This is a genomic window from Pseudomonas sp. B23(2017) (assembly GCF_002113725.1).
GTDB lineage: Bacteria > Pseudomonadota > Gammaproteobacteria > Pseudomonadales > Pseudomonadaceae > Aquipseudomonas > Aquipseudomonas putida_Z.
This window is the reverse complement of record NZ_NEJM01000012.1, coordinates 1-57,671: the sequence shown is the minus strand read 5'-3', so window position 1 is coordinate 57,671 and position 57,671 is coordinate 1. Positions and strand designations below refer to the sequence as shown.

Here is a 57,671-nt window from a genome sequence, read left to right as displayed (position 1 = left end):
GGGTAGGCCAAACTGCGCACCAGAGACCGGCCTGGTAGCGACACGCATCGCTGCGAGGCCGGTCGGTTTCATGCAGCGATAATCGCCCGGATATCCGCCGCCAGCTCGCGCACCCGCTCTTCCTCGGTATCCCACGAGCACATGAACCGCGCCCCGCCGCTACCAATGAAGGTATAGAACCGCCATCCCCTGCCGCGCAGTGCCTCGATCGCGTGTTCCGGCATCTGCAGGAACACCCCGTTGGCTTCAACCGGGAACATCAGCTCCACCCCCGGCAAGTCACTCACCAGCGAGGCGAGCAACTGTGCGCAGTGGTTGGCATGCGCGCCATGGCGCAGCCAGGCGCCATCTTCCAGCAGGCCCACCCAAGGCGCCGACAGGAAGCGCATCTTCGATGCCAGTTGCCCGGCCTGCTTGCAGCGGTAGTCGAAGTCCTCGGCCAGTTGGCGGTTGAAGAACAGGATCGCCTCGCCCACCGCCATGCCGTTCTTGGTGCCGCCAAAGCACAGCACATCGACGCCGGCCTTCCAGGTCAGCTCTGCCGGGCTGCAGCCCAGGAACGAACAGGCATTGCTGAAGCGGGCGCCGTCCATGTGCAGGTTCAGCCCCAGCTCCTTGCAGGTGGCGCTGATCGCTTTCAGCTCGTCGGGGCGATAGACGGTGCCCACCTCGGTGGCCTGGGTAATGGTCACCACCCGTGGCTTGGGGTAGTGGATGTCCTGGCGCTTCAGCGCCACTTCGCGGATCGACTGTGGTGTCAGCTTGCCGTTGACGCTGGGCGCGGTCAGCAGTTTGGAGCCGTTGGAGAAGAACTCCGGCGCACCGCACTCGTCGGTTTCGACGTGGGCGGTCTCGGAACAGATAACGCTGTGGTAGCTCTGGCACAGCGAGGCCAGGGCCAGGGAGTTGGCGGCGGTGCCGTTGAAGGCGAAGAACACCTCGCAGTCGGTTTCGAACAGCTTGCGGAAGTATTCCGCGGCGCGTTCGGTCCACTGGTCGTCGCCGTAGGCGCGGTCGTGGCCATGGTTGGCCTTTTCCATCGCTGCCCAGGCTTCGGGGCAGATGCCGGAATAGTTGTCGCTGGCGAATTGTTGGCTCTTATCTGTCATGACACTGTCCTGTGAACGACGCAGAACAGCACTCTAAACCATCGATTCAGCAGTTGCCTATACAAGCGGTGCAGCGTTTGATTTCGGCATTGCCTGTACTGGCCTCTTCGCGGCTAAAGCCGCTCCCACAGGGAGATTGCAAGCATTGAGGCACCGCCGTACCTGTGGGAGCGGGTTCACCCGCGAAAGGGCCGGCACGGTCAACACAAAAGCGAATGTCGTAAACGCGCCATTGCAAGGCGTGCGCAGGCATCTGACCCGCCCCGGCCAGTCATAACATCGCCACAAAGGGCCACAGTGCCCCACGACAAAAAATGATCGCTGCCGGGAGATACACGATGTTCAGCAAGCAAGACCAGATCCAGGGTTACGACGATGCACTGCTGGCGGCGATGAATGCCGAAGAACAGCGCCAGGAAGACCACATCGAGCTGATCGCCTCGGAAAACTACACCTCCAAGCGCGTGATGCAGGCCCAAGGCAGCGGCCTGACCAACAAGTACGCCGAAGGCTACCCGGGCAAGCGCTACTACGGTGGCTGCGAGCACGTGGACAAGGTAGAAGCCCTGGCCATCGAGCGCGCCAAGCAGCTGTTCGGTGCCGACTACGCCAACGTCCAGCCGCACTCCGGCTCCTCGGCCAACGGTGCCGTCTACCTGGCCCTGCTGCAGGCTGGTGACACCATCCTCGGCATGAGCCTGGCTCACGGCGGCCACCTGACCCACGGCGCCAAGGTGTCGTCCTCGGGCAAGCTGTACAACGCTGTGCAATACGGCATCGACACCAACACCGGCCTGATCGACTACGACGAAGTCGAGCGCCTGGCGGTCGAGCACAAGCCGAAAATGATCGTTGCCGGCTTCTCGGCCTACTCCAAGACCCTCGACTTCCCACGCTTCCGCGCCATCGCCGACAAGGTCGGTGCGCTGCTGTTCGTCGACATGGCCCACGTAGCCGGCCTGGTTGCCGCTGGCCTGTACCCGAACCCGATCCCGTTCGCCGATGTGGTTACCACCACCACTCACAAGACCCTGCGCGGCCCGCGTGGCGGCCTGATCCTGGCCAAGTCGAACGAAGAGATCGAGAAGAAACTGAACGCCGCGGTGTTCCCTGGCGCCCAGGGCGGCCCGCTGATGCACGTTATCGCCGCCAAGGCCGTGTGCTTCAAGGAAGCACTGGAGCCTGAATTCAAGGCCTACCAGCAACAAGTGATCGAAAACGCCCAGGCCATGGCCCAGGTGTTCATCGACCGCGGCTACGACGTGGTTTCCGGTGGCACCGACAACCACCTGTTCCTGGTAAGCCTGATCCGCCAGGGCCTCACCGGCAAAGATGCCGACGCCGCCCTGGGCCGCGCTCACATCACCGTCAACAAGAACGCCGTGCCGAATGACCCGCAGTCGCCATTCGTCACCTCGGGCCTGCGTATCGGCACCCCGGCCGTCACCACCCGCGGCTTCAAGGTCGCTCAGTGCGTGGCCCTGGCCGGCTGGATCTGCGACATCCTCGACAACCTCGGTGACGCAGACGTCGAAGCCGATGTGGCGAAGAACGTCGCGGCCCTGTGCGCAGATTTCCCTGTTTACCGCTGAGTGGAGTCACACACCATGCAACGTTACTCGGGCTTCGGCCTTTTCAAGCACTCCCTCAGCCACCACGAGAACTGGCAGCGCATGTGGCGCACGCCAACCCCTAAAAAGGTCTACGACGTGGTTATCGTCGGCGGTGGCGGCCATGGCCTGGCCACGGCCTACTACCTGGCCAAGGAACACGGCATCACCAACGTTGCCGTGATCGAGAAGGGTTACCTGGGCGGCGGCAACACCGCCCGTAACACCACCATCGTGCGTTCCAACTACCTGTGGGACGAATCGGCGCACCTGTACGAGCACGCCATGAAGCTGTGGGAGGGCCTGTCCCAGGACCTCAACTACAACGTGATGTTCTCCCAGCGCGGCGTGTACAACCTGTGCCACACCCTGCAGGACATGCGTGACTCCGAGCGTCGGGTCAGCGCCAACCGCCTGAATGGCGTGGATGGCGAGCTGCTCAACACCGCCCAGGTCGCGGCCGAGATCCCGTACCTGGACTGCTCGAAGAACACCCGCTACCCGATCCTCGGTGCCACCGTGCAGCGCCGTGGCGGCGTGGCCCGTCACGACGCCGTGGCCTGGGGCTTCGCCCGTGCCGCCGACGCCCTGGGCGTGGACCTGATCCAGCAGACCGAAGTGATCGGCTTCCGCAAGGAAAACGGCGCGGTCATCGGTGTGGAAACCAACAAAGGCTTCATCGGCGCCAAGCGCGTCGGCGTGGTCACCGCCGGTAACTCCGGGCACATGGCCAAGCTGGCCGGCTTCCGCCTGCCGCTGGAATCGCACCCGCTGCAAGCACTGGTATCCGAGCCGATCAAGCCGATCATCGACAGCGTGATCATGTCCAACGCCGTGCACGGCTACATCAGCCAGTCCGACAAGGGCGACCTGGTGATCGGTGCCGGTATCGACGGCTGGGTCGGCTACGGCCAGCGCGGTTCGTACCCGGTGATCGAGCACACCCTGCAGGCCATCGTCGAGATGTTCCCCAACCTCTCGCGCGTGCGCATGAACCGCCAGTGGGGCGGCATCGTCGATACCTCGCCGGACGCTTGCCCGATCATCACCAAGACCCCGGTCAAGAACATGTTCTTCAACTGCGGTTGGGGTACTGGCGGCTTCAAGGCGACCCCGGGTTCGGGCAACGTCTTCGCCGCGAGCCTGGCCAAGGGCGAAATGCACCCACTGGCCGCGCCGTTCTCCATGGACCGTTTCTACAACGGCGCACTGATCGACGAACACGGCGCCGCCGCCGTCGCCCACTAACCGGAGACACCGTCATGTTGCATATTTTCTGTCCCCACTGCGGCGAGCTGCGCTCCGAAGAAGAGTTCCACGCCTCTGGCCAGGCGCACATCGCTCGCCCGCTGGACCCCAACGCCTGCTCCGACGAGGAGTGGGGTACCTACATGTTCTACCGTGACAACCCACGCGGTATTCACCACGAACTGTGGGACCACGTTGCCGGCTGCCGCCAGTATTTCAACGTCACCCGCGACACCGTGACCTACGAGATTCTGGAAACCTACAAGATTGGCGAGAAGCCGCAAGTGACCGCCAGCGGCAAGCAGAACAGCGCCGCGTCGACCGTCAAAGGCCAAGGGGAAAAAGTATGAGCCAGACCTATCGCCTCGCCAGCGGCGGCCGTATCGACCGCAGCAAGGTCCTGAACTTCAGCTTCAACGGCAAGACCTACCAGGGTTATGCCGGTGACAGCCTGGCCGCCGCATTGCTGGCCAACGGCGTCGACATCGTCGGCCGCAGCTTCAAGTATTCGCGCCCACGCGGCATCATCGCCGCTGGTACCGAAGAGCCGAACGCCATCCTGCAGATCGGCTCCAGCGAAGCCACCCAGATCCCCAACGTGCGTGCCACCCAGCAGGCGCTGTACGCAGGTCTTGTAGCTACCAGCACCAACGGCTGGCCGAACGTCAACAACGACGTCATGGGCATCCTGGGCAAGGTGGGCGGCAGCATGATGCCGCCGGGCTTCTACTACAAAACCTTCATGTACCCGAAATCGTTCTGGATGACTTACGAGAAGTACATCCGCAAAGCCGCGGGCCTTGGCCGCGCGCCGCTGCAGAACGACCCGGACAGCTACGACTACATGAACCAGCACTGCGACGTGCTGATCGTCGGCGCTGGCCCTGCCGGCCTGGCCGCTGCACTGGCCGCAGCCCGCAGCGGTGCCCGCGTGATCCTGGCTGACGAGCAGGAAGAGTTCGGCGGCAGCCTGCTCGACACCCGCGAAACCCTCGACGGCAAGCCTGCTGCCGATTGGGTCAGCGCCGTGGTGAAGGAGCTGGAAAGCCTGCCGGAAGTGACCTTGCTGCCACGTGCCACGGTCAACGGCTACCACGACCATAACTTCCTGACCATCCACGAGCGCCTCACCGACCACCTCGGCGACCGCGCCCCGATCGGCCAGGTACGCCACCGCGTACACCGCGTCCGCGCCAAGCGCGTGGTGCTGGCTGCCGGCGCCCACGAGCGCCCGCTGGTGTACGGCAACAACGACCTGCCGGGCAACATGCTGGCCGGTGCCGTGTCCACCTACGTACGCCGCTACGGCGTGGCCCCGGGCCGCAAGCTGGTGCTGTCGACCAACAACGACCACGCCTACCGCGCCGCGCTGGACTGGCACGACGCCGGCCTGCAAGTGGTCGCCATTGCCGACGCCCGCCACAACCCGCGTGGCTCGCTGGTTGAAGAAGCACGTGCCAAAGGCATTCGCATCCTCACCTCCAGCGCCGTGATCGAGGCCAAGGGCAGCAAGCACGTCACCGGCGCCCGCGTGGCCGCCATCGATGTGCAGGCACACAAGGTCACCAGCCCTGGCGAAACCCTCGAGTGCGACCTGATCGCCACCTCCGGCGGCTACAGCCCGATCGTGCACCTGGCTTCGCACCTGGGCGGTCGCCCGGTATGGCGTGAAGACATCCTCGGCTTCGTGCCGGGCGATGCCCCGCAAAAACGCGAATGCGTGGGTGGCATCAACGGCGTCTACGCCCTGGGCGACGTGATTGCCGATGGCTTCGAAGGCGGCGTTCGCGCAGCCACCGAAGCGGGCTTCAAGGCCACCGTCGGCAGCCTGCCGAAAACCGTTGCGCGCAAGGAAGAGGCCACCGTGGCGCTGTTCCAGGTGCCGCACGACAAGGGCACTGCCCGCGCACCCAAGCAGTTCGTCGACCAGCAGAACGACGTCACCGCGGCCGCCATCGAACTGGCCACCCGCGAAGGCTTCGAGTCGGTCGAGCACGTGAAACGCTACACCGCGCTGGGCTTCGGTACCGACCAGGGCAAACTGGGCAACATCAACGGCCTGGCCATCGCCGCCCGTTCGATCGGCATTACCATCCCGGAAATGGGCACCACCATGTTCCGCCCCAACTACACGCCGGTTACCTTCGGTGCAGTAGCGGGCCGTCACTGTGGTCACCTGTTCGAGCCCGTACGCTTCACCGCCCTGCATGCCTGGCACGTGAAGAACGGCGCCGAGTTCGAAGACGTCGGCCAGTGGAAGCGCCCGTGGTACTTCCCGAAAGCCGGTGAAGACATCCACGCCGCTGTGACCCGTGAATGCAAGGCCGTACGCGACAGCGTGGGCCTGCTGGACGCCTCTACCCTGGGCAAGATCGACATCCAGGGCCCGGATGCGCGTGAGTTCCTCAACCGCATCTACACCAACGCCTGGACCAAGCTCGACGTGGGCAAGGCCCGCTATGGCCTGATGTGCAAGGAAGACGGCATGGTGTTCGACGACGGCGTGACCGCCTGCGTCGGCGACAACCACTTCATCATGACCACCACCACTGGCGGCGCCGCCCGCGTGCTGCAGTGGATGGAGCTGTACCACCAGACCGAATGGCCGGAACTGAAGGTGTACTTCACCTCGGTCACCGACCACTGGGCCACCATGACCCTGTCCGGCCCCAACAGCCGCAAGCTGCTGAGCGAGCTGACCGACATCGACATGGACAAGGAAGCCTTCCCGTTCATGACCTGGAAGGAAGGCAACGTCGGCGGCGTACCGGCCCGGGTGTTCCGTATCTCGTTCACCGGCGAGCTGTCGTACGAAGTCAACGTGCAGGCCAACTACGCCATGGGCGTGCTGGAACAGATCATCGAGGCAGGCAAGAAGTACAACCTGACCCCGTACGGTACCGAGACCATGCACGTACTGCGTGCCGAGAAGGGCTTCATCATCGTTGGTCAGGACACCGATGGCTCGATGAACCCGGACGACCTGAACATGAGCTGGTGCGTGGGCCGTAACAAGCCGTTCTCGTGGATCGGCCTGCGTGGCATGAACCGCGAAGACTGCCTGCGCGACAACCGCAAGCAACTGGTAGGCCTGAAGCCGGTCGACCCGAACCAGTGGCTGCCGGAAGGCGCCCAACTGGTGTTCGACCCGAAACAGCCGATCCCGATGGATATGGTTGGCCACGTCACCTCCAGCTACGCGTCCAACTCCCTGGGCTACTCGTTCGCCATGGGTGTGGTCAAAGGCGGCCTCAAGCGCATGGGCGAGCGCGTCTACTCGCCGCAGGCGGATGGCAGCGTGATCGAGGCGGAGATCGTGTCTTCGGTGTTCTTCGATCCGAAGGGTGAGCGGCAGAACGTTTGAGGCTTCACCGGTAGCTCTGATTGGAATGCGGCCTCTGTGGGAGCGGGTTCACCCGCGAATGCGATGGTGGATTCACCGCCCTCTTCGCGGGTAAACCCGCTCCCACACTGGGTCTCCTCAGTCTGTGACTACAGGTTCTACCTCAGGTCTTCGCGATCAACAGAATTCAAGGCAGGTAAGAAATGAGCGCTATCAACGTCTTCCAGCAAAACCCCGGCGCCGAGGCCAAGGCCCAGTCGCCACTGCACCACGCCGACCTGGCCAGCCTGGTTGGCAAAGGCCGCAAGAACGCAGGCGTGACCCTGCGTGAACGCAAGTTCCTCGGCCACCTGACCATCCGTGGCGACGGCCACAACCCGGAATTCGCCGCCGGCGTGCACAAGGCCCTGGGCCTGGAGCTGCCAGTGGCCCTGACCGTGGTCGCCAACAACGAAATGTCGCTGCAATGGGTCGGCCCCGACGAGTGGCTGCTGATCGTGCCTGGCGGCCAGGAACTGGCGGTCGAGCAGAAACTGCGCGCAGCCCTCGAAGGCCAGCACATCCAGGTGGTCAACGTCAGCGGCGGGCAGAGCCTGCTGGAACTGCGCGGCCCGAATGTGCGCGAAGTGCTGATGAAGTCCACCAGCTATGATGTTCACCCGAACAACTTCCCGGTGGGCAAGGCAGTCGGCACCGTGTTCGCCAAGTCGCAACTGGTGATCCGCCGCACCGCCGAAGACACCTGGGAACTGGTGATTCGCCGCAGCTTCGCCGACTACTGGTGGCTGTGGCTGCAGGACGCTTCGGCCGAGTACGGCCTGAGCATCGAGGCTTAAGGAGAACAGAACATGAGTCGGGCACCGGATACCTGGATTCTCACCGCCGACTGCCCGAGCATGCTCGGCACCGTCGACGTGGTGACGCGTTATCTCTTCGAGCAGCGCTGCTACGTGACGGAGCACCACTCCTTCGATGACCGGCAGTCGGGGCGTTTCTTCATTCGCGTGGAGTTCCGCCAGCCGGACGATTTCGACGAAGCCGGCTTCCGCGCCGGCCTTGCCGAGCGCAGCGAGGCGTTCGGCATGGCGTTCGAGCTGACCGCACCGAATCACCGCCCCAAAGTGGTGATCATGGTGTCCAAGGCCGACCACTGCCTTAACGACCTGCTGTATCGCCAGCGTATCGGTCAGCTGGCCATGGACGTGGTCGCGGTGGTGTCCAACCACCCCGATCTCGAGCCTCTGGCGCACTGGCACAAGATTCCTTACTACCACTTCGCCCTCGACCCCAAGGACAAGCCTGGGCAAGAGCGCAAGGTACTTCAGGTGATCGAGGAAACCGGCGCCGAGCTGGTGATTCTTGCGCGCTACATGCAGGTACTGTCGCCAGAGCTGTGCCGGCGACTGGATGGTTGGGCGATCAACATTCACCACTCGTTGCTGCCCGGGTTCAAGGGTGCCAAGCCTTATCACCAGGCTTACAACAAGGGCGTGAAGATGGTTGGCGCTACGGCGCACTACATCAACAACGACCTGGACGAAGGCCCGATCATCGCCCAGGGCGTGGAGGTGGTCGACCACAGTCATTACCCCGAAGACCTGATTGCCAAAGGGCGCGACATCGAGTGCCTGACCTTGGCGCGAGCGGTGGGGTATCACATCGAGCGACGAGTGTTCCTCAATGCGAACAGGACTGTGGTGCTCTGACCGCGTCTAGCTTTTATCGTGGGCATGGGCTTTCAGGGTTTGGCGGATGGCTGTAACGAACTTCTGGTGCATGTCCGCACTTAGCTTGTTACCTGGGATTGGATCGCCGGCGCTGTCCACCCAGCCTGATTTGAACTCGTAAAGTTCCATGCCTTCGGCTTCTTCGTCGAAGTCGTAGCCTGGACCATAAGCCGCGTAATAGAAGATCTTGTCGGCGTCCAGAAAGTACCGCTGTTTACCGAACAATGCTGCTTCGATGTCTGGTTCGAAGCCCTGCTGCCTGGCAGCCTCGACCCAGTATGGCCAGAAGGCGTCCTCGGGGCGTTCAGTATCCGTCATGGTGGTTCTCCAGTTTGATAGACGATGGGTTACTGCATCCCTATCGAAACACTCGTTCGCCGACGTATTGCGGTAGATATTCATCGTCCTGCGCATGCGCGCGACCACCACCCGGCCGGTTGCCGTTCAGAGGCATTTGCCTGTCGTTTCCAGTCAGCGCATCCGGCCCCATCAGGCCCACAATTCCCTGCATTCCAGTAACACATGCCGCCCACGGATGGCGGCGCGTTCAACCACCGCTGCATAAATAAAAATCAAGCGAGGTAAGAGCATGTCTGGCAATCGTGGAGTGGTATATCTCGGCGCCGGCAAGGTCGAGGTGCAGAAGATCGACTACCCGAAAATGCAGGACCCACGCGGCAAGAAGATCGAGCACGGCGTGATCCTGAAGGTGGTCTCCACCAACATCTGCGGCTCCGACCAGCACATGGTCCGCGGCCGCACCACTGCCCAGGTCGGCCTGGTCCTGGGCCACGAAATCACTGGTGAAATCGTCGAGAAGGGTCGTGACGTCGAGCGCATGCAGATTGGCGACCTGGTCTCGGTGCCATTCAACGTCGCCTGTGGCCGCTGCCGCTCCTGCAAGGAAATGCACACCGGTGTCTGCCTCACCGTCAACCCTGCCCGCGCTGGCGGTGCCTACGGTTACGTCGACATGGGCGACTGGACCGGCGGCCAGGCCGAGTACGTGCTGGTGCCGTACGCCGACTTCAACCTGCTGAAACTGCCCGAGCGCGACAAGGCCATGGAAAAGATCCGTGACCTGACCTGCCTGTCCGACATCCTGCCGACCGGCTACCACGGTGCCGTGACTGCCGGTGTTGGCCCAGGCAGCACCGTCTACGTTGCTGGCGCCGGCCCGGTCGGTCTGGCTGCCGCTGCCTCGGCACGCCTGCTGGGCGCTGCCTGCGTCATCGTCGGCGACCTCAACCCAGCCCGCCTGGCCCACGCCAAGTCTCAAGGCTTCGAAGTGGTCGACCTGTCCAAGGACACCCCGCTGCACGAGCAGATCGTCGACATCCTCGGCGAGCCGGAAGTGGACTGCGCCGTCGACGCCGTCGGCTTCGAAGCCCGCGGCCATGGTCATGAAGGTGCCAAGCATGAAGCGCCGGCCACCGTGCTGAACTCGCTGATGCAGGTTACCCGCGTTGCCGGCAACATCGGTATCCCGGGCCTGTATGTGACCGAAGACCCGGGTGCGGTGGATGCTGCCGCCAAGATCGGCGCGCTGAGCATCCGCTTTGGCTTGGGCTGGGCGAAGTCGCACAGCTTCCACACCGGCCAGACCCCGACCATGAAGTACAACCGCCAGCTGATGCAGGCGATCATGTGGGACCGAATCAACATCGCTGAAGTGGTTGGCGTGCAGGTGATCAATCTGGATCAGGCGCCGGAAGGTTACGGCGAGTTTGATGCGGGTGTGCCGAAGAAATTCGTCATCGACCCGCACAAGATGTGGGGCGCGGCGTAATAGCGCGAATAAGATAAGCCCCTCATATTGAGGGGCTTTCGTTATGCGTCGTCAATTGAGCCTGAGCGCTAGCGAGCTAAGAGGTCAGTGAGACTAGGTGGAACGGCATAATTTATTATGAAGGTCAGCTATTTCTTATCCGATACTGCTTGTCCCGATAGTTCTTGTCATCGTAAGGATCATCTTTGGACGTTTGGGCGTCAAAAAAAAGTCTCCTTGGTTTTTCCTCAGGGATATATTTCGTTCTCAACGTGCTCGCCATGAGTGCCTTGGCTTCGTCTATTGCTGTGGATGTATATTTTTCGTCCTGCGAGGCATACTTGTTTATACCTTCCAGCTTTCTTGTTGCTCTTGATAAGGTACTGTCGAGATTGGCTCGCCATAGTCTCAGTTCCCTATTTTTTTCTAGATTGAGGGGGCTGTTTTTATTATAGGTTCTACTAAATTTGTTTAGTTGCTGCGTTTTTTTCTTAAGTTCTGGTTCTAGATCATTCAGGGCCTGCCGCCGCTGTGCCATCTTTGTTTTGTCGCTTCTTAACCAGGTGCGTGGTTTGAATAATCCCCAATGACCCGAGGGATCGGTTTTGTTGATTGGGTCACCTTGGCAGTAGCTGTAAGCATTTAGCTCACCTCTATAAAAGGGGCTGAATATGTCGGGGCTGTCGAAGCGCCTCCTGTTTTTGTTGTATGTCCGCACTCCATTGCCCAATGCATACCCTTGCGTGAGAAAATCAAACCGCTGCCCATTGAATGCGAGTAAAGCTGCCGAATTACCTTCAAAACTACCATAAGGTGAATATGTCACCGAGTCAGAAGCTATGCCCAGTATGGAGTTGGCTTGGTCAACTTGTAGGAACTCGGATGCTTTCGTTGGTTCAAGCTGCGTCAGCGCGATGTCTTGTGACCATAGTATGTGGCGAGTGCCTTTTTCAGAAATCTCAGTTGCCAAGTTACCGTTCTGATAAAAGCGCCTGATACTCTTCTCTGCCAACGCTGCAAGAGTTCCAGTCAATGAGGCTGTGCTCGATGCTTTTTCGTCCGTATTGGTTGTCATGTCTTCGCGTCTCACGAAACGATTAGAGATTCTCACTCTGCGCGCCAACGCATGCGGTCACAACTGGCAGATTTGTCAGGTCGTAAGGAGCCCGGAACAATCTTCCAAAAAACCAGTCAAACCCCTCGTTTCCCAGGCTATCCCGGCCGACGAGGTCCCTCCCGATGAAAGCATTCACCCTGGCAACCCTGATGACCCTGGCCGCAAGCCCTGTGTTCGCCTTCAACCTCAGCGACGCCGCCAACGCCGTGTCGGCCATGCAGAACCAGAATCAGAGCCAGCAAGGCCAGGTGCAGGCACCCGAGGCGCAGGCAAACCTGCTCAATACCTTGGGCAGCCAATTGAATATCACCCCAGAGCAAGCCGTGGGCGGGGCAGGGGCCATGCTGGGGCTGGCGCGCAACAACCTGAGCAGCGACGACTACGGCCAATTGACCAAGGCCGTGCCGGGGCTTGACCTGCTTGCCGGGGCCAATGTACTGGGTGGCTTGAGTGGCCTGGGTGAGTTGCTGGGCAAGAACAGCGAGAGCCAGTCGGCCTTGAGCAATGCGCTGGGCAACAATGTGGAAAACCGCAGCGACCTGGACAATGCGTTCAAGGCGCTGGGGATGGATACCGGGATGATCGGGCAGTTTGCGCCGTTGCTGCTGCAGTACCTGGGGCAGCAGGGGATTGCCGGGTCGCTGTTGCAGAATCTGGGGAGTTTGTGGACCACTCCTGCTCCGTTGACCGCGCCTTCGGTCTGAGGATTTCGCCAGCATCACAGCCTTGAAGGCTGACGCTGTACCTGTTGTGGGAGCGGCCTTGCGTCGCGAAAGGGGCGCGAAGCGGCCCCTGGGTTTCGGCATAACTGCAGAGATTGCTGGGGCCGCTTTGCGGCCCTTTCGCGACGCAAGGCCGCTCCCACAAAAAAGCAGATTTGCGTCGGGTCAGCAGATCAAGTCGCTTCTGTGAAATCCACCAGCCGCACCGGGCGGCGGAAGCCGGCGGTCAGTACTGCCAGGTACGCAAGACCCAGCGCAAACCAGCACAGGCCAATCACCAAGGTAAGCGCCGACAGGCTGGTCCACAGCCACAGTGTCAGCCCCAACCCCACCAGCGGCACCAGGCCATAGCTCAGCAGCCCTTTGAGGCTGCGCTGCGAGGCATCGTCCACCAGGTGGGTCTTCACCACCGCCAGGTTCACCGCCGAAAACGCCACCAGCGCACCAAAGCTGATCAGCGATGCAAGGGTCGCCAGGTCGATCACCAACGCCAGCAACGAGAACGCCGAAACCAGCAGAATGGCGAATACCGGCGTGCCAAAGCGCGGTGACAGGTAGCCGAACGTTCGCTGCGGCAGCACCTTGTCACGGCCCATGGTGAACAGAATGCGCGACACCGCCGCCTGCGAGGCCAGCGCCGAGCCCAGGCTGCCGGCCACATAGGCCGCAGTGAAGAAGTTGGCCAGGAACTGCCCGCCCGCCTTGAACATCACCTCATTGGCCGCCGCATCGGCATTGGCAAAAGTGGTGCCCGGCAGTACCAGTTGGCTGACATAGGCCAGCACGGTGAACAGCACGCCGGCGAACAGGGTGGTGAGGATGATTGCCCGTGGCACATCGCGGCGGGCATCGCGGCATTCTTCGGCCAAGGTCGAGACAGCGTCAAAGCCGAGGAACGACAGGCACAGCACCGCCGCACCAGCCATCAGCGCGCCGAAGCCCGGCTGCGAACCGTCGCCCAGCAGTGGCGAAAGCAGGTCGAGCGGCTGGCCGGCCAGGGACTGGCAGGACAGGGCGACGAACACCACTATGAAGACGATCTGTGCACCGACGATCAGGTTGCTGGTCTTGGCCACAGAGTGAATGCCGACCACGTTGAGCAGCGTGACCAGGGCAATCGAGGCCAGCGCGATAGACCACGCGGGGATGGCCGGGAAGGCGATGTTCAGGAACAGGCCGATCAGCAGGTAGTTGATCATCGGCAGGAACAGGTAGTCGAGCAGCAGCGACCAGCCGGCCAGGAAACCCACGTTCGGGCCGAAGGCCATGTTGGTGTAGGAGTAAGCCGAGCCCGCGACCGGGAAACGTTTGACCATGAAGCTGTAGGAGGTGGCGGTGAACAGCATGGCCACCAGGGTGACGATATAGGCGCCGGCCGTGCGGCCACCAGTAAGTTCGGTGACGATGCCGTAAGTGGTGAAGATGGTCAGCGGGACCATGTACACCAGGCCGAAGAACACCAGGGCGGGCAGGCCGAGGACACGGCGGAGCTGGACGGGGGTGGAGCTGGGTGGGTTGGCCATCGTTCGATCCAGAGCATTTTTGTAGTTGTGCTTTGGTCGATTTTTATCCACTTAGGTGGGGTGTGACAAAGAAGTAATCCTAATGCTGATTATTAGCCAGGTTTTTAATCGGATTCTTGTGATGCCTGTACCGGCCTCTTCGCGGGTAAACCCGCTCCCACAGGGGGCTCACAGGTCTTGAGTTCTGCGCATTACCTGTGGGAGCGGGTTTACCCGCGAAGAGGCCTGGTCAGGCAATGGAAATCTCAGCCCATCTCCACCCGCAGCTGCTCGATCCGCAAGTCCTTCTCCACCCACAACTGGTTCACCCAGGCCTGCACGGTCTGCCTGAACTCAGCATCATTCTCGTAATCTCCCGCCCACAGCATCGGGTCCAGTTCACGCACACGAATGTCGATAATCACCCGGCTGATGCTGCCATTGAGCAAATCCCAGAAACCCGGCGCCTTGTTGCCGGGGTAGACGATGGTCACGTCCAGCAAGGCATCCAGTTGCTCGCCCAATGCCGCCAGCACGAACGCCACGCCACCAGCCTTGGGCTTGAGCAGGTAGCGATACGGCGATTGCTGCTGCTGACGCTTGGCTTCGGTGAAGCGTGTGCCTTCCAGGTAGTTCACCACGGTCACCGGCTGGCGCTTGAACAGTTCACAGGCAGCCTTGGTGATTTCCAGGTCCTTGCCTTTCAGCTCGGGGTGCTTCTCTAGGAAGGCCTTGCTGTAGCGCTTCATGAACGGGTAATCCAGCCCCCACCAGGCCAGGCCCAGCAGTGGTACCCAGATCAGCTCCTTCTTCAGGAAGAACTTGAAGAACGGTGTACGGCGGTTGAGGCTCTCGATCAGCGCCGGAATATCGACCCAGGTCTGGTGGTTGCTGACGGCCAGGTACGAAGTGTCCTTGCGCAGGTTCTCGACGCCGCGGATATCCCACTGGGTAGGAATGCACAGGGCAAAGATGGCCTTGTCGATCTCCGACCAGGTCTCGGCCACCCACATCACCGCCCATGAGGCATAGTCACGCCCACGCCCCGGCAGCACCAGTTTGAGCAGGGCGAAGACCAGCAGCGGGCAGATCAACACCAGCGTGTTGAGCAGCAGCAGGGTGGTAGTGAGGATGCCGGTCAGCAGGCGACGCATAAAGAGACTCTTGTTGTGGGAGATAAACGGTTGGCAATGATAAGCAGGGCAGTGGCCTACGCCAAATTTCCAGTGCCCTGCGGCGAGGACAAATGTTTCACATTATGTTGGTTAGGCTTGTGACAGCGAACCTATCCTGCCAGTGCAGTCTAAGCACTGACCCTCCTCAAGGAAGCTTGCCTGTGAAACCTCTGCTTGCCCTGCTGTCGTTGTTGGCTCTGCCGGTCATGGCCGCCGAGCCCACAATCTATGGCCGTTACGAGAACATAGCCCTGCCCGAACTGGGCGAAACCCTGAAAGCCAAGATGGATACCGGTGCCTTCACCGCGTCGCTGTCGGCCAAGGACATCGAGCTGTTCACCCGTGATGGCGACGAGTGGGTGCGCTTCCGCCTGGCTACCAAGGACTCGGACGGCAAGGTGTACGAGCACAAGGTCTCGCGCATCAGCAAGATCAAGGGCCGTGCCGATGAAGAGGAGGAAGGCGATGCGCCGGAAATCTCCAAGCGCCCGGTGGTCGACCTGGAGCTGTGCCTGGGGGACGTGAAGCGCACCGTCGAGGTCAACCTGGTGGACCGCAGCAGCTTCAACTACCCGTTGCTGGTGGGCTCCAAGGCTTTGCGCGAGTTCAAGGCGGCGGTCAACCCGGCCAAGAAGTTCACCGCTGGCAAGCCTGACTGCTGATCGCAAGCCTCGGCCTCTTTGCGGGCACGCCCGCTCCCACAGCGATGGCGCGTTTCCTTGTGGGCTGCGCGGTACCTGTGGGAGCTGGCTTGCCTGCGATGGGCCGCATAGCGGCCCCACGATCTCAGCACTGATGCAGAAATCGCCGGGGCCGCTCTGCGGCCCTTTCGCGACACAAGGCCGCTCCTACACAATAGTGCGTCGCCATAGATATCTGCACAGGCCCGGACGCCATGCCCCACATCCTCATCGTCGAAGACGAAGCCGCTATCGCCGACACCCTGGTCTACGCCCTGCAGGCCGACGGCCATAGCACCGAATGGGTAACCCTGGGCAGCGCCGCCCTCGACCAGCAGCGCCAGCGCCCGGCCGACCTGGTCATCCTCGACATCGGCCTGCCCGATATCAGTGGCTTCGAAACCTGCCGCCAGCTGCGCCGCTTCAGTGAAGTACCGGTCATGTTCCTCAGCGCCCGCGACGGCGAAATCGACCGGGTGGTAGGCCTGGAAATCGGCGCAGACGACTATGTGGTCAAACCCTTCAGCCCGCGTGAAGTGGCGGCGCGGGTACGGGCGATCCTCAAGCGCATGGGCCCCAGGGTCGAGCCCGCTGTCGAGGCCACGCTGTTCCAGCTCGACACCTTGCGCATGCAGATTACCTACCGCGGCCAGCCACTCCCCCTTACCCGCCACGAATTCCGCCTGCTGCAATGCCTGCTCGAGCAACCGCACCGGGTATTCAGCCGCGAACAGCTGCTGGACGCCGTGGGCGTGGCCTCTGACGTGGGCTACGAGCGCAACATCGACAGCCATATCAAGAGCCTGCGCGCCAAGCTGCGCCAGGTGGCCAGCGATGCCGAACCGATCCAGACCCACCGTGGCCTCGGCTACAGCTACAGCCCGGACCATGCCTGATGCGCCTGGGCATCCGGATCTTCCTGGTGTACTTCCTGTTCGTCGGACTGGCGGGCTACTTTCTGCTCAACACGGTGCGCGAACAGATCCGTCCGGTGGTGCGCCAGTCCTCTGAAGAAACGCTGGTAGACACCGCCAACCTGCTGGCCGAGATCCTGCAAGATGACGTCAAGGCCGGCACCCTGAACCAGAGCCGCTTGCCCGAGGTGCTAAAGGCCTATGGCTCGCGCAGCCCGGGTGCGCAGATCTGGGGCCTGGCCAAGAATCAGGTCAGCCACCGCATCTATGTCACCGATGCCAAGGGCACCGTGCTGCTGGACTCCAGCGGCGAGGACCTGGGCAAGGACTACTCGAAGTGGAATGACGTGTACCTGACCTTGCGTGGCCAGTACGGCGCCCGCTCCACCCGCAGCGACCCCGACGATGAAAGCACCTCGGTGATGCACGTGGGTGCACCGATCATCGACGATGGCAAGATCATCGGCGTGGTCACCGTGGCCAAGCCCAACAGCTCGCTGCAACCTTACATCGACCGCTCCGAACGGCGCTTGCTGACCCTGGGCCTGGGGCTGATCGGCCTGGGCCTGCTGATCGGTGCCGCGTTGTCGTGGTGGCTGGCGCGCTCGCTGCGCCGGCTGGCCCGCTACGCCCAGGCGGTCAGCGAGGGCGAGCGCGCCGCCCTGCCGCACTACAAGGGTGGCGAACTGGCGCACCTGGCCCAGGCGGTCGAGCGCATGCGCACGCAACTGGAGGGCAAGGCCTATGTCGAGCGGTATGTGCATACCCTGACACACGAGCTGAAAAGCCCGCTGGCGGCCATTCGTGGTGCGTCCGAGCTGTTGCAGGGCGATGATATGCCGGCTGACCAGCGGGCGCGCTTTGCCGGCAACATCGAGCGCGAGAGCGAGCGTTTGCAGCAGATGATCGAACGCCTGCTCAACCTGGCCCGGGTCGAGCAGATGCAGGCGCTGGAGGATGAGCAGCAGGTGGCGCTGGCGGCGTTGGTGGACGAGTTGCTGTTGGCCCATGCGGCGCGTATCGAAGGTGCCGATTTGCAGGTGCGCCAGCGGGTGCCGGCTGGTTTGCGCTTGTTGTGTGACCCATTCCTGATGCGCCAGGCGCTGGCCAACCTGCTCGACAACGCGTTGGACTTCACCCCGGAGGGAGGCGCGCTGTTGTTCGACCTGGAGCGCGATGGCGAGCGGGTGGCGCTGAGTGTGTTCAACCAGGGGCAGGCGATACCGGCCTACGCCATTGGGCGGGTGGGCGAGCGGTTCTACTCGCTGCCGCGGCCGGGGAGTGGGCGCAAGAGCACCGGGTTGGGGCTTAATTTTGTGGCCGAGGTGATGCAGCTGCATGGCGGGGCGTTGGCGGTGGATAACGTCGATGGAGGGGTGCGGGTGAGGTTGTGGCTGCCGGTGCGGCGTATCAGCTGACATTGCCGGGGCTGCTGCGCAGCCCATCGCGACACAAGGCCGCTCCTACAAGAGCGCGCGTCCTCCTGTAGGAGCGGCCTTGTGTCGCGATGGGCCGCAAAGCGGCCCCAAAAACACACAATCTCCACACCATCTCCCCGAAGCCTCCACGCAAGGCGCAGACACTGCGCCCACTGCCACAGGAGGCCCCATGAACAAGACCCTCGGTTTCAAACTCGGCATGATCGCCGTATTGATCTTGCTGCTGCTCGTCCCGCTACTGCTGATCAGCGGCCTGATCAGTGAACGCCAGGCCCTGCGCGACAGTGTGCTGCGCGATATCGCCCAGAGCGCCAGCTTCGACCAGCAACTCAGCGGCCCGCTGCTGGTGGTGCCCTACCGCAAGTACCAGCGCCGCTGGATCGAAAAGGACGGCGAGCGCACCCAGGAAACCAGCACCATTGCCGGCCACCTGTACTTCCTGCCGGAAACCTTCGACGCCGACCTGGGCGTGGACACCGAACTGCGCGCCCGTGGCATCTACCAGGCCCGGCTGTTCCACGCCAAGGGCCGTATCAGTGGCCGCTTCAAGCTCCCGGAACGCTGGGGCATCGACAAGGACTTCGACGACTACCGCTTCGACAAGCCGTTCCTGGTGGTGGGCATCAGCGATATCCGCGGCATCGAGAACGGCCTTGAGCTGAGCATGGGCGAGCAGAAAGTGCCGTTCGAAGCCGGTACCCGGCTCGACTGGATGCGCGGCGGCGTGCACGCCAGCCTGCCGGGGCTGGACGGCTTGCAGGCGCGTGAATTCAGCTACGGTTTCGATCTCGCACTGCAAGGCACCGGCCAGTTGCACGTAGTGCCGGTGGGCCGCACCAGTGCCGTGGACCTGCGCGCCAACTGGCCGCACCCGAGCTTCGTCGGCAACTACCTGCCCAGTCGTCGCGACATCGACGTTCAGGGCTTCACTGCCCACTGGCAGACCTCGTTCTTTGCCACCAACCTCGAAGACGCCCTGCGCCAGTGCGCCACCGCCGGGCAGTGTGCGGACTTCAGCGAGCGCAGCTTCGGTGTCAGCTTCGTCGACCCGGTGGACCAGTACCTGAAGAGCGAGCGGGCAATCAAGTACGCCTTGCTGTTCATCGCCCTGACCTTCGCCGGCTTCTTCCTGTTCGAAGTGCTGAAGAACCTCAGCGTGCACCCGGTGCAGTACATCCTGGTGGGGGTGGCGCTGGCGTTCTTCTACCTGCTGTTGCTGTCGTTGTCCGAGCACATCGGCTTTGGTTTGGCGTATGGGCTGTCAGCTTCGGCGTGTGTGCTGCTGATCGGCTTCTACCTGAGCCATGTGTTGCGCAGCCTGGGGCGTGGGGTGGGCTTTGCGGTGGGGTTGGCGGCGTTGTACGCGCTGCTCTACGGGCTGCTGAGTGCCGAGGACTATGCGCTGTTGATGGGCTCGTTGCTGTGCTTCGGCCTGCTGGGGGTATTCATGGTGCTGACCCGGCGGCTGGATTGGGCCCGGGTGGGGAGGGCGGCATGAGGGAGGACAGAGAGATCGGGCGGTGGTTGGCCCTCAGGATCGGGCAGCTGTTTCCTGTGATACCGAGGTGAGGCCTTCGCGGGCACGCCCGCTCCCACAGGTATTGCACAGCTCGAAATACTGTGAGGATCCTGTGGGAGCGGGCGTGCCCGCGAAGAGGCCCTTCAGGCCACCGGAGAGGTCGCGACCATCGACGGCCGCTTGGCCACCTCGGCATACCACGCCGCCAATCCAGGCTGGTGTTCACGCCAGCCAAACTCGGGCTGGCGCAAATCCAGATACCCCAGCGCACAGGCCACGCCGATCGCTGCCAGGTCGAACCCGGGCATCAACTCGGGCAAATGCTCCTGCTCCAGATTGGCCAGGCTACGGCGGATCTTGTCGCCCTGTGCCTGCAGCCAACCATCCCAGCGCTTGTCTTCAGGGCGCAGGAAGCTCTCATAGCGGCTCGACACCGCCGCATCCATGATGGCATCGGCCTGTGACACCAGCGTCATGCGCCGCCAGCGCGCCAAGCCTTCGCGCGGCAGCAGCGGCAGGCCGACGTGCTGCAGGTCGAGGTACTCGCAGATCACCCGGCTGTCATGCAGCACGGTGCCGTCTTCCAGGCGCAGGGCCGGGATCTTGCCGATCGGGTTGTCCTGGTTGAGCAAAGGGTCGCCGCTGACCGGGCTGATGTTCACCGGCTGCAGCTGCACGCGCGCAAGCTGGCCAGTCTCGTGCAACACCACCATGACCTTGCGCACGAAAGGCGACAACGGCGAGTGGAACAGAGTCATCGTGCTCATGCTTCAGTTACCCTGCAGGCTCGGTGGCAGGCACACGCCGGTACCGCCGATACCGCAGTAGCCGTCCGGGTTCTTGGCCAGGTACTGCTGGTGGTAGGCCTCGGCGAAGTACACGGTCGGTGCCTGGTCGATTTCGGTGGTGATCTCGCCGAAGCCGGCCTTGCTCAGTTCGGCCTGGAAGGCGTCGCGGCTGGCCTTGGCCTGTTCCAGCTGTTCAGGGCTGGTGCAGTAGATGGCCGAGCGGTACTGGGTGCCGATGTCGTTGCCCTGGCGCATGCCCTGGGTCGGGTTGTGCAGCTCCCAGAACATTGCCAGCAGCTCGCGGTAGCTGACCTTGTCCTTGTCGAACACCACCAGCACCACTTCGGTGTGGCCGGTCAGGCCCGAGCAGACTTCTTCGTAGGTGGGGTGGGGAGTGAAGCCGCCGGCGTAGCCGACCACTGTGCTGACCACACCTTCACGCTGCCAGAAGCGACGCTCGGCGCCCCAGAAGCAACCCAGGCCGAAGATGGCGAAGTCGATGGCGCCTTCGAAGAAAGGGCCGAGCAGCGGCGTGTCTTTGAACACGTAGTGGAACTCGGGCAGGCTCATTGGCGTTTCGCGGCCAGGCAGGGCCTGTTCCGCGGTTGGCATGACGTTTTTGTTCACCAGGATTTCCGAACGCAGGACCATGGCCGTTCCTCTGTGTTTATTCAGTTGGATAGGTGGTGGGGCCATCGCCGGCAAGCCAGCTCCCACAGGGATATCACAGATTTTGAGATATGAGCGGTCCCTGTGGGAGCTGGCTTGCCGGCGATAGGGCCCGAATGGGCTCTATAGTGCCCGAGGTTTGCGCGGCTGTCAGGCCACCGGACCACGCGGATAGCGCTTCAGCCGTTCAGCCAGCTCGCGCCCCGGAATCGGCCGGTCGAACAGGTAGCCCTGGCCCACGTCGCAGCGGTGCCGGCGCAGGAACGCCAGCTGCTCCGGCGTCTCGATACCCTCGGCCACCACCTTCAGCTTGAGGTTGTGAGCCATGGCCACCACCGCCGAGGTGATTTCCATGTCGTCCTGGTTGTCCGGGATCTCGTTGATGAAGCTGCGGTCGATCTTGAGGATGTCGATCGGAAACTTCTTCAGGTAGCTCAGCGACGAATAACCGGTGCCGAAATCGTCCATGGCCAGGGTCAGGCCGAGTGCCTTCAGCTCATCCAGCTGGCGGTGGGTGTCTTCGGTGGCCTCCAGCAGCAGGCCTTCGGTCAGCTCCAGCTCCAGCAAGTGCGGGGGCAGGGCCTCTTCCTCGAGGATGGTGCTGATCGACGCCACCAGGTCCGGGTCGGAGAACTGCTTGGGCGACAGGTTGATGGCCACATGCAGGTTGCCCATGCCGGCCTCGCGCAGTTGCTGGCTCATGCGGCACGACTGGCGCACCACCCATTTGCCGATGGGGATGATCAGGCCGGTTTCTTCCGCCACGCTGATGAACTGGTCCGGGCGGATCATGCCGCGTTCGGGGTGGTTCCAGCGCAGCAGTGCTTCCAGCCCCAGCAGGCGGCCGCTGCGCAGGCACAGCTTGGGCTGGTAGAACACCTCCAGCTCGTTCTGGGTCAGGGCGCGACGCAGGTTGTTCTCCACGAACAGCTTGTAGCTGGCTTCGGCATTGAGCACTTCGGTAAATACCTGCACCTGGTGCTTGCCGTTGGCCTTGGCCTTGTGCAGCGCCAGGCCGGCGTTCTTCATCAGGCTGGCCGGGTCGGCGCCATGCAGTGGCGCGCAGGCCAGGCCCACCGAGGCGGTGACGTTGATCAGCTGGTTGTCGACGAACATCGGTTTGTCGAGGGTGCGCAGCAGTTGCTGGGCGACGCCCTGGCCATCTTCCAGGCTGGTGTCGTCGAGCAGCACGGCGAACTCGTTACTGGCAAAGCGCGCCAGGATACCGCCGGTGTGCAGGCTGTTGCGCAGGCGCCGGGCCAGGCTGATCAGCAGCTTGTCGCCGGTCTGGTGGCCGAGGCTGTCGTTGATGCGCTTGAAGTTGTCTATGTCCACCAGCAGCAGGCACATCGAGTACTCGCCATCGCGGGCAAAGCGCTCGTCCAGGCTGCGGATGAACGCCGGGCGGTTGCCCAGGTTGGTCAGGTTGTCGGTGTAGGCCAGGCGCTCGATGCGCTGCTGGGCCAGCTTGGTCTGGGTGACGTCTTCGTAGATGCCGATGTAGTGGGTAAGCTCACGGTTGTCGCCGTATACCTTGGAAATCGACAGCTGGCCCCAGTAGGGCTCGAGGTTCTTGCGCCGGCTCTTGAACTCGCCCTGCCAGCTGTTGCCCATGGCCAGGCTCGACGGCGAGTCGAACAGCAGCTCGCTCAGGTTTTCCAGCGCCGGCAGCTCGCCCAGGTGGCGGCCTTGCACTTCCTCGGTGCTGTACTGGGTGATGGCGGTAAAGCTGGGGTTGACGTACTCCACCACACCGTCGCGGTTGACCAGCAGGAAAGCGTTGGCGCTCTGCTCGACCGCACGCTGGAACAGGTGCAGGGCGCTGGCGGCGGTGCGCCGGTTGTGGTTGGTGATGACCTGGGCGAACTGGTCGGCCAGTTCGCCGGCAAAGGCGATTTCGTCCGACTGCCAGGCCCGTGTCTGGCCGGTCTGTTCCAGGCACAGCACGCCGACTACCTGGCCATCGACACGGATGCTGGCATCGAGCATGGCCTTGTTTTCCGGGTACATACTTTGCGCCAGGGCGCGGGTGCGTGGGTCGTGGCCGGCATTGTGGGCGTCGATGGCGCGGCTGGCGTGCAGCGCGTCGAGATAATCGGGGAAGTGGCTGGCATCGATTGCTTCGGGCTGGCGGTGCTCTTGCGCGTCCCGGTACCAGGCGATTATCGGCTCAAGACGCTGGTCTTCCAGGTGCCAGATGCTGGCGCAGTCCACCTTGTAGATCTCGCAGGCGCTCTGGGTAATCAGCTGGGCGGCTTCCCGCAGCGAGTTCCCGGCGCTGTAGCGCTGGCGGGCCAGGCGCAGGATCAGGTCCTGCTGGCCGCGTACCCGGTCCAGATGCTCGAGTTGTTCCTGCTGCGCGCGCTGGTTCAGTTGCAGGGCCAGTTGCAGGCGGTTGTTGCGCGATTCCAGGTCGCTGGCACTGGCCTCGCCGGTATCTTCAGCCAGGTCGTCGAGCACGCTCAGGTAACCGCGCAACAGGTGGCGGTTGTGCTGCTTGTAAGCTTCTCCAGCTTCCAGCAGGCGTAGCGATGCAGTTGGCGTGTGCAAGGTGTAGCGCACGCGGTAGTAGCCGCGCTGGGCCAGTTGCAGCTGGATCTCGTCGTGCAGCCGGTAGCGGGCCTCGGGTTCCATCAGGCTGGCATAGGGTGCGTCTACCAGGGCGCACAGGTCGCCGGCGTGCAGGCCGAACTGGCGCTCGCAGGCCGGGTCGAGGTAGAGCATGGTCCAGCTGGCTTCGTTGAGCCTTTCGAAACGCAGCATGCCGAGCCGCGAGGGCACGGGTAACTGCGTGACGACCTCGGCCGCCACACGGCTGGCGGCATCGGGTTGGCTTTTCATCGAAGACTCGCTTGAAGAGGAAACGCGGCCTTGGGGGCGGCAGGTCTGGCAAGGTTGCATCATGTCCCGGGGGCTGGCAAGCAGCCATGCGTGATGCTGTGGACGGGTTATCGGCTGGTGGGTGGGAATCTGTAGTCTGGCTGATAGTTCCGGGGCTGCTTTGCGGCCCATCGCAGGCGATCGCGGTACCTTGTAGGAGCGGCCTTGTGTCGCGATAGGAGGGCAAAGCCCTCCCGGCTTTCTCAAGGCAAAAAAAAGCCCCGCCAATCGACGGGGTTGAGGTACGAGCGTGGCAGCTCGAAAAGGGTACTGCCCCTCGCGGGGAGGGGCAGTGGGCTGCCTTACAGCAGCATGGTGCGGATATCGCCCAGCACGTCGCCCAGGCGCTTGGTGAAGCGCGCGGCGGCAGCGCCGTTGATCACACGGTGATCGTAGGACAGCGACAGCGGCAGCATCAGCTTCGGCTGGAAGGCCTTGCCATCCCAGACCGGCTGCATGGTCGCCTTGGAGATGCCCAGGATAGCCACTTCCGGCGCGTTGACGATCGGCGTGAAGCCGGTGCCGCCAATGTGGCCGAGGCTGGAGATGGTGAAGCAGGCGCCTTGCATCTCGTCGGCCGACAGCTTCTTGGTGCGGGCTTTTTCGGCCAGCGCAGCCGCTTCGGCAGCCAGTTGCAGCAGGCTCTTCTGGTCGACGTTCTTGATCACAGGGACCAGCAGGCCGTCCGGGGTGTCCACGGCAAAGCCGATGTGCACGTACTTCTTGCGGATGATGGCCTTGCCGCTTGGCGCCAGCGAGCTGTTGAAGTCCGGCAGTTCCTTGAGCAGGAAGGCGCAGGCCTTGAGCAGCAGTGGCAGCACGGTCAGCTTCACGCCAGCCTTCTCGGCCACGGCCTTCTGCGCAACGCGGAAGGCTTCCAGCTCGGTGATGTCGGCGGAGTCGAACTGGGTCACGTGCGGCACGTTCAGCCAGCTGCGGTGCAGGTTGGCAGCACCGACCTGCATCAGGCGGGTCAGGGCCACTTCTTCCACTTCACCGAACTTGCTGAAGTCCACGGCAGGGATCGGCGGGATGCCGGCGCCACCGGTTGCGCCAGCAGCTGCCGGTGCTTCCTTGGCCTTCTGCATCATCGCCTTGACGTAGACCTGCACGTCTTCTTTCAGGATGCGGCCGTGCGGACCGGTCGCGGCAACCGCGCCCAGGTCGACGCCGAATTCACGGGCCAGCTGGCGAACCGCCGGGCCTGCGTGAACCTTGGCGTTGCTGCCGGCAGCCGGTGCGGTAGCAACCGGTGCAGGGGTAGCAGCCGGGGCAGCAGCGGCAGGTGCGGTGGCCGGAGCCTCCTCAGCCTTGGCCGGGGCAGCAGCGGCGGCAGGTGCCGGAGCAGCAGCCGGGGCAGCGCCCGCGACTTTCAGCTTGAAGATCAGGTCGCCAGTGCCGACTTCGTCTTCCAGCTTGCACAGTACTTCTTCGACCACGCCGGCAGCCGGCGAAGGGATTTCCATGGAGGCCTTGTCGGACTCCAGGGTAATCAGCGACTGGTCGGCTTCGACGGTGTCGCCGACCTTGACCAGCACTTCGATGATCTTGGCCTTGCCCGACGAACCGATGTCCGGCACGTGGATGTCCTGCACGCTGGCGGCAGCCGGGGCTGCTGCCGGAGCAGGGGCAGGGGCGGCTTCGGCGGCCGGAGCCGGCGCAGCAGCCTGGGCCGGGGCTGCGGCCGGGGCCTCAGGGGCCGCAGCAGCGGCGCCCTCGGCTTCCAGGACCAGCAGCTCGTCGCCTTCTTTCAGGCGGTCGCCCAGCTTGACCTTCAGTTCCTTGATGACGCCGGCTTTCGGGGCCGGGATCTCCATGGAGGCCTTGTCGGACTCAAGGGTCAGCAGGCTCTGGTCAGCCTCGATACGATCACCGACCTTGACGAACAGCTCGATGATTTCACCTTCACCGCTGCCGATGTCAGGTACGCGAATGAGTTCGCTCACTTAAAAATACTCCTCAGCAGTCCAGTGGGTTGCGCTTGTCCGGGTCGATACCGAACTTGACGATAGCGTCTGCAACAACCTTTGGTTCGATCTCGCCACGGTCAGCCAGGGCTTCCAGGGCAGCCAGCACCACGAAGTGGCGGTCGACTTCAAAGAAGTGACGCAGCTTCTTGCGGCTGTCGCTGCGACCGTAACCGTCGGTACCCAGGACCTTGAACTCTTTGCTCGGTACCCACTGGCGAATCTGCTCGGCGAACAGCTTCATGTAGTCGGTGGAGGCGATGACCGGGCCCTTGCGACCGTTCAGGCACTGCTCGACGTAGGTCTGCTGTGGCTTCTGGCCAGGCTTCAGGCGGTTGGCGCGTTCCACGGCCAGGCCGTCGCGACGCAGTTCGTTGAAGCTGGTGACGCTCCACACGTCGGCACCGACGTTGAACTCTTCACGCAGGATCTTCGCTGCTTCGCGGACTTCGCGCAGGATGGTGCCGGAGCCCATCAGCTGTACGTGGTGCGCGGCTTCGCGGGTGTCTTCTTCCAGCAGGTACATGCCCTTGATGATGCCTTCCTCGACACCGGCCGGCATGGCTGGCTGCTGGTAGGATTCGTTCATCACGGTGATGTAGTAGAAGATGTCCTGTTGCTCTTCGGTCATCTTCTTCATGCCGTCCTGGATGATCACCGCCAGCTCGTAGCCGTAGGTCGGATCGTAGGTGCGGCAGTTCGGGATGGTGCCCGCCATCATGTGGCTGTGACCGTCTTCGTGCTGCAGGCCTTCACCGTTCAGGGTGGTACGGCCGGCGGTACCGCCGATCAGGAAGCCACGGGTGCGGCTGTCGCCAGCGGCCCAGGCCAGGTCGCCAATACGCTGGAAGCCGAACATCGAGTAGAAGATGTAGAACGGCAGCATCGGCTGGTTGTGGCAGCTGTACGAGGTACCGGCAGCGATGAACGACGACATGGCGCCGGCTTCGTTGATGCCTTCCTCGAGGATCTGGCCCTTCTTGTCTTCGCGGTAGAACATCACCTGGTCTTTATCGACTGGCTCGTAGAGCTGGCCGACCGACGAGTAGATGCCCAACTGGCGGAACATGCCTTCCATACCGAAGGTACGGGCTTCGTCCGGGATGATCGGGACGATGCGCTGGCCGATTTCCTTGTCCTTGACCAGCTGCGCCAGAATACGCACGAAGGCCATGGTGGTGGAGATTTCGCGGTCGCCCGAGCCGTCCAGGATCGCTTTCAGCGTTTCCAGTGGCGGGGTCGGTACGCTGAAGCTCTTGGCGCGGCGCTGTGGCACGAAACCGCCCAGGGCAGCACGACGCTCGGCCAGGTACTTGGCTTCGGCAGAGCCTTCTTCCGGCTTGAAGAACGGCAGGTTCTCCAGGTCGGCATCCTTGACCGGGATGTCGAAGCGGTCACGGAAGTGACGCAGGCTGTCGACGTCGACCTTCTTGGTGTTGTGCGCGGTGTTCTTGGCTTCGCCGGCACCGGTACCGTAACCCTTGATGGTCTTGGCCAGGATGACGGTAGGCTGGTCCTTGTGGTTGACCGCCTGGTGGTACGCCGCGTAGACCTTGTACGGGTCGTGGCCGCCACGGTTGAGCTTCCAGATCTCTTCGTCGGACAGGTCTTCGACCATGGCCTTGAGCTCTGGGGTGTTGAAGAAGTTCTCGCGAACGTACGCGCCGTCTTTGGCTTTGTAGTTCTGGTACTCGCCGTCGATGACTTCGTCCATGCGGCGCTGCAAGGCACCGTTGGTGTCCTTGGCGAACAGTGGGTCCCAGAAACGGCCCCAGACGACCTTGTTGACGTTCCAGCCACCGCCACGGAACACGCCTTCGAGTTCCTGGATGATCTTGCCGTTGCCGCGAACCGGGCCGTCGAGGCGCTGAAGGTTGCAGTTGATGACGAAGATCAGGTTGTCCAGCTTCTCGCGGCCGGCCAGGGCGATTGCACCCAGGGATTCCGGCTCGTCGCACTCGCCGTCGCCCATGAAGCACCAGACCTTCTGCTTGCCCGCCGGGATGTAGCCACGGGCTTCCAGGTACTTCATGAAGCGTGCCTGGTAGATGGCCTGGATCGGGCCCAGACCCATCGAAACGGTCGGGAACTGCCAGAAGTCAGGCATCAGCCATGGGTGCGGGTACGAAGACAGGCCGTTGCCGTCCACTTCCTGACGGAAGTTGTTCATCTGGTCTTCGTTGATGCGGCCTTCCATGAACGCACGGGCGTAGACGCCTGGCGAAGCGTGGCCCTGGAAGAAGATCAGGTCGCCGCCGTGTTCTTCGGTCGGGGCCTGGAAGAAGTAGTTGAAGCCGATATCGTACAGGGTGGCGCTGGAGGCGAAGCTGGAGATGTGTCCGCCCAGGTCCGAGTCTTTCAGGTTGGTACGCATGACCATGGCCAGGGCGTTCCAACGCACCATCGAGCGAATGCGGCGTTCCATGAACAGGTCGCCAGGCATGCGTGCTTCGTGGGTGACAGGGATGGTGTTGCGGTATGGCGTGGTGATCGCATACGGCAGCTGGGAGCCACTACGGGTGGCCAGCTCGCCCATACGGGTCATCAGGTAATGAGCGCGGTCTTCGCCTTCTTTGTCGAGGACCGACTCCAGGGCATCCAGCCATTCCTGGGTTTCGATTGGATCGAGGTCTTGCATGGCTTGCTCCAGGGCGGAAAGGCAACCAGAATCGATTGCCTGAGATTGCGACTGGCCTTATGGGCAGACGTCGTGAATTCTTGGATTACCGGGGTGTCCTCCGGCGCCGTGTAGTTTTACTACATTTGCTTTCGCATTTCATGCTTTTACACGACACGAGTAGTAGTAAAACTACATTTGTGCGACGTTTCGTCGCATGCTGGCTTGTGAGGAAAAACGTTCATGTTGGTTGGCATTGTGTCGCGAACGGGTAATTCTTGATGTTTGTTGCCAATTTTTCGTTTCTTTCAGCTATTTCCAACTTTTGTACGACAGTCCAACCGTGGTCCGGCTTCCCCTTGGCCGCTTCTTCCCCTCTATTTCACGCCGATCAAGGATAGACCATGCGCCTACCTTTGCCGTCCGATCTGCCCGCTACCCTGCAGCCGCTGGTCGCGCGCAACCAGCAATTCATCAGCGATGCGGTGGCTGCCCACCCGGAACTCGACCTCCAGGCCTGGAGCCCGCTGCACCGGCAACAGTTCGACCAGGTAGCCGCCGCCAGCGACTTCGTGCTCGGCCTGGTCCGACGCGAGCCGGCCATGCTGTTCGGCCTGCTGGCCAGTGGCGAGCTGGATCGGCGTTACGCCGCGGGTGAACTGCGCGGGCACATCGCTGCAGCCGCCCAGGCGGCGCAGAGCGAGGACGAGCTGGCGCGCAACCTGCGCCGCGAGCGCAACCGCCAACAGCTGCGCATCATCTGGCGTGACATCACCCGCCAGGCCGCGCTGGGCGAAACCTGCCGCGACCTGTCCGACCTGGCCGACGCCGCCATCGACGAAGCCTACCAATGGCTGTACCCGCGCCACTGCCAGCAGTTCGGCACGCCTGTCGGCAACCGCAGCGGCCAGCCACAGCACATGGTGGTGCTGGGCATGGGCAAGCTGGGCGCGGTGGAGCTGAACCTGTCGTCGGACATCGACCTTATCTTCGCCTTCCCCGAAGGCGGCGAAACCGAAGGGGTGAAGCGCTCGCTGGACAACCAGGAGTTCTTCACCCGCCTGGGCCAGCGCCTGATCAAGGCGCTGGACCCGGTCACCGTCGACGGTTTCGTGTTCCGCGTCGACATGCGCCTGCGCCCGTATGGCTCGGCCGGCGCGCTGGTGCTCAGCTTCAATGCCCTTGAACAGTACTACCAGGACCAGGGCCGTGACTGGGAACGCTATGCGATGATCAAGGCGCGGGTGGTGGCCGGTGACCAGGCGGCTGGCGCGCAGCTGCAGGAGATGCTGCGGCCGTTCGTGTACCGCCGCTACCTGGACTTTTCCGCGATCGAAGCGCTGCGCACCATGAAGCAACTGATCCAGCAGGAAGTGCGGCGCAAGGGCATGGCCGACAACATCAAGCTGGGTGCCGGGGGCATTCGCGAGGTGGAATTCATCGCCCAGGCCTTCCAGCTGATCCACGGCGGGCGCGACCTCAGCCTGCAACAGCGGCCACTGCTGAAAGTGCTGGCCACCCTCGAGGGCCAGGGCTACCTGCCGCCAGCCGTGGTCGCCGAGTTGCGCGAGGGTTATGAGTTCCTGCGCTATACCGAACACGCCATCCAGGCCATCGCCGACCGCCAGACGCAGATGCTGCCGGACAGCGAGACCGATAAGGCGCGGGTGGCCTACATGCTCGGTTATGCCGACTGGCAAAGCTTCCATGACCAGCTGACGCACTGGCGTGGCCGGATTGACTGGCACTTCCGCCAGGTGATCGCCGACCCGGATGATGAAGACGGCGAGGGCGAGCTGGTGGTGGGTGGCGAATGGTCGCCGCTGTGGGAGCAGGCGCAGGATGAAGATGCCGCTGGCCGTCAGCTGCAGGAGGCCGGTTTCCAGCAGCCCGCAGAAGCCCTGCGGCGCCTGGCCGCGCTGCGCTCCAGCCCGCAGCTGCGTTCGATGCAGCGGATTGGCCGTGAGCGCCTGGACGCCTTTATCCCGCGGTTGCTGGCTCAGGCTGTGGAACATGACAACCCCGACCTGGTGCTCGAGCGCGTGCTGCCGCTGGTCGAGGCCGTGGCACGCCGTTCTGCCTACCTGGTGCTGCTCACCGAAAACCCCGGCGCCTTGCGCCGCCTGCTGACCCTGTGCGCCGCCAGCCCGTGGATTGCCGAGCAGATTGCCCGCTACCCGCTGCTGCTCGACGAGCTGCTCAATGAAGGCCGCCTGTTCAGCCCGCCACTGGCGCCGGAGCTGGCCAGCGAACTGCGCGAGCGCCTGACGCGCATCCCCGAGGACGACCTGGAACAGCAAATGGAGGCGCTGCGCCACTTCAAGCTGGCCCACAGCCTGCGCGTGGCCGCCTCGGAAATCAGCGGCAACCTGCCGCTGATGAAAGTCAGCGACTACCTGACCTGGCTGGCCGAGGCCATCCTCGACCAGGTGCTGGCCCTGGCCTGGCGCCAGACCGTGGCCCGCCACGGCCAGCCCAAGCGCAGCGACGGCAGCCTGTGCGACCCGGGCTTCATCATCATCGGCTACGGCAAGGTAGGTGGCCTGGAACTGGGCCACGGTTCGGACCTGGACCTGGTATTCATCCATGACGGCGACCCGCAGGCGGAAACCGACGGCGCCAAGCCGATCGACAGTGCGCAGTTCTTCACCCGCCTGGGCCAGCGCATCATTCACCTGCTGACCACCCAGACCAACTCGGGCCAGCTGTATGACGTGGACATGCGCCTGCGCCCGTCGGGGGCCTCGGGCCTGCTGGTGAGTTCGCTGGGAGCGTTCGAGCGCTACCAGCAGAACGAGGCCTGGACCTGGGAGCATCAGGCCCTGGTGCGGGCCCGGGTGCTGGTGGGCTGCAAGCAGGTGGGCACGGCGTTCGAAGGCGTGCGCGCCAAGGTGCTGGGCCAGGCCCGCGACCTGGAAAAACTGCGCAGCGAAGTGAGCGAAATGCGCGCCAAGATGCGCGACAACCTCGGCACAAAGGTCACCGCAGCCGGTACCGCGGCCAACGCCTTCGAGGCCGGTGTGCCGTTCGATATCAAGCAGGATGCCGGCGGTATCGTCGATATCGAATTTATGGTGCAATACGCCGCTTTGGCCTGGTCCCACGACCACCCGGCCATACTCCGATGGACCGATAACATCCGCATTCTGGAAGAGCTGGAGCAGGCGGGTTTGATGCCGGCCAGTGACGCGGTGCTGTTGCGTGAAGTGTACAAGGCGTTCCGCTCGGCCTCGCACCGCCAGGCCCTGCAGAAGCAGGCCGGGGTTATCGATGCGGCGCAGTTTGCCGATGAACGCCGTGAGGTGCGGCGGATCTGGGGTGAATTGGGCCTTACCTGAAGGCCCCGCCAACCCTGTGGGAGCGGGTTCACCCGCGAAGAAGGCCACGCGATGCTTGGCACCGGCTTCGCCGGTGTTCGCGGGTAAACCCGCTCCCACAGGGTCTGCAATCAGCGACGGATATGCCTGAGTGGTACACTGTCCGCCACATAGCCTGAATATAAAGAGGGGAGGCCAGGCTGTACCGCAGCCTGTAGCCTCCCCGAGCGTTTCTGGACTAAGCATGAGAATACTGATCATTGGCCCCAGCTGGGTCGGCGACATGGTGATGGCGCAGACCCTGTTCCAGTGCCTGAAACAGCAGCACCCCGACTGCGTGATCGATGTGCTGGCCCCCGAGTGGAGCCGGCCGATCCTCGAACGCATGCCCGAGGTCCGTCAGGCCCTGAGCTTCCCGCTCGGCCACGGCGCACTGGAACTGGCCACGCGGCGACGCATCGGCAAGTCCCTGGCCGGCCAGTACGACCAGGCCATCCTGCTGCCCAACTCGCTCAAGTCGGCGCTGGTGCCGTTCTTTGCCGGTATCCCCAAGCGCACTGGCTGGCGTGGCGAAATGCGCTTCGGCCTGCTCAACGACGTGCGCAAGCTGGACAAGGCCCGCTACCCGCTGATGATCGAGCGCTTCATGGCCCTGGCCTACGCGCCCGGCGCCGAGCTGCCGCAGCCGTACCCGCGCCCCAGCCTGCAGATCGAAGCGCAAAGCCGCGACGCCGCCCTGGCCAAGTTCGGCCTGGAGCTGGACCGCCCGGTGCTGGCGCTGTGCCCCGGTGCCGAGTTCGGCGAGGCCAAGCGCTGGCCGGCCGAGCACTACGCCACCGTGGCCGATGCGATGATCCGCCAGGGCTGGCAGGTGTGGCTGTTCGGCTCGAAGAACGATCACCCGGTTGGTGAGCAGATTCGCGACCGGCTGATCCCGGGCTTGCGTGAAGAATCGTCCAACCTGGCCGGCGAAACCTCGCTGGCCGAGGCTATCGACCTGATGTCCTGCGCCCATGCCGTGGTGTCCAACGACTCGGGCCTGATGCACGTGGCCGCCGCGCTGAACCGCCCGCTGGTGGCGGTGTACGGCTCGACCTCGCCAGGCTTCACCCCGCCGCTGGCCGAGCACGTGGAAGTGGTGCGCACCGGCATCGAGTGCAGCCCGTGCTTCGACCGCACCTGCCGCTTCGGCCACTACAACTGCCTGCGCTTGCTGGAACCGGGCAAAGTCATCGCTGCCCTGCACAGCCTGACCGGGCCGGACCTGATCGATACCGTGGCCGAGGTCGACTAAGTGCGGGTACTGATCATCAAGACTTCGTCGCTGGGTGATGTGATCCACACCTTGCCGGCGCTTACCGATGCCGCCCACGCCATCCCGGGTATCCGCTTCGACTGGGTGGTGGAAGAAGGCTTCGCCGAAATCCCCAGCTGGCACCCGGCGGTCGACCAGGTGATCCCGGTGGCCATTCGCCGCTGGCGCAAGAACCTCTGGCAAACCATCAAGAGCGGCGAGTGGAAGGCGTTCAAGCAACGTGTACGCGAGCGCAAGTACGACCTGGTGATCGACGCCCAGGGCCTGGTCAAATCGGCCTGGCTGACCCGCTACGTGAAGGCGCCAGTGGCCGGCCTGGACCGCTACTCGGCCCGCGAAGGCTGGGCCAGCCGCTTCTATGACCGGCGCCTGTCGGTTGCCACCGGCCAGCACGCGGTGGAGCGGGTGCGCCAGCTGTTCGCCATGGCCCTGGCCTACGACCTGCCGGAAGGCATCGGCAACTACGGCCTCGACCTCGAGCGCCTGCAACTGCCGCCGGCCGCCCCCTATGTGGTGTTCCTGCATGGCACCACCTGGGCGACCAAGCACTGGCCCGAAGCCTACTGGCGCGAACTGGCCGAGCGCATGGGCCGGCGCAAGCTGGAAGTGCGCCTGCCGTGGGGCAACCCGGCCGAGAAGGCGCGGGCCGAGCGCATCGCCCAGGGCTTGAACAACTGCCAGGTGCTCCCCAAATTGAACCTTGCCGGCGTCGCACGCGTGTTGGCGGCGGCAAAAGCCTGCGTGGCGGTCGATACCGGCCTCGGCCACCTGGCGGCGGCACTCGATGTGCCCACCATTTCGCTGTTCGGCCCGACCAACCCGGGCCTGACCGGCGCCTACGGACGGACCCAGATTCACCAGGCCAGTGACTGGCCCTGCGCGCCCTGCCTGCAGAAGAAGTGCACCTACAAACCGAGCGCCGACGACCTGCGCCGGTTCGATCTGAAACGCGAGTGGCCATTGTGCTTCACTCGCCTGAATCCCGAGCATGTGGCGAGCCGCTTGAGCGCGTTGCTGCTGGCTGAGGATGTCCGTTGATGCAACTGGCTTTCGTGCTTTACAAATATTTCCCCTTCGGCGGGCTGCAGCGCGACTTCATGCGCATTGCCCTGGAATGCCAGAAGCGGGGCCACCAGATCCGTGTGTACACGTTGATCTGGGAGGGTGACATTCCGCCGGGCTTCGAAGTGCTGGTGGCGCCGGTGAAGGCGATTTTCAATCACCGCCGCAACGAGAAGCTCAGCGCCTGGATGGCCGCCGACCTGGCCAAGCGCCCGGTCGACCGCCTGATCGGTTTCAACAAGATGCCTGGGCTGGACGTGTACTACGCCGCCGACGGCTGCTTCGAGGACAAGGCGCAGACCCTGCGTGGCGGCCTGTACCGCCGCTGGGGCCGCTACCGGCACTTTGCCGAGTACGAACGTGCGGTGTTCGCCAAGGACGCCCATACCGAAGTGCTGATGATTTCCGAAGTGCAGCAGCCGCTGTTCATCAAGCACTACGGCACCCCGGTGGAGCGTTTCCACCTGCTGCCGCCGGGCATTTCCCAGGACCGCCGCGCGCCGGCCAATGCCGGCGAAATCCGCGCCGAGTTCCGCAAGGAATTCAATCTGGGCGATGACGACCTGCTGCTGGTGCAGATTGGTTCGGGCTTCAAGACCAAGGGCGTTGACCGCAGCCTCAAGGCCCTGGCCGCACTGCCGTCGGCCCTGCGCAAGCGCACCAGGCTGATGGTGATCGGCCAGGATGACCCCAAGGTGTTCCAGCTGCAAAGCGCTACCTTGGGCCTGGGCGAGCAGGTGCAGTTCCTCAAGGGCCGCAGCGACATCCCGCGTTTCCTGCTGGGCGCCGACCTGTTGATCCACCCGGCGTACAACGAAAACACCGGCACTGTGCTGCTCGAGGCGCTGGTGGCCGGCCTGCCGGTGCTGGTCTCCAAGGTGTGCGGCTACGCCCACTACATCGCCGAGGCCGACAGCGGCCTGGTGCTGGACGAGCCGTTCGAGCAGGAACAGCTCAATGGTTACCTGCAGCGTATGCTCGAAGACCAACAGGCCCGCGCCAGCTGGTCGCGCAACGGCCTGGCGTTTGCTGAAACCGCCGATCTGTACAGCATGCCGCAGCATGCCGCCGACGTGATCCTGGGGCAGGAGTCCGCATGAAGCTGATACTGGCCGAACCGTTCAAGCGCCTGTGGGCCGGGCGTGATGCCTTCGATGCCGTGGAGGCGCTGCAAGGCGAGGTCTATCGCGAACTGGAAGGGCGCCGCACGCTGCGCACCGAGGTCGCTGGCGAGGGCTTCTTCGTCAAGATCCACCGCGGCATTGGCTGGGGCGAGATATTCAAGAACCTGCTTACCGCCAAGCTGCCGGTGCTTGGCGCCGGCCAGGAATGGCAGGCCATCCAGCGCCTGCACCAGGTTGGCGTGCCGACCATGACTGCCGTCGCCTATGGCGAGCGTGGCAGCAACCCAGCCGCGCAGCACTCGTTCATCATCACCGAAGAACTGGCGCCGACCATCAGCCTGGAAGACTTCAGCATCGACTGGGTCAGGCAGCCGCCCGAGCCGCGCCTGAAGCGCGCGCTGATCGCCGAAGTGGCGAAGATGACCGGCGGCATGCACCGCGCGGGGGTCAACCACCGCGACTGCTACATCTGCCACTTCCTGCTGCACACCGACCGCCCGGTGACGGCGGACGACTTCAAACTGTCGGTGATCGACCTGCACCGCGCGCAGACCCGGGCGAAAATCAGCCGCCGCTGGCGCGACAAGGACCTGGCCGCGCTGTACTTCTCGGCGCTGGACATCGGCCTGACCCAGCGCGACAAGTTGCGCTTCCTGCGCGGTTACTTCCAGCGCCCGCTGCGGCAGGTCCTGAAGGATGAAGCCGCGCTGCTCGCCTGGCTGGAGCGCAAGGCGCAGAAACTCTATGACCGCAAGCAACGTTATGGGGATGCACTCTGATGGCGGGGTGGACACTGGCGCCGGGCTACGAACACCTGGCGGCGGACTTCGGCAGCCTGGAAGCGGTATTTGCCCTGCAAGGCGAGCGCCTGACCCGCGACCCGATCAGCGAGGTGGTGCGTATCGAGCGTGACGGGGTCAATTACTACGTCAAGCGCTACACCGGGGCAGGCAAGCACATGCGCCGTTACCTGGGCCGGCCGCGGATCAAGGCCGAATGGCAGAACCTCAAGCAGTTCGACAAGTGGGGCATCCCCACTGCCGAAGTGGTGGCCTGGGGCCTGGAGCGCAATGGCCTGGCCTTTGGCCGGGGGGCCATGATCACCCGCGAACTGCCGCGCACCGAAGACCTGTCGGCGCTGGCCGAGCGCAACGATGCACGCCTGGCCGATCGCGCCTGGGTCGGGCATGTCAGCAGCCAGCTGGCGCGCCACACCCGGGTCATGCACCAGCACCACTTCGCCCATAACGACCTGAAATGGCGCAACCTGCTGGTCGACGACCAGGGCACGCTATTCTTCATCGACTGCCCCACCGGCGATTTCTGGCGCGGCTTCATGTGGCGGCACCGGATGATCAAGGACTTGGCGTGCCTGGACAAAGTGGCCAAATACCACCTGTCGGCAACCCAGCGCCTGCGTTTCTACCTGCAATACCGTGGCCGCGACCGGCTGAATGTGCGTGACAAGAAGCGCATTCGCCAGGTGGTGAGCTTTTTCGAGGGAAGGGAATGACCGATTACCTGGCCAGCGCGGACCTCGCGCTGCTCAAACGCCATGGCCTGGATGACTTCGAGGCGTTGTGGGCACTGCAACTGGATGCCGTGGACGAACCGAACACCGGCCGCGGAGGCTGGAGCAGCGTGTTCCGCCTGGAGCTCGAAGGCAAGGGCTACTACCTCAAGCGCCAGAGCGACTACCTGACCCGTACCCTGCACCGGCCATTCGGCGAGCCGACCTTCGCCCGCGAATTCCGCAACATCAGCCGTTACCAGAAGTTGCAGATTCCGGCCTTGCAGGCGGTGTTCTATGGCGAGCGCAAGAAAGGCGGCACGCACCGGGCGATCCTGATGACTCGCGCCCTGGACGAATGGGCCGACCTCGACAGCCTGCTGGCCCAGTGGCCACAACTGAGCGATGCTGAACGCAATGGCGTCCTGCAGGCCTGCGGCCAGCTGGCGCGCACCCTGCACAGCGCCGGCCAGGTGCATGGCTGCTTCTACCCCAAGCACATCTTCCTGCGCCAGCGCCGCGAAGGCTGGGACGCGCAACTGATCGACCTGGAGAAGACCCGCCCCCTGCTGTTCGGCATGCGTGACCGTCTCAAGGACCTGGAGCCGCTGCTGCGTCGTGCCCCGGTCTGGAGCGAGCGTGATGTACGTACCTTGCTGGCCAGCTACCTGGCGCAGCCTGCCGATGGCACGCTGGTCGATACCTGGCTGCAACGCCTGACGCAACGCCGTCGTGAAAAAGAGGCCCGCTGATGCGTTTGTCTGAATTGAAAGAGGCCGGGCGCAGCCCCTCGTTGCCCCTGAGCATCACCCTGGCCGATGCCGCCGGCACGGCCGACCTGCAATTGCTCAGCCTGCTGCGCGTGCTGCCGGGCCAGCGCTATGTGGGCGCCGGCGTGTGGCGCGGTACCCCGGTGCTGGCCAAGCTGCTGGTCGGTGGTAACGCTGCACGGCATTTCCAGCGCGAACTGCAGGGCGTGAAACTGCTGGCCGAGCAGGGCCTGACCACGCCGAAGCTGCTGGCCGACGGCCTCAAGGAAGGCGAGGGCGGCTGGCTGCTGTTCGAATTCCTCGACGGCGCCGAAAGCCTGGCCGATGCCTGGGCGGCAGTGGAGAGCTTGCCGGTATTGGCCGACGAGCAGCACCTGGTGCTGGGCGAGGCGCTCACCGCAGTGGCGCACATGCACGCCCGGGGCCTGTGGCAGGAAGACCTGCACCTGGACAACCTGCTGCGCCACGGCGGCAAGCTGTATCTGATCGACGGCGCCGGTATCAAGGCCGAAACGCCTGGCCAGCAGCTGTCGCGCCCACGTGTGCTGGAAAACCTGGGGGTGTTCTTCGCCCAGCTACCCAAGCGCCTGGAGCCGTTCATCGAAGAACTGCTGGTGCACTACCTGCTGGCCAACGCCGAGCATGCGCTGCCGCTGGAAGCCTTGCAGAAGCAGGTGGACAAGGTGCGCAGCTGGCGCCAGAAGGATTATCTGGAAAAGGCTGGTCGTGAATGCAGCCTGTTCAGTGTCGAGCGCAGCCTTTCGGGCTTGCGGGCAGTCCGCCGCGACGAGGTCGAAGCCATGTTGCCGGTGCTGGAACAGGCCGACGCGTTGATCGATCAGGGCCACCTGTACAAGACCGGCGGTGCGGCCAGTGTGGCGCGCATCGAGGTTGGCGGCCGCACACTGGTGCTCAAACGCTACAACATCAAGAACACCGCGCACTGGTTCAAGCGCTTCTGGCGCCCGAGCCGGGCCTGGCATTCCTGGATCGAAGGCCACCGCCTGGAATTCCTCGACATTGCCACGCCGCGTCCACTCGCGGTGCTGGAGCAGCGGGTGATGGGGCTGCGAAGCCGTGCCTATCTGGTCACCGAGTATATCGATGGCCCGGACCTGGCCGAATGCTTCGCGCCCTACGTGGATAACGGCGATGCGCCCGAGGAGCAGGTGGATGCCCTGGTGCATGTGATGCAGCAACTGATTCGCGAGCGTATCAGCCACGGCGACTTCAAGGGCCACAACCTGTTCTGGCACAACGGCCAGTGGTCGCTGATCGACCTCGACGCCATGTGCCAGCACGCCACCCAGCTCAGCTTTGCCCCGGCCTACGCCCGTGATCGGGCGCGGCTGCTGCGCAACTGGCCGAGTGGCAGTGCCTTGCATCAGCGGCTGGACCGGCTGCTGCCCAAGCTGGCCGAGTAATCCGCCGGCAGTGCCAGCCAGTCGCTGCTGCGGCCTGGCTGGCGCACGCGAATGCGCCATTGGCCGCCCTGTTGGCGCAGTACTGCCCAGGCGTGGACTGCGCCCAGTGCCTTCTCGGGCAGCAGCAGATGGTAATGCCCGGCGAGCAGGTGCCGACGAACCGGCAACTGCTGGTCACCCAGCTGCAGATAGAGTTGCCCCCCGGCGTCGTGCAGGTCGGCTTCCCCTGCCACCGGTTCGCCCTCGAGCGGCGGTTGCAGGCGTACCTCTTCCAACAGCTGGGCTACGTCAGGTAGCCCGTCATGCCATAGCACGATGGAATCGACCACCCAATTGCCATTGCGCAGCCGTTTGATCGGCAGCTGCGCGTAGGCATCCGGCTGCCTGGGGTCGAGCACCCGCCAGCGATAGCCGTCGAAGTGGACGTTGTACAACCGCCCCTGGCTGTCCTTGACGAAGTAACGGTCCGGGCCTGGCACGCTGTTGATCTGTTCGTACACTTCCTCGCCATGAACCCCGTCGATCCGGTAGCGCAGCTTGCTCACATCCACAGCCGCTTCGTGGGTTTTCGGCAGTGGGCGCGGGGGTTGCGGTGGCAGGCCGCGCATCGCCCTGCGCATGAGGGGCGAGCCAGCGAAACTGGACAACCCGTCGGCGCTGTGGCTCAAAGCGGCCATGGCGTGGTGGAAGGTTGCTGCGTAATCCTCTTTTTCCAGGGCTTCGAAGCCGTCCCACAGCGAAATCGACATACGGCCGAAGGCCAGGGCTGACATTGTCGGGGCCGGTAGCACGAGGCTGATCATGTCGAGAACCAGGCGCAGCGTCGACAGCCCGTACTCGCCGAGCAGCTCGCGGTTGCTGCGGCTGTTGGTATCGGCCTCGGCGATCATGGCGTGGACCTGGGCCTTGTAAAGGGCATCGAAGAGGTTGCCGTTGATCATTGGCCTTTGCACATATGGCCCGAGGCGGCCCTTGCGCACCAATTTGTCGAGCCGCTTGCCATCAGCCAGAGGCGCGCGCTGGATCAGGTACTTTCGCAAGGACGGCGTGCTGCGAAGGGTTCTGAGCAGCGCCCGGGTATCGGGGTATTCACGCCATGCGCGCCGGTCGGGTGCGTCCGGTGTATACAGCACCAGCGACGGGTGGTTGTCGCTCTCGGCATTGAGCAGCAGCACCCCTTGCAGCGTGTGCCCGTCGATGATCAGCTGGCGCACCGCGATACGATGCTCGTCGATGGTAGGGCGCCAATTGTTGTCGGGGTGGTCGGTGACGGCTTTGACCCAGCGATAGCCTCGCTCGTGGGTATCGTTCAGAAAGTGCCTGGCATAGCGGGCCTTGGCCGCCTCGGCGCGCATGCGGGCGCGGTTCATGTTGCCGTGGCATTGCATGCGCCAGCGCGCACCGGGAGACTCCAGCAGGTGGGTTCGCAGGTAGCGGATGTAGCCACTGCCTGCGTCAAGCTCGCGCACCAGGCGCTTTACCCCTTCTGCGGATATCGATTCCAGCGTGGAACCGTCTTCGTGGTGTATTCGGGCAGTCAGCCAGTAATCGACGTCGAACCAGCCGATGTTCAACAGGGCCAGCTCGTCCAGGCGGTAGGTGGTGGTTACCAGCTCAATGGTGCCACCTACATGGCGACGGTTGGCAACGGCCACGTAACCCGAAGGTGCCAGCGGGTTGATCAGCGGGCCGGTGCGGTGTGCAAGCGTGACGGTTATGCAGACTTTTTCGGCAGGCAAGTCGATGGAGAATTCGCGCCGCAGCGCCTTGCCAAGGCGTTCGCGCACCCATGCCAGCAGGTGGTGGCGATTGCCGAACGCCTCCAGGGTCAAAAGGCCGGGTGCAGCAGCCTGGGTGATGGCCCCGGCGAGCTCCTGGATCGTTTGCATGATGTGCGTCAGGCTTTGCGTGGAGCTCTGGCGCAGCCAGGCGGGAAGGTGTTTTTCCAGCAGCAGCGCATAACGGGTGGACAACGCATATTGGCTGCCCATGAGATCGGTCAGTGACTGCTGTTTGGACAGGGTGCTTTTCAGTGCCGGCAGATCCGGGTTCTGGTCAAGCGCCCAGGCGGCGTGCCAGGCGATGGTGAGCCTTTGGTGCTGCGCGTCGATCACGTCAGTGGTCTGTTGTTCGACCAGGTCGCCGGTAAACCACTCGTAGCGCAGCCGGTCGGCACACCGGACCAGTTGCTGGTCCTGCAGGCGGGGTAGCAGTTGCAGCATTGGCCGGCTTTGCATGGGGTCGTCCAGGCGCTCGCACAGCTCCCTATGCAGTTCGGCCAGGTTGGCGAAGCCTTCAACGCCATGAGAAACGCTGCACAGCAGTGCCTGGCCTGTGGCTGTTGCAGGCTCGGCAACGGCCCCTTCCGGTGCGTCTGCCACCAATACCAGCACGCCGGGTAACGGCAACCGGCCATGGGGCCTTGAACGGTTGAATACCGGCCGATAAACCTGGGCCCGGTGGGTGTCTGGCAGGTGGTTGCGCTGCCAGGGTAGTGGCAGCTCCAGGGAGGTGCGCAGCAGGCTGATGTGGCTGTAGTCCAGGGTCTGGTCGGCGAGGCGCAGCTCCAGTTCGGCCAGAAGTTGCTCATGACGCAGTTCGCGCAGCTGCTGGACGCGGCTGTGGCCTGCTTCGACAGGGTCGTTCCAGAACGCTGCCAGGTCACCAAAAAAACGCTGACGCATGGCGGCCGGTTCCGTTTCGCCCGCCAGTTCGGGTTTGCCTTGCTCAAGGGCGATGAGTTGTTGATCGAGCGCTTCGAGGCGCTGCAAAGGTGTCATGGTATGGCTCCTTGGAAAATGGGAGCCAACCATGTCGCGGCAAAAGAGGGTGCGGGTATTACCCGGTTACTGCCGTGGACGAGGGTAGAAACCTTGCAGGCCGAGAGCTGCCGACACCCCCAGGCCGAGCCAGGCCAGGCTGTCCCAGACCCCGTCCCCCAGCAAGGCGGCAAACAGCCCCACGGCAGTGAGCAGGGCCACGACCATCGGCCAGATGAAGATGCGCCAGGTCGGCTGTGACTTGTGGCTCATGCACGCGCCTCCCGCTTCGTGCGTTGTTTGCCCCACCACAGGTACAAGCCGCTGCCGAGGACGATGATGGTCAGCACATCGAGTAGCGCCCACAGGATTTGCATTGGCCGGCCGCCGTAGTCGCCGAAGTGCAGTGGTTGCGACAGGCCCATGGCATCCATGTACCAGGGGCGTTCGCCGACGGCGGTCACCGCCAGTGTTCGTGCATCGATCAGCACGGGCGTGAGCAGGTGCGAGGTCAGGTGCGTGGCGCCCTTCATGAACACCGCATAGTGGTGCTCACTGGAAAAGCGTGTGCCGGGGAAGGCGATGAAGTCCGGGCGCATGCCGGGGGCGGCCTGTTCGGCGATGGTCAGCAGGTGGGTGGCCGGGGCGCGTTCGGTGAGCGGTGGGGCATCACGGTATGGGGCAACCATGGCGGCCAGGCTGTCGTTGCGCCAGGCGGCGATGACCAGGTCCGACAGCGCGCTGATGACACCGGTCACGCCTACCGTCAGAGCCCAGGCCAAGGTGACCACGCCGATCAGGTTGTGCAGGTCGAGCCAGCGCAGGCGACGGGATTTGCCGTGGCGCACCGTGCCGAAGTCCAGGCGGCGCATGAACGGTGCATAGAGCACGGTGCCGGAGATGATCGCCACGACGAACAGCACGCCCATGAAGGCCAGCAGCAGCTTGCCGGGCAGGCCGGCGAACATGTCCACGTGCAGGCGCAGCATGGTCATCATGAAGCCGCCGTTGGCGGCCGGCATGGCCACGGCTTCACCGGTGCGGGCGTCGAGCATGAAGGTGTGCGACGAATTGGGTTCGGTGCCGGCGGTGGCGGCGGTTATGGCCACTACGCCGTTGGCTTCGTCCTCGTCGTAGCCGAAGTACTGCATGACCTCGCCGGGGCGGTGCTGCTCGGCCTTGATCACCAACTGCTGCAGGTCGAGGTGTGGTGTATCGGCCGGCATTTCCCGCAGTTCGGGGGCGTCGCCGAGCAGGTGTTCGAGTTCGTGGTGGAAGATCAGCGGCAGGCCGGTGACTGCCAGCAACAGCAGGAACAGGGTGCAGACCAGGCTGCTCCAGGTGTGGATCACCGACCAGCGGCGGATGGTTGGGCTTTTCATCACGGTACCGATTTTTGCCTGTTGGAAGCTGGGGCTGCTGCGCAGCCCTTTCGCGACACAAGGCCGCTCCTACAGGGGAGCACGTTTTCCTGTAGGAGCGGCCTTGTGTCGCGAAAGGGCCGCAAAGCGGCCCCCGTTCACTCAGAACTTGTAATTGACACTGGCTACGACGTTGCGCTCATCGCCGTAGTAGCAGTAGTACCCGTCACAGGTAGACAAGTAGTCCTTGTTGAACAGGTTCTTCGCATCCACGGCTACGGTCACCCCCTTGAGGGTGCTGTTCAGGCGGCCCAGGTCGTAGTGCACCGATGCGTCGTAGACGGTGTAGGACCCCACATGCCCCCAATCGGTGTTAGTGGTATTACCGTAGGTGTCGCCCACGTAGCGCACGCCAACGCCGACCCCAAACCCATCCAGTGGTCCGCTGTGCCAGGTGTAGTCAGCCCAGGCAGTGGCCTGGTTGCGCGGCACCTGCGCCATGCGCTTGCCTTTCTCGTCACTGGTGCCTTTGATGATTTCGCTGTCGTTGTAGGTGTACGAGCCCACCAGTTTGAGGTTCTCGGTCACATCCGAGGTAGCCTCCAGCTCCAGGCCTTTGACACGCACTTCGCCAACCTGGCGGGTTACACCACCCTCGGTCACCGACATGTTCTCCTGCGTCAGGTCGAACACAGCAGCGGTGAACAGGCTATTGCTGCCTGGAGGCTGGTACTTGATGCCCAGTTCGTATTGCTTGCCTTCGGTCGGTTTGAAGGCATCGGTGCTGTTGACGGTGGAGCCGGTGGCGGCCTGGAACGACTCGGCATAGGAGATGTAAGGCGTCAGGCCGTTATCGAATACATAGCTGAGTGCTGCGTTACCACTGAATTTCTTGTCGCGTTGGGTGTTGGTGGCATCGCCTTGGTTGTGGAAGGTGGTGCCGGTGTGCACCCAGTCCTCACGGCCACCAAGGGTCAGGCGCCAGTTGTCCAGGGCCATCTGGTCCTGGATATACAGGCCGGTCTGCTGGGTTTTCTGGTCGTAGTCGTACATGTCGAAGTACTGAACGTTCGAGAAATCCTGACCGTAGATTGGGTTGTGGATATTGCTCGGTGGCACACCAGCCGAGCCCCAGCGCCAGCGGGCATTGCTGTCCGAGCGCTGGTGGTCGAGACCCAGCAGCAGGGTATGGGCAACCTGGCCGGTCTGGAAGTCGGCCTGGAAGTTGTTGTCCAGGGCGAACTGGGAGATGTCCTCCTCGACGATACCGGCGGTGCGTTGCACGGTGCCATCGGCGCTGACAGCTTCGTCCGGGCCGTCTGGCCAGATCGAGCCACCGGCGGTAATGCCCTTGAAGTCCAGTTCGTTACGCGCGTAGCGCAGGTTCTGACGGAACTGCCAGGTATCGTTCAGGCGGGTCTCGAACGCATAGCCCAGGTGGTAGTAGGTGCGGTCGTAGGACTCCCAATCCGGGTCGCCCAGGTTCTTGTGGTGCGAAATCTTGCCTGCGGGGCTATCCAGCTTGGTGCCTTGCAGTGGCAGGAACTGGCCGGTGATGCCGGTGTCATCGCGGGTGTACTGGCTGATGAACGTCAGCTTGGTATCGTCGTTGATGTTCCAGGTCAGGCTGGGCGCGATGTTGTAGCGCTTGTCCGGGATGTGGTCTACCGGCGCACCGCTGTCACGCACGGTGCCGCTCACTCGGTACAGGAACTGGCCTGCATCGTCGAGCTTGCCGGTGCTGTCGAAGTTGATCTGCTTGTGGTTGTTGCTGCCAACCTGGGCTTCGACTTCGTGGCTGCTTTCCAATTGCGGCCGACGGCTGGTCATGTCCAGCAGGCCGCCTGGTGGTGTCTGGCCGTAGACCGAAGAAGCCGGGCCGCGCAGCACGGCGATGCGCTCCAGGTTCCAGGGTTCGATCTTGGGGGTGGCGTAGTTGCCCTTGGGCAATGGCAGGCCATCGAGGAACTGGGTAGGCTCAAAACCACGTACCAGCAACCAGTCGCTGCGCGAGTCGGAGCCATAGCCGCTGCTTTGCACGCCAGCGGTGTAGCGAAGGGCATCGTTCAGGCTGAGCACCGGCCGGTCTTCCATCTGCTGGCGGGTGATCACGCTTACCGAGCGGGGGAGTTCGGCGATGGCGGTGTCGGTCTTGGTGCCAGCTGCTGTCCGGGTCGCGGTGTAACCCTCTACCGGTCCCCAGGCGCTTTCATAGTTGGAAGTCGCATTGATCGCAGTCTCCGGCAACGCCAGTGTCCCTTCCGGCGTAGCCACCAGGCTGTAGCTGCCCACGCTGCTTTGCTGCAGCTGCAGGCCGGTGCCGCGCAGGGCGGCCTGCAGGGCACCAAGGCCATCGTACTGCCCGCTCACCGGGGCCGAGGTGCGGCCGCTGACCAGTGCCGGGTCGATGGCCAGGGTGATGCCGGCCTGGCTGGCGATCTGGTTGAGGGTGGTGGCCAGCGGGGCGCTGGGCAGGTCGTAGGCGCGCTGAGCGGATTGCTCGGCGGCGAACAGGGCAGGGCTGGCCAATGGCGCGGCCACGGCGATGGCCAGGGCCATCAGGCTGGGGCGCAGGATACGATCAACAGCACGGGACATGCAGCGGCTCCTCGACGGATAAGTGCTTTCTGCTTCCTTGCCGAGCGAGATTTGAAAAGTGACAGGGCGAATCTGAAAAAAATTGAGAATTATTTGAAATTGGTTTTTGCCTGTACCGGCCCTTTCGCGGGTAAACCCGCTCCCACAGGGATCGCGGGGGCTTTGAGGCTGGTGCAATCCTGTGGGAGCGGGTTTACCCGCGAAGAGGCCGGTGCAGGCCTACTTCGGAACGACGGTCACCCACCACGGCGTATGCCGCTCGACCTTCACCGGCAGTGCCGGCACCAGAGACGACAGTGCCAGGTCGGTGTCGGTCAGCGGGAAGCTGCCGGTCACCCGCAGGTCGGCGACTTGGTCGTCCACCCCGAGGTAACCGCTGCGGTACTGGCCGAGCGCGGCCAGCAGGTCAGCCAGGCGCACGTTGTCCACCACCAGCATGCCGCGGGTCCAGGCGTCGGCACCGGCTGGCACCGTGCCGATCCGGCCAAGGCCGTTGGCGCTCATCAGCACCTGCTGGCCTTCGCGCAGCACCTGTTCGTCGCCGCTGTTCAGCGGCATGGCGGCGACCGAGGCTTGCAGCACTTCCAGGCGCGTGCCGTCCTCCTCGCGGCGTACCAGGAAGCGCGTGCCCAATGGGCGCAGGCGGCCATCGTCGGTGCGCACCAGCAGCGGGCGCGGGTCCTGATGGCCGGTTTCGACCGAAATCTCGCCCTGGTGCAGCACGATCACCCGTTGCTCGCCGGCGTAGTCGATATCCACGGCAGTGTGGCTGTTCAGGCTCAGCAAGGTGCCGTCTTCCAGGCGCAGGGTACGCAGCTCGCCGGTGGCGGTTCGCTGGTCGGCCAGCCAGTAGCTCGGTGCCAGCGATGGTGCGCCGACCCAGGCCAGCAGCGAGCCCAAAAGAAACATGCCAGCCAGCCCGCCGCCGACCTTGCCGATGCGTCGGCGCAGGCCGGCGCGCGATTGCAGCAGGGCCTGGCGTGCCGGGCCGGCAGCGGCGCTCACGCGCTGGTCCATGGCGCCGAGCTGGCGCCAGGCGCGGGCGTGCTCCTCGCTGGCGGCATGCCAGCGCATGAATTCGCTGCGCTCGTCGGGTGTGCCGCTGCCGTTGTCGAGGCTGATTTTCCAGGCAATGGCGGCTTCCAGCACCCGGGACGAAACCGGTGCACTGCTCACGTCGGCTCCCCGTACAGGGCCACGTAGCACTGGCGCATGCCCTGGGCGATGTACTGGCGCACCCGCGACACCGAAACCCCCATGCGCTCGGCGATTTCGGCATGGCTCATACCGTCCAGGCGATTGTGCAGGAATGCTGCGCGGGCCTTGCTCGACAGCTTGCCGAGCAGGCGGTCGATGGCCTTGAGGTCCTCGAGGATCAGGTGCTGCACTTCCGGGGAAGGTTGTTCGGCTTCCGGCATCAGGGCCAGTTCGGCCAGGTAGGCCTGTTCCAGCGCGGCGCGGCGGAAGTGGTCGAACATCAGGCCTTTGGCCACGGCGGCCAGGAATGCGCGGGGTTCGCGGGGCGTATCCAGTTGCGCACGGCCGAGCAGGCGCACGAAGGTGTCCTGGCTCAGGTCTTCGGCACGTTGGCGGCAGGCCATGCTGCGTTGCAGCCAGGCGAGCAGCCAGCCGCGGTGGTCGCGGTACAGCGCACCGACCAGATCGGCGTGTGGGCTCTGTGCAGAAGACAAGCAGCGTCCCCCCGGAACGAATGCATTAACTAACGATAATTATTCGCGATTGTTGCAGAGGGGAGGGGGTGGGTGCAATGGACGCTTATCGGATGGCCATCATGGAAAAGGCAGGTGGCCAATCGCCGGCAAGCCAGCTCCCACAGGAAACGCGTTGATTCTGGAACTTGTGCAGTACCTGTGGGAGCTGGCTTGCCGGCGATTGGCCCTGTCAGGTCAATACAAATCTACAGGCCGTGGTTGTGCGCCTTGCGCCTGCGCCACCCGCGCAAGCGCTGCTCCAGCTGCAGCGGGCTGTCCAGCTGCTGGCGGCGGGCCTGGCTGAACAGGATCAGCGCCAGCTCGGCGGTCACCAAGGCATCGGCGCTGGCATGATGGCGCTCCTCTACCTGCAGGCCAAACCGCGCCACCCAGTCATCCAGCCCGGCCTCGCGCAGCACTGTGTCGGGGTTGAGCATCGGTGCCAGCTCGGCAACATCAAGGAAGGGCGAGTGCAAGCGATAGCCCAGGCTTTCCTTCAGTGCACGGGCCAGCATGCGCTGGTCGAACGGCGCGTGGAATGCCAGCACCGGGCTATTGCCAATGAAGTCGAGCAGGTCGAGCAACGCCTCGGCCGGGTCGCAACCGGCAGCCAGGGCACTCGGGCCCAGGCCATGGATCAGCACGCTGGCGTTGGTCTTCTGCAAAGGCCGGTGCAGGGTGCGTTCGAACTGCTGGGCAAAGTCGATGGCGCCATCTTCGATGGCCACGGCGCCAACCGACAGCACCTGGTCACGGTTGGGGTTCAGGCCGCTGGTCTCCAGGTCGAGCACCACCCAACGCTGCTCGCGCAGGGTACACACCCCCAGGGGCGCGGCCTTGGGCAGTCGGGCCAGGCGCTGGCGCGTGGCATGGTCCAGTTCGGGCGCACTGGGGCGCAGCCAGGCGAACAGGCTCATAGCTGGTACCGCAAGGCCAGGCTGCTTTGCAGGCGCTGGGCCTGGCGCAGCGACTCGCGCAGGATGCGCCGGTCCAGGTGGTTGAGGCTGTCCGGGTCCAGGCGGTTGGAATAGGGCAGGTTGTCGCGGGTCTGGCGCTGGTGCTGCTGCATGCGGGTTTGCTGGATGAAGTGGTAGGCCTCTTCATACGCTGCGCCGTCCAGTGCTTCGATCACGCCATTGGCCACCAGCTGGCGCAGGCGTTCCAAGGTATTGCAGGCACCGATGCCGTTGGCCAGGGCCAGCAGCCGGGCACCATCGACGAAGGGCGTCAGGCCCTGGACCTTGAGGTCGAGGGTGGCAGCCTTGTCGTTGCCCTGGCGGGTCAGCACGAACTCGCGCAGGCGGCCCACCGGCGGGCGCTGGCGCAGGGCGTTGTCAGCCATCATGCGCTGGAAGATGCGGTTGTCGGCCACCTGGTCCAGCAGGCCCTGGCGCAGCTGCTCGCAACCTTGCTCGTCGCCCCACACCACGCGCAGGTCGAAATAGATGCTCGAGCCCAGCAGGTTCTCCGGGCTGGCTTCACGGACAAAACCGGCAAAACGCCGCGCCCACTCACTACGCGACAGGCACAGCTCTGGGTTGCCGGCCATGACGTTGCCCTTGCACAGGGTGAAGCCACACTGGGCCAGGCACTGGTTGATGTATTGCGCCAGCGGCAGCAGGCGTGCGCGGATGGCGTCGGCTTCGGCGCCGTCGGCGGCTTCGAAGAGGATGCCGTTGTCCTGGTCGGTGTGCAGGGTTTGTTCACGTCGCCCTTCGCTGCCAAAGCACAGCCAGCTGAACGGCACGCCCGGGTCACCGCGCTCGGCCAGCGCCAGTTCGATCACCCGGCACACGGTGTGGTCGTTGAGCAGGGTGATGATCTGGGTGATCTGCGTGGAGGACGCGCCATGGGCCAGCATGCGCTCGACCAGTTGGCTGATTTCGCCGCGCAGCGAGACCAGGGTATCCAGGCGTGGCGCATGGCGGATGGTGCGCGCAAGGTGCACCAGGTCGACCCGTTGCAGGGAAAACAGGTCGCGCTCCGAAACCACACCGCACAGGCGTCGGTTTTCCACCAGGCATACGTGGGCGATATGCCGCTCGGTCATGGCCATGGCTGCGTCGAAGGCGCTGGCCTGGGGGCTGAGGTAGAACGGTTGGGCGGTCATGTGCCGCGCGATGGGCGCGCCCAGGTCGGCATCGGCCGCAGCCACCACCTGGCGCAGGTCGCGCAGGGTGAAGATACCGGTGGGGTAGCGCTGCGGGTCGACCACCACGATGCTGCCGACCTGCTGCTCGTGCATCAGCCGCACGGCGTCGCGCAGGGGCGTGTCGGGGCTGCACACCACCGGGTGGCGCATGGCCAGTTCACCCAGTGGCGTGTTCAGCGAATATTGGGTGCCGAGGGTTTCCACCGCGCGCTGGCGTACCTGCTGATTGACCTGGTCGAGCAGGCTGCTGACGCCGCGCAGGGCAAAATCCCGAAACACTTCCGACATCGAGAACACGCGGATGAACGCGGCCTTGTTCAGCTGCAGGCAGAAGGTGTCCTCACCGGCCAGGTGCTCGGTACGGGTCGCTCGCTCGCCGAGCAGGGCAGCCAGCGGGAAGCATTCGCCGCTGGTGATTTCGAAGGTGGTCTCCACACCAGGCTTGACCAGGTGCTGGCGCTCACCCACCACGCGACCCTGCTTGACGATGTAGAAGTGCTCGACCGGCCCGTCGGCAGGTTTGACGATGCTTTCGCCGCTGGCATAGAAGCGCAGCTGGCACTGTTCGACCAGGTAGGCCAGGTGGCTGTGTTCCATCTGGTTGAACGGCGGAAAACGCTGCAGGAACTGCAGGGTGCCCTGGATGTTCTGCAGCACTGCTGTCCTGCCCGCCTGGCTGTAGGCGTCCTTTTTGCTCATGAAACTGACCGTATCGCTATGCCGAACTATATATATCTATATATAGGTGCCGGCCATGTTGTTCTCTGCCTCCATGGTCGGCTTGCGGCGGGGTGGTGCCCATTGGACGTAAGTCTATGAGCGCCCCTGTCAAAGACCCGACGAAAGGCCAACCGGGTTACGCAAGTTCTGCGGTCCTAATGCTGAAGCGGAATTTTTTTGACGAGATGAGCATGCCTGAGCAACACGACATCCTGAGCGACGCCGAGCGCGAGGCATTGGCAGTCGTAAGTGCGCCTGTGGCAGCCAAGCCGTTGGTGCTGGTGGTGGATGACAATGCAGTGAACCGTGAGGCGCTGATCCTGTACCTGAAAAGCCGGGGGATCGACTGTGTCGGAGCGGATGGGGCCGAGGAAGCCAGGCTATACCTGCACTACCAGCAACGAATCGGCTTGATGATCACGGATTTGCGCATGCAGCCCGAGGATGGCCTGGACCTGATCCGGCAGATTCGCGAGTCGGAACGGGCGGCGTTGTCGATCATCGTGGTGTCGGGCGACACCGATGTGAAAGAGGCGGTGGACGTGATGCACCTGGGGGTTGTGGATTTTCTGCTGAAGCCGGTCGATCTGGACAGGCTGCTGGAGCTGGTGAAGAAAGAACTGAAGATCGAGTAGTGCAGGAGTGGGGCTGCTTTGCAGCCCTTTCGCGACACAAGGCCGCTCCTACAAGTACTGCGCCAGACCTCAGCCTTGCGCGGTACCTGTAGGAGCGGCCTTGTGTCGCGAAAGGGCCGCAAAGCGGCCCCCTGTCGCAGATGTCGCTTACAGCCCGTTACGCGCCTTGAACTCGCGGCGACGGCGGTGCAGTACCGGCTCGGTATAGCCGTTCGGCTGCTTGCCACCTTCCACCACCAGCTCTACCGCAGCCTGGAACGCGACGTTGTCGTCGAAGTTTGGTGCCATCGGGCGATACAGGGCGTCGCCGGCGTTCTGCTGGTCGACCACCACGGCCATGCGCTTGAGGCTTTCCAGTACCTGCTCCTGGCTGACCACGCCATGGCGCAGCCAGTTGGCCAGCAGCTGGGCCGAAATGCGCAGGGTGGCGCGGTCTTCCATCAGGCCGACGTTGTTGATGTCCGGCACCTTCGAGCAACCCACACCCTGGTCGATCCAGCGCACCACGTAGCCGAGGATGCCCTGGGCGTTGTTGTCCAGTTCGTTGCGGATCTCTTCGGCCGACCAGTTGGTGTCGGCGGCCAGCGGGATGGACAGGATGTCGTCCACCGACGCCGGGGTACGCGAAGCCAGTTCACGCTGACGCGCCTGTACGTCCACCTTGTGGTAGTGCAGGGCATGCAGGGTGGCGGCGGTCGGCGACGGCACCCAGGCGGTGTTGGCACCGGCCAGCGGGTGGGCGATCTTCTGCTCGAGCATGGCTGCCATCAGGTCGGGCATGGCCCACATGCCTTTGCCGATCTGCGCACGGCCTTGCAGGCCGGTGGCCAGGCCGACGTCGACGTTGTTGTTCTCGTAGGCACCGATCCACTTCTCGTTCTTCATGGCGCCCTTGCGCACCACGGCGCCGGCTTCCATCGAGGTGTGGATTTCATCGCCGGTGCGGTCAAGGAAGCCGGTGTTGATGAATACCACGCGCTCGGCTGCGGCCTTGATGCACGACTTGAGGTTGACCGTGGTACGGCGCTCCTCGTCCATGATGCCGACCTTGACGGTGTTGCGCTTCATGCCCAGCAGGTCTTCGACCTGGCTGAAGATCTCGGCGGCGAAGGCTACTTCCTCCGGGCCGTGCATCTTCGGCTTGACGATGTACACGCTGCCGCTGCGGGTGTTCTTGCGGCTGGTGTTGCCATTGAGGTTGTGCAGGGCGATCAGGTTGGTGAACAGACCGTCCTGGATGCCTTCGGGGATTTCGTTGCCTTGGGCGTCGAGGATCGCCGGGTTGGTCATCAGGTGGCCAACGTTGCGCACGAACAGCAGCGAACGACCGTGCAGGGTCACGCTGCCGCCGTTGGGCGCGGCGTACTCGCGGTCCGGGTTCATGGTGCGGGTGAAGGTCTTGCCACCCTTGCTCACGCTTTCGGCCAGGTCGCCTTTCATCAGGCCCAGCCAGTTGCGGTAGACGATCACCTTGTCGTCGGCGTCGACGGCGGCAACCGAGTCTTCGCAGTCCATGATGGTGGTCAGCGCCGATTCCATCAGGATGTCTTTCACGCCGGCGGCGTCGGTGCTGCCGACCGGGGTGCTGGCGTCGACCTGGATTTCGAAGTGCAGGCCGTTGTGCTTGAGCAGCACGGCAGTCGGCGCGGCGGCATCGCCATGGAAGCCGATCAGCTGGGCGTCGTCACGCAGGCCGCTGTTGCTGCCACCTTTCAGGGCAACTACCAGCTTGCCGCCTTCGATGCGGTAGCCGGTGGAGTCGACATGCGAGCCGGCCGCCAGTGGCGCGGCTTCGTCGAGGAAGGCGCGGGCGAAGGCGATGACCTTGTCGCCACGTACCTTGTTGTAGCCTTGGCCTTTCTCGGCGCCGCCTTCATCGCTGATGGCATCGGTGCCATACAGCGCGTCGTACAGCGAACCCCAACGGGCGTTGGCGGCGTTCAGGGCGAAGCGGGCGTTCATCACCGGTACGACCAGCTGCGGGCCGGCCATGTGGGCGATTTCTTCGTCCACGTTCTGGGTGGTGGCCTGGAAATCGTCGGCTTGTGGCAGCAGGTAGCCGATTTCCTGGAGGAATGCTTTGTAGGCTACGGCGTCGTGGGCCTGGCCTTTGCGTGCCTGGTGCCAGGCGTCGATCTTGGCTTGCAGCTCGTCGCGCTTGGCGAGCAGGGCTTTGTTCTTTGGAGCGAGGTCATTGATGATCTTCTCTGCACCCGCCCAGAACTGCTCGGCGACGATGCCGGTCCCCGGGATGGCTTCGTTGTTCACGAAGTCGTACAGGACCTTGGCGACCTGAAGGCCACCGACTTGAACGTATCCAGTCATTGCTTGCCTCACTCTGCTCAGCTATTTCGCTCTTCTGTATTAAGCCTGTAGCGCTTCTCTAAACACGGCACCAGTGCATGCCCCCGAGTAAAGCCCCGAGCGCGGCTGGGTGCGGCCTGCCAGACCGGCTGGCAGACAGTGTGCGTATTTTCACAGGCGCCTTGGCAGACATCCAAACGACGTTTTGTAGTCCGCGCCACGGGATACTACATGAAGCAGTAGGCGGGGCAAAATCAGACTAAAAGCGCCGTTATGCGACCCGTTGGTCGCGTATGGTCACGCTGGGAGTGAGTATGTTCGCAAAAAACAGGTGGATTGTTCCAGATAAATCTTGAAACAGTACACGATTCGTTATGCGGATTGCCCTGCGGCAGGTTGCCGCGCCTTGCCTATACTGAGTCGATCCCCCGATTTTCTGCCGCACGGCGCGGTCCGACACGAGGAAGGGCTTGTGGATCATCTTGTACTGACTGTGATTGCCCCTGACAAGGCCGGCCAGGTCGAGCGCATTGCCCAGTGCATCGCCGACCACAGTGGCAACTGGCTGGAGAGCCGCATGTCGCGCATGGCCGGGCAGTTTGCCGGCATCCTGCGGGTGGCGGTGCCGGCGGAAAACTACGACGAGCTGGTGGCTTCGCTGCAGGGGTTGGTCCGATATGACATTCGCGTGCTGATCGCCGAGAGCGGCATCGAGCCGTCGTGTACCTGGAAGCCGATTGCCATGGAGCTGGTAGGTAATGACCGGCCGGGGATCGTGCGTGATATCACCCGCTTGCTGGCGGACCTGGGGGTGAACCTTGAGCGGTTTACCACTGAGGTGCGGCCGGCGCCCATGAGCAGCGAACCGCTGTTCCATGCCGATGCCTTGCTGGCATTGCCGTTGACCCTGTCGCTGGAGGATTTGCAGCAGAAGCTGGAGAGCCTGGCGGACGACTTGATGGTGGAGTTGAAGCTGCGGCCGGAGGATTGATCCGAGATTGCCGGGCCGCTTCGCGGCCATCGCGACACAAGGCCGCTCCTACAAGGGTTACGCGTTCCCCTGTAGGAGCGGCCTTGTGTCGCGATGGGCTGCAAAGCAGCCCCCTGCGGTTATCCCGATATCACGGGGAAGGCCCTGTGGATAACCTGGGGGTTCCCCTCTCCAGCCCAGACCGCGCGCGCCTTACACGGCTTTGATCAAAAAACACCCAAAAATCAGCAGCTTGTGCACAAAGCACGGGGACGAGGGTGTGGATAACCTTTGGAGATGTCTCTGCAGGCCACGAATTACAAGGCCTGCAGAGTTGTGATCATTTTTTGATCAGCTACGCTTGCGCAAACTGACCCACGCATCGACGCTGTAAATCGCCAAACCCGCCCAGATGAACATGAAAGCCACCAAGTTGCTCGACGACAAGTGCTCATCGAACAGCAGCACCGCCTGCAGCAGCACCAGGGTCGGCGCCAGGTACTGCAGGAAGCCCAGCGTGGTATACGGCAAGTGCCGCGCGGCAGCGTTGAAGCACACCAGCGGCACCAGTGTCACCGGCCCCGCAGCCATCAGCCACAACGCTTCGCTGCTGGTGTAGAACGCGCCCTGTGCACTTGTCGCCGCCGGGTGCAGCAACAGCCAGCCAAGGGCCAGCGGTACCAGCATCCAGGTTTCCACCACCAGGCCCGGCAGTGCTGCGACCGGTGCCTGTTTGCGAATCAGCCCATAGAAGCCGAAGCTCAGCGCCAGCACCAGCGACACCCACGGCAGGCTGCCCACCTGCCACACCTGCTGGGCCACACCCACGGCGGCCATGGCCACGGCCAGCCACTGCAGGCGGCGCAGGCGCTCGCCGAGAATCAGCATGCCCAGCAGCACATTGATCAGTGGGTTGATGTAGTAACCCAGGCTGGCCTCGAGCATGCGCCCGTTGTTTACCGACCATACGTAGGTCAGCCAGTTGCCGGCGATCAGCGCCCCGCTCAGGGCCAGGATGCCCAGCCGGCGCGGGTTGTCACGCAGTTCACGCCACCAGCCTGGGTGTTTCCACACCAGTAGCAGCAACGAGCCGAACAAAGCCGACCAGAGCACCCGGTGGACAATGATCTCCACCGCCGGGACGCTCTGGATTGCCTTGAAGTACAGGGGGAACAGCCCCCAGATGATGTAGGCGCTGAGGCCCAGTAGGTACCCGCGACGCGGGTTTGCAGCGTGCATGCAGAATCCTTGCTTAGGTAGCTAAATAAAGCGACGCCTATTGTAGACAGAGGCGGGCGTGCTTCTAGAACAATTTCAGTGGCGCTTCATCCAGTGCGGCCATTTGCTCGCGCAGGGCGAGGATCTGGTCTCCCCAGTAGCGTGGCTGGCCGAACCAGGGGAAGCTCGGCGGGAATGCCGGGTCGTCCCAGCGCCGCGCCAGCCAGGCGCTGTAGTGCAGTTGGCGCAGGGCGCGCAGGGGCTCGATCAGGGCCAGCTCGCGCGGGTCGAAGACGTGGAACTCGTTGTAGCCGTCGATCAGTTCGGCCAGTTGCCCCAGGCGTTCCTCGCGGCTGCCGGCCAGCATCATCCACAGGTCCTGCACCGCCGGGCCCATGCGGCAGTCGTCGAGGTCGACCACGTGGTACACCTCGTCGCGGTGCATCAGATTGCCGGGGTGCAGGTCGCCATGCAGGCGGATGAGCTGGTGCGGCGTGCGGGCATAGATGTCCTCCACCCGCTTGAGCAGGTCGCGCGCCACCGATTCGAACGCTGGCAGCAGTTCGCGGGGGACGAAGTCGCCTTCCAGCAGGGTATTCAGCGAGGCATGGCCGAAGTTGTCCACAGCCAGCGCTTCGCGGTGCTCGAACGGTTTGCTGGCGCCCACGGCGTGCAGGCGGCCGAGCAACTGGCCGAGGCGGTAGAGCTGGTCGAGGTTGCCCGGCTCTGGCGCGTGGCCGCCGCGGCGGGGGAACAGGGTGAAGCGGAAGCCCTGGTGTTCGAACAGGGTGCGGTCGTTGTGCTGCAGCGGGGCGACCACCGGCACTTCGCAGTCGGCCAGTTCGGCGGTGAAGCTGTGCTCTTCGAGGATGGCCGCGTCGCTCCAGCGGCCTGGGCGGTAGAACTTGGCGATCAGCGGTTGCGCGCCCTCGATGCCCACCTGGTAGACGCGGTTTTCGTAGCTGTTCAGCGCCAGCACCCGGGCATCGCTGAGAAAGCCCAGGCTTTCCACGGCGTCCAGGACCAGGTCGGGGGTGAGGGTGTCGAAGGGGTGGGACATGGTGGCTCCGGGGGTAGGCGGCGTGGGGGCCATGGTAGCGCGTTATGCCTGTACCGGCCTCTTCGCGGGTAAACCCGCTCCCACAGGTGCATCGTTTCCCTGGCGGCCAGGCTATGCAGGAATCCCAAGCAATACATAAGAGGGATGAAATTGAACCCGCACCGAACTGCCTGCTGTCACCCGCTGGCCAGCCAACCAATCCGTCTCGGCAAACGCACACAACGTCTGCCCATTCCCCAACGCCAACCGGACCTCACCAGGCCCATCAGCCTCCACCAGTACCTCCTCCACTGTCGCCCGCAGGCAGTTACTCCCCGCTTCGGCCTGTTCCTCGTCGGCCAGCAACCTCACCCACCCCGCCTTGAGCAGCGCCACTACCGTCGTCCCCAGCGTCAGCTCCAGCCGTGCGGTGCTGTCGTGGGTGATCAGCGCCTCAATCTCCAACCCTCCGCCCAACGCCAGGCTGACGCGATCATGCCGTCCCTCGCGGCGCAGGCCACTGACCTGGCCCTGCAACTGGTTGCGCGCGCTGGTACGCAGCATCAGCCGGCCGAGCAGGTCGAGGTCGCTCGACTCCTCGGCCGCTTCGAGGATTTGCGCCTGAAGGGCCTGCAGCCTCTGATACAGGCGCAGCACCCGCTGGCCTTCCGGCGACAGACGGGCACCACCGCCACCACGCCCGCCGGTACTGCGCTCGACGAGGGGCTGGCTGGCCAGGTTGTTGAGTTCGTCGATGGCGTCCCAGGCGGCCTTGTAGCTGATGCCCGCAGCCTTGGCGGCGCGGGTGATCGAACCTTCTTCGGCAATGTGCTGCAGCAGCGCGATGCGCTGGGGGCGGCGGGCGATGTGCTGGGTGAGGTGGGGGG

At 63.7% G+C, this 57,671-nt stretch carries 44 protein-coding genes; 22 read left to right on the top strand and 22 right to left on the bottom strand.

What is annotated here, in order from left to right; genetic code table 11:
- Positions 1–68: 68 nt before the first annotated feature.
- Entirely contained in the window at positions 69–1,109 is a 1,041-nt protein-coding gene (locus CAG46_RS18845; RefSeq protein WP_085618423.1) for a low specificity L-threonine aldolase, read from the bottom strand.
- 338 nt (positions 1,110–1,447) lie between these two features.
- Here CAG46_RS18845 and CAG46_RS18840 point away from each other — a divergent pair, with 338 nt between their 5' ends.
- From CAG46_RS18840 to purU, 6 genes are all read left to right on the top strand, one after another.
- A complete protein-coding gene (locus tag CAG46_RS18840; RefSeq protein ID WP_025337394.1) occupies positions 1,448–2,701 on the top strand; it encodes a serine hydroxymethyltransferase in 1,254 nt (417 codons plus the stop codon).
- Between the two features lie 15 nt (positions 2,702–2,716).
- Positions 2,717–3,967 (top strand): sarcosine oxidase subunit beta family protein, encoded by a 1,251-nt coding sequence (locus CAG46_RS18835; protein ID WP_003255680.1) that lies wholly within the window; start codon positions 2,717–2,719, stop codon positions 3,965–3,967.
- Between the two features lie 14 nt (positions 3,968–3,981).
- Positions 3,982–4,317, top strand: a complete 336-nt coding sequence (locus tag CAG46_RS18830) for a sarcosine oxidase subunit delta (RefSeq protein ID WP_013970519.1) — start codon at positions 3,982–3,984, stop codon at positions 4,315–4,317.
- On the top strand, positions 4,314–7,331 hold the full coding sequence (locus tag CAG46_RS18825; RefSeq protein ID WP_085618425.1) for a sarcosine oxidase subunit alpha: 3,018 nt from the start codon (positions 4,314–4,316) through the stop codon (positions 7,329–7,331). Before CAG46_RS18830 ends, CAG46_RS18825 begins: the two co-directional genes overlap by 4 nt.
- A 182-nt stretch (positions 7,332–7,513) precedes the next feature.
- Positions 7,514–8,146, top strand: a complete 633-nt coding sequence (locus CAG46_RS18820; protein WP_025337396.1) for a sarcosine oxidase subunit gamma — start codon at positions 7,514–7,516, stop codon at positions 8,144–8,146.
- A gap of 12 nt (positions 8,147–8,158) precedes the next feature.
- The gene (gene purU, locus CAG46_RS18815) at positions 8,159–9,016 is read left to right on the top strand and encodes a formyltetrahydrofolate deformylase (RefSeq protein WP_025337397.1); all 858 of its coding nucleotides are present in this window, start codon (positions 8,159–8,161) and stop codon (positions 9,014–9,016) included.
- A gap of 6 nt (positions 9,017–9,022) precedes the next feature.
- Here the strand turns inward: purU and CAG46_RS18810 are convergent, their stop codons facing one another.
- A complete protein-coding gene (locus tag CAG46_RS18810; protein WP_085618427.1) occupies positions 9,023–9,355 on the bottom strand; it encodes a hypothetical protein in 333 nt (110 codons plus the stop codon).
- Between the two features lie 271 nt (positions 9,356–9,626).
- On the opposite strand from CAG46_RS18810, the gene fdhA reads away from it, so the two are divergent.
- Entirely contained in the window at positions 9,627–10,826 is a 1,200-nt protein-coding gene (gene fdhA / locus CAG46_RS18805) for a formaldehyde dehydrogenase, glutathione-independent (RefSeq protein WP_003255673.1), read from the top strand.
- Positions 10,827–10,950: 124 nt separating this feature from the next.
- On the opposite strand, the gene CAG46_RS18800 is transcribed toward fdhA, so the two are convergent.
- Positions 10,951–11,880 carry an RHS repeat-associated core domain-containing protein gene (locus tag CAG46_RS18800; RefSeq protein ID WP_085618429.1) on the bottom strand — a complete coding sequence of 310 codons (930 nt, stop codon included), beginning with the start codon at positions 11,878–11,880 and terminating at the stop codon, positions 10,951–10,953.
- 164 nt (positions 11,881–12,044) lie between these two features.
- Between CAG46_RS18800 and CAG46_RS18795 the strand changes: the two genes are divergently transcribed.
- Positions 12,045–12,626, top strand: coding sequence for a DUF2780 domain-containing protein (locus CAG46_RS18795; protein WP_085618431.1), 582 nt, complete (start codon positions 12,045–12,047; stop codon positions 12,624–12,626).
- Positions 12,627–12,817: 191 nt separating this feature from the next.
- Here CAG46_RS18795 and CAG46_RS18790 read toward each other — a convergent pair whose 3' ends face one another.
- Together CAG46_RS18790 and CAG46_RS18785 are read right to left on the bottom strand one after the other, a co-directional pair.
- On the bottom strand, positions 12,818–14,167 hold the full coding sequence (locus CAG46_RS18790) for an APC family permease (RefSeq protein WP_085618433.1): 1,350 nt from the start codon (positions 14,165–14,167) through the stop codon (positions 12,818–12,820).
- Positions 14,168–14,412: 245 nt separating this feature from the next.
- Positions 14,413–15,300: an acyltransferase gene (locus CAG46_RS18785; protein ID WP_025337401.1), complete on the bottom strand. Its 888-nt coding sequence runs from the start codon at positions 15,298–15,300 to the stop codon at positions 14,413–14,415.
- Between the two features lie 182 nt (positions 15,301–15,482).
- Between CAG46_RS18785 and CAG46_RS18780 the strand changes: the two genes are divergently transcribed.
- From CAG46_RS18780 to creD, 4 genes are all read left to right on the top strand, one after another.
- On the top strand, positions 15,483–15,983 hold the full coding sequence (locus CAG46_RS18780) for an ATP-dependent zinc protease (RefSeq protein ID WP_003257529.1): 501 nt from the start codon (positions 15,483–15,485) through the stop codon (positions 15,981–15,983).
- Positions 15,984–16,216: 233 nt separating this feature from the next.
- Positions 16,217–16,897 (top strand): two-component system response regulator CreB, encoded by a 681-nt coding sequence (gene creB, locus CAG46_RS18775; protein WP_025337402.1) that lies wholly within the window; start codon positions 16,217–16,219, stop codon positions 16,895–16,897.
- Positions 16,897–18,333 carry a two-component system sensor histidine kinase CreC gene (gene creC / locus CAG46_RS18770; RefSeq protein ID WP_085618435.1) on the top strand — a complete coding sequence of 479 codons (1,437 nt, stop codon included), beginning with the start codon at positions 16,897–16,899 and terminating at the stop codon, positions 18,331–18,333. The genes creB and creC overlap by 1 nt, the downstream gene beginning before the upstream one ends.
- Positions 18,334–18,523: 190 nt before the next feature.
- Positions 18,524–19,852, top strand: a complete 1,329-nt coding sequence (gene creD / locus CAG46_RS18765; protein ID WP_085618438.1) for a cell envelope integrity protein CreD — start codon at positions 18,524–18,526, stop codon at positions 19,850–19,852.
- 164 nt (positions 19,853–20,016) lie between these two features.
- Here the strand turns inward: creD and CAG46_RS18760 are convergent, their stop codons facing one another.
- The 5 genes from CAG46_RS18760 to aceE form a co-directional block, all read right to left on the bottom strand.
- Positions 20,017–20,640: a glutathione S-transferase gene (locus tag CAG46_RS18760; protein WP_085618440.1), complete on the bottom strand. Its 624-nt coding sequence runs from the start codon at positions 20,638–20,640 to the stop codon at positions 20,017–20,019.
- Between the two features lie 3 nt (positions 20,641–20,643).
- Positions 20,644–21,312, bottom strand: a complete 669-nt coding sequence (gene msrA, locus CAG46_RS18755) for a peptide-methionine (S)-S-oxide reductase MsrA (RefSeq protein ID WP_003255654.1) — start codon at positions 21,310–21,312, stop codon at positions 20,644–20,646.
- A 168-nt stretch (positions 21,313–21,480) separates the two neighbouring features.
- On the bottom strand, positions 21,481–24,171 hold the full coding sequence (locus CAG46_RS18750; protein ID WP_085618442.1) for a bifunctional diguanylate cyclase/phosphodiesterase: 2,691 nt from the start codon (positions 24,169–24,171) through the stop codon (positions 21,481–21,483).
- A 341-nt stretch (positions 24,172–24,512) separates the two neighbouring features.
- A complete protein-coding gene (gene aceF / locus CAG46_RS18745; RefSeq protein WP_085618444.1) occupies positions 24,513–26,156 on the bottom strand; it encodes a dihydrolipoyllysine-residue acetyltransferase in 1,644 nt (547 codons plus the stop codon).
- 13 nt (positions 26,157–26,169) lie between these two features.
- Complete coding sequence (gene aceE, locus CAG46_RS18740; protein WP_085618446.1) at positions 26,170–28,815, bottom strand: pyruvate dehydrogenase (acetyl-transferring), homodimeric type; 2,646 nt, start codon at positions 28,813–28,815, stop codon at positions 26,170–26,172.
- 383 nt (positions 28,816–29,198) lie between these two features.
- Between aceE and glnE the strand changes: the two genes are divergently transcribed.
- The 8 genes from glnE (at position 29,199) to CAG46_RS18695 (ending at position 39,316) form a co-directional block, all read left to right on the top strand.
- Positions 29,199–32,132: a bifunctional [glutamate--ammonia ligase]-adenylyl-L-tyrosine phosphorylase/[glutamate--ammonia-ligase] adenylyltransferase gene (gene glnE, locus CAG46_RS18735; RefSeq protein ID WP_085618448.1), complete on the top strand. Its 2,934-nt coding sequence runs from the start codon at positions 29,199–29,201 to the stop codon at positions 32,130–32,132.
- 223 nt (positions 32,133–32,355) lie between these two features.
- Positions 32,356–33,405, top strand: a complete 1,050-nt coding sequence (gene waaF, locus CAG46_RS18725; RefSeq protein ID WP_013970536.1) for a lipopolysaccharide heptosyltransferase II — start codon at positions 32,356–32,358, stop codon at positions 33,403–33,405.
- On the top strand, positions 33,406–34,464 hold the full coding sequence (waaC, locus tag CAG46_RS18720) for a lipopolysaccharide heptosyltransferase I (protein WP_015268679.1): 1,059 nt from the start codon (positions 33,406–33,408) through the stop codon (positions 34,462–34,464).
- Positions 34,464–35,588, top strand: coding sequence for a glycosyltransferase family 4 protein (locus CAG46_RS18715; protein WP_013970538.1), 1,125 nt, complete (start codon positions 34,464–34,466; stop codon positions 35,586–35,588). Before waaC ends, CAG46_RS18715 begins: the two co-directional genes overlap by 1 nt.
- The gene (gene rfaP / locus CAG46_RS18710; RefSeq protein WP_025337411.1) at positions 35,585–36,391 is read left to right on the top strand and encodes a lipopolysaccharide core heptose(I) kinase RfaP; all 807 of its coding nucleotides are present in this window, start codon (positions 35,585–35,587) and stop codon (positions 36,389–36,391) included. Before CAG46_RS18715 ends, rfaP begins: the two co-directional genes overlap by 4 nt.
- Complete coding sequence (locus tag CAG46_RS18705) at positions 36,391–37,125, top strand: lipopolysaccharide kinase InaA family protein (RefSeq protein WP_025337412.1); 735 nt, start codon at positions 36,391–36,393, stop codon at positions 37,123–37,125. The genes rfaP and CAG46_RS18705 overlap by 1 nt, the downstream gene beginning before the upstream one ends.
- Positions 37,122–37,874, top strand: a complete 753-nt coding sequence (locus CAG46_RS18700; protein WP_025337413.1) for a lipopolysaccharide kinase InaA family protein — start codon at positions 37,122–37,124, stop codon at positions 37,872–37,874. Before CAG46_RS18705 ends, CAG46_RS18700 begins: the two co-directional genes overlap by 4 nt.
- Positions 37,874–39,316 (top strand): lipopolysaccharide kinase InaA family protein, encoded by a 1,443-nt coding sequence (locus tag CAG46_RS18695; RefSeq protein WP_085618450.1) that lies wholly within the window; start codon positions 37,874–37,876, stop codon positions 39,314–39,316. Before CAG46_RS18700 ends, CAG46_RS18695 begins: the two co-directional genes overlap by 1 nt.
- Here the strand turns inward: CAG46_RS18695 and CAG46_RS18690 are convergent.
- The 8 genes from CAG46_RS18690 to CAG46_RS18655 all read right to left on the bottom strand — a co-directional run bounded on the left by CAG46_RS18690 (position 39,277) and on the right by CAG46_RS18655 (position 50,597).
- The gene (locus CAG46_RS18690; RefSeq protein ID WP_085618452.1) at positions 39,277–42,096 is read right to left on the bottom strand and encodes a dermonecrotic toxin domain-containing protein; all 2,820 of its coding nucleotides are present in this window, start codon (positions 42,094–42,096) and stop codon (positions 39,277–39,279) included. The genes CAG46_RS18695 and CAG46_RS18690 overlap by 40 nt on opposite strands.
- Positions 42,097–42,162: 66 nt before the next feature.
- On the bottom strand, positions 42,163–42,348 hold the full coding sequence (locus tag CAG46_RS18685; protein ID WP_015268683.1) for a hypothetical protein: 186 nt from the start codon (positions 42,346–42,348) through the stop codon (positions 42,163–42,165).
- Complete coding sequence (locus CAG46_RS18680; RefSeq protein WP_085618454.1) at positions 42,345–43,457, bottom strand: PepSY domain-containing protein; 1,113 nt, start codon at positions 43,455–43,457, stop codon at positions 42,345–42,347. The genes CAG46_RS18685 and CAG46_RS18680 overlap by 4 nt, the downstream gene beginning before the upstream one ends.
- 141 nt (positions 43,458–43,598) lie before the next feature.
- Positions 43,599–46,034: a TonB-dependent siderophore receptor gene (locus tag CAG46_RS18675; RefSeq protein ID WP_085618456.1), complete on the bottom strand. Its 2,436-nt coding sequence runs from the start codon at positions 46,032–46,034 to the stop codon at positions 43,599–43,601.
- Positions 46,035–46,253: 219 nt separating this feature from the next.
- Positions 46,254–47,210, bottom strand: coding sequence for a FecR domain-containing protein (locus CAG46_RS18670; protein ID WP_085618458.1), 957 nt, complete (start codon positions 47,208–47,210; stop codon positions 46,254–46,256).
- Positions 47,207–47,725: an RNA polymerase sigma factor gene (locus tag CAG46_RS18665; protein ID WP_015268687.1), complete on the bottom strand. Its 519-nt coding sequence runs from the start codon at positions 47,723–47,725 to the stop codon at positions 47,207–47,209. Before CAG46_RS18665 ends, CAG46_RS18670 begins: the two co-directional genes overlap by 4 nt.
- Positions 47,726–47,952: 227 nt before the next feature.
- Positions 47,953–48,663 carry a PolC-type DNA polymerase III gene (locus CAG46_RS18660; protein WP_025337421.1) on the bottom strand — a complete coding sequence of 237 codons (711 nt, stop codon included), beginning with the start codon at positions 48,661–48,663 and terminating at the stop codon, positions 47,953–47,955.
- Positions 48,660–50,597 (bottom strand): DUF294 nucleotidyltransferase-like domain-containing protein, encoded by a 1,938-nt coding sequence (locus CAG46_RS18655; protein WP_085618461.1) that lies wholly within the window; start codon positions 50,595–50,597, stop codon positions 48,660–48,662. Before CAG46_RS18655 ends, CAG46_RS18660 begins: the two co-directional genes overlap by 4 nt.
- A gap of 116 nt (positions 50,598–50,713) precedes the next feature.
- Here CAG46_RS18655 and CAG46_RS18650 point away from each other — a divergent pair, with 116 nt between their 5' ends.
- The gene (locus CAG46_RS18650; protein WP_025337423.1) at positions 50,714–51,253 is read left to right on the top strand and encodes a response regulator; all 540 of its coding nucleotides are present in this window, start codon (positions 50,714–50,716) and stop codon (positions 51,251–51,253) included.
- Between the two features lie 147 nt (positions 51,254–51,400).
- On the opposite strand, the gene CAG46_RS18645 is transcribed toward CAG46_RS18650, so the two are convergent.
- Positions 51,401–53,578, bottom strand: a complete 2,178-nt coding sequence (locus tag CAG46_RS18645; RefSeq protein ID WP_085618463.1) for a malate synthase G — start codon at positions 53,576–53,578, stop codon at positions 51,401–51,403.
- A 451-nt stretch (positions 53,579–54,029) separates the two neighbouring features.
- Between CAG46_RS18645 and CAG46_RS18640 the strand changes: the two genes are divergently transcribed.
- On the top strand, positions 54,030–54,548 hold the full coding sequence (locus CAG46_RS18640) for a glycine cleavage system protein R (RefSeq protein WP_085591348.1): 519 nt from the start codon (positions 54,030–54,032) through the stop codon (positions 54,546–54,548).
- Between the two features lie 330 nt (positions 54,549–54,878).
- On the opposite strand, the gene rarD is transcribed toward CAG46_RS18640, so the two are convergent.
- The 3 genes from rarD to CAG46_RS18625 form a co-directional block, all read right to left on the bottom strand.
- Positions 54,879–55,766 carry an EamA family transporter RarD gene (gene rarD, locus CAG46_RS18635; RefSeq protein ID WP_013970552.1) on the bottom strand — a complete coding sequence of 296 codons (888 nt, stop codon included), beginning with the start codon at positions 55,764–55,766 and terminating at the stop codon, positions 54,879–54,881.
- A gap of 64 nt (positions 55,767–55,830) precedes the next feature.
- Positions 55,831–56,805, bottom strand: a complete 975-nt coding sequence (locus CAG46_RS18630) for a serine/threonine protein kinase (RefSeq protein WP_085618465.1) — start codon at positions 56,803–56,805, stop codon at positions 55,831–55,833.
- A gap of 111 nt (positions 56,806–56,916) precedes the next feature.
- Positions 56,917–57,671: TOBE domain-containing protein (locus CAG46_RS18625; protein WP_143493563.1), on the bottom strand; the 755-nt coding region annotated here is incomplete at its 5' end.

Bases quoted from the DNA above. Each gene is read 5' to 3' on its own strand.
- purU (WP_025337397.1), top strand. From the start codon at position 8,159: ATGAGTCGGGCACCGGATACCTGGATTCTCACCGCCGACTGCCCGAGC.
- CAG46_RS18830 (WP_013970519.1), top strand. From the start codon at position 3,982: ATGTTGCATATTTTCTGTCCCCACTGCGGCGAGCTGCGCTCCGAAGAA.
- CAG46_RS18715 (WP_013970538.1), top strand. From the start codon at position 34,464: ATGCAACTGGCTTTCGTGCTTTACAAATATTTCCCCTTCGGCGGGCTG.
- CAG46_RS18675 (WP_085618456.1), bottom strand. From the start codon at position 46,034: ATGTCCCGTGCTGTTGATCGTATCCTGCGCCCCAGCCTGATGGCCCTG.
- rarD (WP_013970552.1), bottom strand. From the start codon at position 55,766: ATGCACGCTGCAAACCCGCGTCGCGGGTACCTACTGGGCCTCAGCGCC.
- CAG46_RS18750 (WP_085618442.1), bottom strand. From the start codon at position 24,171: ATGAAAAGCCAACCCGATGCCGCCAGCCGTGTGGCGGCCGAGGTCGTC.
- CAG46_RS18705 (WP_025337412.1), top strand. From the start codon at position 36,391: ATGGCGGGGTGGACACTGGCGCCGGGCTACGAACACCTGGCGGCGGAC.
- glnE (WP_085618448.1), top strand. From the start codon at position 29,199: ATGCGCCTACCTTTGCCGTCCGATCTGCCCGCTACCCTGCAGCCGCTG.
- CAG46_RS18790 (WP_085618433.1), bottom strand. From the start codon at position 14,167: ATGGCCAACCCACCCAGCTCCACCCCCGTCCAGCTCCGCCGTGTCCTC.
- CAG46_RS18820 (WP_025337396.1), top strand. From the start codon at position 7,514: ATGAGCGCTATCAACGTCTTCCAGCAAAACCCCGGCGCCGAGGCCAAG.
- CAG46_RS18760 (WP_085618440.1), bottom strand. From the start codon at position 20,640: ATGAGCACGATGACTCTGTTCCACTCGCCGTTGTCGCCTTTCGTGCGC.
- CAG46_RS18695 (WP_085618450.1), top strand. From the start codon at position 37,874: ATGCGTTTGTCTGAATTGAAAGAGGCCGGGCGCAGCCCCTCGTTGCCC.
- CAG46_RS18690 (WP_085618452.1), bottom strand. From the start codon at position 42,096: ATGACACCTTTGCAGCGCCTCGAAGCGCTCGATCAACAACTCATCGCC.
- CAG46_RS18650 (WP_025337423.1), top strand. From the start codon at position 50,714: ATGAGCGCCCCTGTCAAAGACCCGACGAAAGGCCAACCGGGTTACGCA.
- CAG46_RS18825 (WP_085618425.1), top strand. From the start codon at position 4,314: ATGAGCCAGACCTATCGCCTCGCCAGCGGCGGCCGTATCGACCGCAGC.
- CAG46_RS18660 (WP_025337421.1), bottom strand. From the start codon at position 48,663: ATGAGCCTGTTCGCCTGGCTGCGCCCCAGTGCGCCCGAACTGGACCAT.
- CAG46_RS18680 (WP_085618454.1), bottom strand. From the start codon at position 43,457: ATGAAAAGCCCAACCATCCGCCGCTGGTCGGTGATCCACACCTGGAGC.
- waaF (WP_013970536.1), top strand. From the start codon at position 32,356: ATGAGAATACTGATCATTGGCCCCAGCTGGGTCGGCGACATGGTGATG.
- creB (WP_025337402.1), top strand. From the start codon at position 16,217: ATGCCCCACATCCTCATCGTCGAAGACGAAGCCGCTATCGCCGACACC.
- CAG46_RS18685 (WP_015268683.1), bottom strand. From the start codon at position 42,348: ATGAGCCACAAGTCACAGCCGACCTGGCGCATCTTCATCTGGCCGATG.
- msrA (WP_003255654.1), bottom strand. From the start codon at position 21,312: ATGGTCCTGCGTTCGGAAATCCTGGTGAACAAAAACGTCATGCCAACC.
- CAG46_RS18840 (WP_025337394.1), top strand. From the start codon at position 1,448: ATGTTCAGCAAGCAAGACCAGATCCAGGGTTACGACGATGCACTGCTG.
- CAG46_RS18810 (WP_085618427.1), bottom strand. From the start codon at position 9,355: ATGACGGATACTGAACGCCCCGAGGACGCCTTCTGGCCATACTGGGTC.
- CAG46_RS18845 (WP_085618423.1), bottom strand. From the start codon at position 1,109: ATGACAGATAAGAGCCAACAATTCGCCAGCGACAACTATTCCGGCATC.
- CAG46_RS18630 (WP_085618465.1), bottom strand. From the start codon at position 56,805: ATGTCCCACCCCTTCGACACCCTCACCCCCGACCTGGTCCTGGACGCC.
- CAG46_RS18785 (WP_025337401.1), bottom strand. From the start codon at position 15,300: ATGCGTCGCCTGCTGACCGGCATCCTCACTACCACCCTGCTGCTGCTC.
- creD (WP_085618438.1), top strand. From the start codon at position 18,524: ATGAACAAGACCCTCGGTTTCAAACTCGGCATGATCGCCGTATTGATC.
- aceE (WP_085618446.1), bottom strand. From the start codon at position 28,815: ATGCAAGACCTCGATCCAATCGAAACCCAGGAATGGCTGGATGCCCTG.
- CAG46_RS18835 (WP_003255680.1), top strand. From the start codon at position 2,717: ATGCAACGTTACTCGGGCTTCGGCCTTTTCAAGCACTCCCTCAGCCAC.
- CAG46_RS18700 (WP_025337413.1), top strand. From the start codon at position 37,122: ATGACCGATTACCTGGCCAGCGCGGACCTCGCGCTGCTCAAACGCCAT.
- CAG46_RS18645 (WP_085618463.1), bottom strand. From the start codon at position 53,578: ATGACTGGATACGTTCAAGTCGGTGGCCTTCAGGTCGCCAAGGTCCTG.
- CAG46_RS18795 (WP_085618431.1), top strand. From the start codon at position 12,045: ATGAAAGCATTCACCCTGGCAACCCTGATGACCCTGGCCGCAAGCCCT.
- CAG46_RS18655 (WP_085618461.1), bottom strand. From the start codon at position 50,597: ATGAGCAAAAAGGACGCCTACAGCCAGGCGGGCAGGACAGCAGTGCTG.
- fdhA (WP_003255673.1), top strand. From the start codon at position 9,627: ATGTCTGGCAATCGTGGAGTGGTATATCTCGGCGCCGGCAAGGTCGAG.
- rfaP (WP_025337411.1), top strand. From the start codon at position 35,585: ATGAAGCTGATACTGGCCGAACCGTTCAAGCGCCTGTGGGCCGGGCGT.
- CAG46_RS18800 (WP_085618429.1), bottom strand. From the start codon at position 11,880: ATGACAACCAATACGGACGAAAAAGCATCGAGCACAGCCTCATTGACT.
- creC (WP_085618435.1), top strand. From the start codon at position 16,897: ATGCGCCTGGGCATCCGGATCTTCCTGGTGTACTTCCTGTTCGTCGGA.